54 protein-coding genes, 1 tRNA gene and 2 pseudogenes (2 of these 57 running past the window's edge) are annotated in these 55,785 nt (G+C 73.1%); 33 read left to right on the forward strand and 24 right to left on the reverse strand.

Annotation, left to right across the window (positions count from 1 at the left end; genetic code table 11):
- Window positions 1-42, forward strand: partial view of a DUF1360 domain-containing protein gene (locus tag D7147_RS19465; protein ID WP_120679636.1) — the 3' end only. It extends 501 nt beyond the left edge of the window; only the last 42 of its 543 coding nucleotides appear in the window; its start codon lies beyond the left edge, outside the window; its stop codon occupies window positions 40-42.
- A gap of 60 nt (window positions 43-102) precedes the next feature.
- On the opposite strand, the gene D7147_RS19470 is transcribed toward D7147_RS19465, so the two are convergent.
- The 3 genes from D7147_RS19470 to D7147_RS19480 all read right to left on the reverse strand — a co-directional run bounded on the left by D7147_RS19470 (window position 103) and on the right by D7147_RS19480 (window position 2,033).
- Complete coding sequence (locus D7147_RS19470; protein WP_120679638.1) at window positions 103-309, reverse strand: hypothetical protein; 207 nt, start codon at window positions 307-309, stop codon at window positions 103-105.
- Between the two features lie 36 nt (window positions 310-345).
- Window positions 346-579 carry a hypothetical protein gene (locus D7147_RS19475; RefSeq protein WP_407663369.1) on the reverse strand — a complete coding sequence of 78 codons (234 nt, stop codon included), beginning with the start codon at window positions 577-579 and terminating at the stop codon, window positions 346-348.
- A gap of 368 nt (window positions 580-947) precedes the next feature.
- Window positions 948-2,033 carry a 3-deoxy-7-phosphoheptulonate synthase gene (locus tag D7147_RS19480; protein ID WP_120679641.1) on the reverse strand — a complete coding sequence of 362 codons (1,086 nt, stop codon included), beginning with the start codon at window positions 2,031-2,033 and terminating at the stop codon, window positions 948-950.
- Window positions 2,034-2,395: 362 nt separating this feature from the next.
- Here D7147_RS19480 and D7147_RS19485 point away from each other — a divergent pair, with 362 nt between their 5' ends.
- Entirely contained in the window at window positions 2,396-2,620 is a 225-nt protein-coding gene (locus D7147_RS19485) for a hypothetical protein (protein ID WP_120679643.1), read from the forward strand.
- On the opposite strand, the gene D7147_RS19490 is transcribed toward D7147_RS19485, so the two are convergent.
- Entirely contained in the window at window positions 2,587-3,342 is a 756-nt protein-coding gene (locus D7147_RS19490; protein WP_120679645.1) for a phosphodiesterase, read from the reverse strand. The two genes, D7147_RS19485 and D7147_RS19490, sit on opposite strands and share 34 nt — an antisense overlap.
- A 122-nt stretch (window positions 3,343-3,464) precedes the next feature.
- Here D7147_RS19490 and D7147_RS19495 point away from each other — a divergent pair, with 122 nt between their 5' ends.
- The 8 genes from D7147_RS19495 to D7147_RS19530 all read left to right on the forward strand — a co-directional run bounded on the left by D7147_RS19495 (window position 3,465) and on the right by D7147_RS19530 (window position 12,259).
- Window positions 3,465-4,757 carry a M16 family metallopeptidase gene (locus D7147_RS19495; RefSeq protein ID WP_120679647.1) on the forward strand — a complete coding sequence of 431 codons (1,293 nt, stop codon included), beginning with the start codon at window positions 3,465-3,467 and terminating at the stop codon, window positions 4,755-4,757.
- Window positions 4,754-6,091 carry a M16 family metallopeptidase gene (locus D7147_RS19500; protein WP_120679650.1) on the forward strand — a complete coding sequence of 446 codons (1,338 nt, stop codon included), beginning with the start codon at window positions 4,754-4,756 and terminating at the stop codon, window positions 6,089-6,091. Before D7147_RS19495 ends, D7147_RS19500 begins: the two co-directional genes overlap by 4 nt.
- A gap of 337 nt (window positions 6,092-6,428) precedes the next feature.
- Window positions 6,429-7,454 (forward strand): aspartate-semialdehyde dehydrogenase, encoded by a 1,026-nt coding sequence (locus tag D7147_RS19505; protein ID WP_120679652.1) that lies wholly within the window; start codon window positions 6,429-6,431, stop codon window positions 7,452-7,454.
- Window positions 7,455-7,663: 209 nt separating this feature from the next.
- Entirely contained in the window at window positions 7,664-8,140 is a 477-nt protein-coding gene (locus D7147_RS19510) for a PPOX class F420-dependent oxidoreductase (RefSeq protein ID WP_120679654.1), read from the forward strand.
- A gap of 212 nt (window positions 8,141-8,352) precedes the next feature.
- Entirely contained in the window at window positions 8,353-9,072 is a 720-nt protein-coding gene (locus tag D7147_RS19515) for a TMEM175 family protein (protein ID WP_233563221.1), read from the forward strand.
- Between the two features lie 117 nt (window positions 9,073-9,189).
- Window positions 9,190-9,606, forward strand: coding sequence for a CBS domain-containing protein (locus D7147_RS19520; protein WP_120679656.1), 417 nt, complete (start codon window positions 9,190-9,192; stop codon window positions 9,604-9,606).
- Between the two features lie 224 nt (window positions 9,607-9,830).
- On the forward strand, window positions 9,831-10,199 hold the full coding sequence (locus D7147_RS19525; protein ID WP_120679658.1) for an SCP2 sterol-binding domain-containing protein: 369 nt from the start codon (window positions 9,831-9,833) through the stop codon (window positions 10,197-10,199).
- Window positions 10,199-12,259, forward strand: coding sequence for an amylo-alpha-1,6-glucosidase (locus tag D7147_RS19530; RefSeq protein WP_120679660.1), 2,061 nt, complete (start codon window positions 10,199-10,201; stop codon window positions 12,257-12,259). The genes D7147_RS19525 and D7147_RS19530 overlap by 1 nt, the downstream gene beginning before the upstream one ends.
- 39 nt (window positions 12,260-12,298) lie before the next feature.
- Here D7147_RS19530 and D7147_RS19535 read toward each other — a convergent pair whose 3' ends face one another.
- A complete protein-coding gene (locus tag D7147_RS19535; RefSeq protein WP_120679662.1) occupies window positions 12,299-12,946 on the reverse strand; it encodes an alpha/beta hydrolase in 648 nt (215 codons plus the stop codon).
- Between the two features lie 208 nt (window positions 12,947-13,154).
- Here D7147_RS19535 and D7147_RS19540 point away from each other — a divergent pair, with 208 nt between their 5' ends.
- Together D7147_RS19540 and D7147_RS19545 are read left to right on the forward strand one after the other, a co-directional pair.
- Window positions 13,155-13,763, forward strand: a complete 609-nt coding sequence (locus D7147_RS19540; RefSeq protein ID WP_120679664.1) for a cysteine hydrolase family protein — start codon at window positions 13,155-13,157, stop codon at window positions 13,761-13,763.
- Window positions 13,764-13,766: 3 nt separating this feature from the next.
- Window positions 13,767-14,597: pseudogene (locus D7147_RS19545) on the forward strand (GlxA family transcriptional regulator); the annotation flags it as partial.
- 31 nt (window positions 14,598-14,628) lie between these two features.
- Here D7147_RS19545 and D7147_RS33545 read toward each other — a convergent pair.
- The 5 genes from D7147_RS33545 to D7147_RS19570 all read right to left on the reverse strand — a co-directional run bounded on the left by D7147_RS33545 (window position 14,629) and on the right by D7147_RS19570 (window position 19,598).
- Window positions 14,629-15,363 (reverse strand): hypothetical protein, encoded by a 735-nt coding sequence (locus D7147_RS33545; protein WP_325050667.1) that lies wholly within the window; start codon window positions 15,361-15,363, stop codon window positions 14,629-14,631.
- Window positions 15,364-15,436: 73 nt separating this feature from the next.
- On the reverse strand, window positions 15,437-16,150 hold the full coding sequence (locus D7147_RS19555) for a response regulator transcription factor (protein WP_120679668.1): 714 nt from the start codon (window positions 16,148-16,150) through the stop codon (window positions 15,437-15,439).
- Window positions 16,123-17,358 (reverse strand): hypothetical protein, encoded by a 1,236-nt coding sequence (locus D7147_RS19560; protein ID WP_120679669.1) that lies wholly within the window; start codon window positions 17,356-17,358, stop codon window positions 16,123-16,125. Before D7147_RS19560 ends, D7147_RS19555 begins: the two co-directional genes overlap by 28 nt.
- Complete coding sequence (locus D7147_RS19565; protein WP_120679671.1) at window positions 17,348-18,526, reverse strand: sensor histidine kinase; 1,179 nt, start codon at window positions 18,524-18,526, stop codon at window positions 17,348-17,350. Before D7147_RS19565 ends, D7147_RS19560 begins: the two co-directional genes overlap by 11 nt.
- A 187-nt stretch (window positions 18,527-18,713) precedes the next feature.
- Window positions 18,714-19,598: a septum formation family protein gene (locus D7147_RS19570; protein WP_120679673.1), complete on the reverse strand. Its 885-nt coding sequence runs from the start codon at window positions 19,596-19,598 to the stop codon at window positions 18,714-18,716.
- Between the two features lie 156 nt (window positions 19,599-19,754).
- Here D7147_RS19570 and D7147_RS19575 point away from each other — a divergent pair, with 156 nt between their 5' ends.
- On the forward strand, window positions 19,755-20,495 hold the full coding sequence (locus D7147_RS19575; protein ID WP_120679675.1) for a class I SAM-dependent DNA methyltransferase: 741 nt from the start codon (window positions 19,755-19,757) through the stop codon (window positions 20,493-20,495).
- Window positions 20,496-20,530: 35 nt separating this feature from the next.
- On the opposite strand, the gene D7147_RS19580 is transcribed toward D7147_RS19575, so the two are convergent.
- A complete protein-coding gene (locus tag D7147_RS19580; RefSeq protein WP_147437413.1) occupies window positions 20,531-21,079 on the reverse strand; it encodes a hypothetical protein in 549 nt (182 codons plus the stop codon).
- 277 nt (window positions 21,080-21,356) lie between these two features.
- Here D7147_RS19580 and D7147_RS19585 point away from each other — a divergent pair, with 277 nt between their 5' ends.
- Complete coding sequence (locus tag D7147_RS19585; RefSeq protein WP_120679678.1) at window positions 21,357-21,950, forward strand: hypothetical protein; 594 nt, start codon at window positions 21,357-21,359, stop codon at window positions 21,948-21,950.
- Between the two features lie 274 nt (window positions 21,951-22,224).
- Here the strand turns inward: D7147_RS19585 and D7147_RS19590 are convergent, their stop codons facing one another.
- Complete coding sequence (locus D7147_RS19590; RefSeq protein ID WP_120679680.1) at window positions 22,225-23,487, reverse strand: NAD(P)/FAD-dependent oxidoreductase; 1,263 nt, start codon at window positions 23,485-23,487, stop codon at window positions 22,225-22,227.
- A gap of 208 nt (window positions 23,488-23,695) precedes the next feature.
- Between D7147_RS19590 and D7147_RS19595 the strand changes: the two genes are divergently transcribed.
- Together D7147_RS19595 and D7147_RS19600 are read left to right on the forward strand one after the other, a co-directional pair.
- On the forward strand, window positions 23,696-24,193 hold the full coding sequence (locus D7147_RS19595; RefSeq protein WP_120679682.1) for a GNAT family N-acetyltransferase: 498 nt from the start codon (window positions 23,696-23,698) through the stop codon (window positions 24,191-24,193).
- Window positions 24,177-24,809 (forward strand): flavin reductase family protein, encoded by a 633-nt coding sequence (locus D7147_RS19600; RefSeq protein WP_120679684.1) that lies wholly within the window; start codon window positions 24,177-24,179, stop codon window positions 24,807-24,809. The genes D7147_RS19595 and D7147_RS19600 overlap by 17 nt, the downstream gene beginning before the upstream one ends.
- A gap of 46 nt (window positions 24,810-24,855) precedes the next feature.
- Here the strand turns inward: D7147_RS19600 and D7147_RS19605 are convergent, their stop codons facing one another.
- Window positions 24,856-25,461 carry a TetR/AcrR family transcriptional regulator C-terminal domain-containing protein gene (locus tag D7147_RS19605; RefSeq protein WP_120679917.1) on the reverse strand — a complete coding sequence of 202 codons (606 nt, stop codon included), beginning with the start codon at window positions 25,459-25,461 and terminating at the stop codon, window positions 24,856-24,858.
- A gap of 105 nt (window positions 25,462-25,566) precedes the next feature.
- On the opposite strand from D7147_RS19605, the gene D7147_RS19610 reads away from it, so the two are divergent.
- From D7147_RS19610 to D7147_RS19620, 3 genes are all read left to right on the forward strand, one after another.
- Complete coding sequence (locus tag D7147_RS19610; RefSeq protein WP_120679686.1) at window positions 25,567-26,304, forward strand: SDR family NAD(P)-dependent oxidoreductase; 738 nt, start codon at window positions 25,567-25,569, stop codon at window positions 26,302-26,304.
- A 108-nt stretch (window positions 26,305-26,412) separates the two neighbouring features.
- On the forward strand, window positions 26,413-26,760 hold the full coding sequence (locus tag D7147_RS19615) for a hypothetical protein (RefSeq protein ID WP_120679688.1): 348 nt from the start codon (window positions 26,413-26,415) through the stop codon (window positions 26,758-26,760).
- A gap of 135 nt (window positions 26,761-26,895) precedes the next feature.
- Window positions 26,896-27,303, forward strand: a complete 408-nt coding sequence (locus tag D7147_RS19620; RefSeq protein ID WP_120679690.1) for a squamosa promoter-binding protein 15 — start codon at window positions 26,896-26,898, stop codon at window positions 27,301-27,303.
- Window positions 27,304-27,396: 93 nt separating this feature from the next.
- Here D7147_RS19620 and D7147_RS19625 read toward each other — a convergent pair whose 3' ends face one another.
- The 4 genes from D7147_RS19625 to D7147_RS19640 form a co-directional block, all read right to left on the reverse strand.
- Window positions 27,397-27,738, reverse strand: coding sequence for a hypothetical protein (locus D7147_RS19625; protein WP_120679692.1), 342 nt, complete (start codon window positions 27,736-27,738; stop codon window positions 27,397-27,399).
- Between the two features lie 109 nt (window positions 27,739-27,847).
- On the reverse strand, window positions 27,848-28,252 hold the full coding sequence (locus D7147_RS19630) for a hypothetical protein (RefSeq protein WP_158609367.1): 405 nt from the start codon (window positions 28,250-28,252) through the stop codon (window positions 27,848-27,850).
- An 834-nt stretch (window positions 28,253-29,086) separates the two neighbouring features.
- Window positions 29,087-29,698, reverse strand: a complete 612-nt coding sequence (locus tag D7147_RS19635) for a hypothetical protein (protein ID WP_147437415.1) — start codon at window positions 29,696-29,698, stop codon at window positions 29,087-29,089.
- A 402-nt stretch (window positions 29,699-30,100) separates the two neighbouring features.
- Window positions 30,101-30,173, reverse strand: a tRNA-Arg gene (locus tag D7147_RS19640).
- Window positions 30,174-30,390: 217 nt separating this feature from the next.
- On the opposite strand from D7147_RS19640, the gene D7147_RS19645 reads away from it, so the two are divergent.
- A complete protein-coding gene (locus D7147_RS19645) occupies window positions 30,391-31,074 on the forward strand; it encodes a hypothetical protein (RefSeq protein ID WP_120679698.1) in 684 nt (227 codons plus the stop codon).
- 9 nt (window positions 31,075-31,083) lie between these two features.
- Here D7147_RS19645 and D7147_RS19650 read toward each other — a convergent pair whose 3' ends face one another.
- Window positions 31,084-32,130 (reverse strand): alpha/beta hydrolase, encoded by a 1,047-nt coding sequence (locus D7147_RS19650; protein WP_120679700.1) that lies wholly within the window; start codon window positions 32,128-32,130, stop codon window positions 31,084-31,086.
- Window positions 32,131-32,230: 100 nt separating this feature from the next.
- Window positions 32,231-32,650: an HPF/RaiA family ribosome-associated protein gene (locus D7147_RS19655; protein ID WP_120679702.1), complete on the reverse strand. Its 420-nt coding sequence runs from the start codon at window positions 32,648-32,650 to the stop codon at window positions 32,231-32,233.
- Window positions 32,651-32,957: 307 nt separating this feature from the next.
- Here D7147_RS19655 and D7147_RS19660 point away from each other — a divergent pair, with 307 nt between their 5' ends.
- From D7147_RS19660 to D7147_RS19670, 3 genes and pseudogenes are all read left to right on the forward strand, one after another.
- Window positions 32,958-33,716, forward strand: a complete 759-nt coding sequence (locus tag D7147_RS19660) for a single-stranded DNA-binding protein (RefSeq protein ID WP_120679704.1) — start codon at window positions 32,958-32,960, stop codon at window positions 33,714-33,716.
- 181 nt (window positions 33,717-33,897) lie between these two features.
- Window positions 33,898-34,872: pseudogene (locus tag D7147_RS19665) on the forward strand (cobalamin biosynthesis protein); the annotation flags it as partial.
- 119 nt (window positions 34,873-34,991) lie between these two features.
- Entirely contained in the window at window positions 34,992-36,533 is a 1,542-nt protein-coding gene (locus tag D7147_RS19670; protein ID WP_120679921.1) for a cobyric acid synthase, read from the forward strand.
- Between the two features lie 217 nt (window positions 36,534-36,750).
- On the opposite strand, the gene D7147_RS19675 is transcribed toward D7147_RS19670, so the two are convergent.
- Complete coding sequence (locus D7147_RS19675) at window positions 36,751-37,152, reverse strand: rhodanese-like domain-containing protein (RefSeq protein ID WP_120679923.1); 402 nt, start codon at window positions 37,150-37,152, stop codon at window positions 36,751-36,753.
- A 275-nt stretch (window positions 37,153-37,427) separates the two neighbouring features.
- Between D7147_RS19675 and D7147_RS19680 the strand changes: the two genes are divergently transcribed.
- The 4 genes from D7147_RS19680 (at window position 37,428) to D7147_RS19695 (ending at window position 41,529) form a co-directional block, all read left to right on the forward strand.
- The gene (locus tag D7147_RS19680; protein WP_233563222.1) at window positions 37,428-38,054 is read left to right on the forward strand and encodes a uridine kinase family protein; all 627 of its coding nucleotides are present in this window, start codon (window positions 37,428-37,430) and stop codon (window positions 38,052-38,054) included.
- Between the two features lie 146 nt (window positions 38,055-38,200).
- Entirely contained in the window at window positions 38,201-39,547 is a 1,347-nt protein-coding gene (locus D7147_RS19685; RefSeq protein ID WP_199734212.1) for a dipeptidase, read from the forward strand.
- A 117-nt stretch (window positions 39,548-39,664) separates the two neighbouring features.
- Entirely contained in the window at window positions 39,665-39,871 is a 207-nt protein-coding gene (locus tag D7147_RS19690) for a hypothetical protein (RefSeq protein ID WP_120679709.1), read from the forward strand.
- A gap of 86 nt (window positions 39,872-39,957) precedes the next feature.
- The gene (locus D7147_RS19695; protein WP_120679711.1) at window positions 39,958-41,529 is read left to right on the forward strand and encodes an ATP-dependent DNA ligase; all 1,572 of its coding nucleotides are present in this window, start codon (window positions 39,958-39,960) and stop codon (window positions 41,527-41,529) included.
- A 40-nt stretch (window positions 41,530-41,569) separates the two neighbouring features.
- On the opposite strand, the gene D7147_RS19700 is transcribed toward D7147_RS19695, so the two are convergent.
- Entirely contained in the window at window positions 41,570-42,391 is an 822-nt protein-coding gene (locus D7147_RS19700; RefSeq protein WP_233563223.1) for an SURF1 family cytochrome oxidase biogenesis protein, read from the reverse strand.
- A 163-nt stretch (window positions 42,392-42,554) separates the two neighbouring features.
- Between D7147_RS19700 and D7147_RS19705 the strand changes: the two genes are divergently transcribed.
- Complete coding sequence (locus D7147_RS19705) at window positions 42,555-43,955, forward strand: cobyrinate a,c-diamide synthase (protein WP_120679715.1); 1,401 nt, start codon at window positions 42,555-42,557, stop codon at window positions 43,953-43,955.
- Entirely contained in the window at window positions 43,952-44,521 is a 570-nt protein-coding gene (locus tag D7147_RS19710) for a GNAT family N-acetyltransferase (RefSeq protein WP_120679718.1), read from the forward strand. Before D7147_RS19705 ends, D7147_RS19710 begins: the two co-directional genes overlap by 4 nt.
- Window positions 44,522-44,624: 103 nt before the next feature.
- Here the strand turns inward: D7147_RS19710 and D7147_RS19715 are convergent, their stop codons facing one another.
- Entirely contained in the window at window positions 44,625-46,751 is a 2,127-nt protein-coding gene (locus D7147_RS19715; RefSeq protein ID WP_120679720.1) for a transglycosylase domain-containing protein, read from the reverse strand.
- A gap of 132 nt (window positions 46,752-46,883) precedes the next feature.
- Between D7147_RS19715 and cobC the strand changes: the two genes are divergently transcribed.
- The 3 genes from cobC to cobA all read left to right on the forward strand — a co-directional run bounded on the left by cobC (window position 46,884) and on the right by cobA (window position 50,492).
- Window positions 46,884-48,047 carry an Rv2231c family pyridoxal phosphate-dependent protein CobC gene (gene cobC / locus D7147_RS19720; protein ID WP_120679722.1) on the forward strand — a complete coding sequence of 388 codons (1,164 nt, stop codon included), beginning with the start codon at window positions 46,884-46,886 and terminating at the stop codon, window positions 48,045-48,047.
- On the forward strand, window positions 48,047-49,156 hold the full coding sequence (gene cobT / locus D7147_RS19725; protein WP_120679724.1) for a nicotinate-nucleotide--dimethylbenzimidazole phosphoribosyltransferase: 1,110 nt from the start codon (window positions 48,047-48,049) through the stop codon (window positions 49,154-49,156). The genes cobC and cobT overlap by 1 nt, the downstream gene beginning before the upstream one ends.
- 79 nt (window positions 49,157-49,235) lie before the next feature.
- Window positions 49,236-50,492, forward strand: coding sequence for a uroporphyrinogen-III C-methyltransferase (cobA, locus tag D7147_RS19730; RefSeq protein ID WP_120679726.1), 1,257 nt, complete (start codon window positions 49,236-49,238; stop codon window positions 50,490-50,492).
- A gap of 77 nt (window positions 50,493-50,569) precedes the next feature.
- Here cobA and otsB read toward each other — a convergent pair whose 3' ends face one another.
- Window positions 50,570-53,131 carry a trehalose-phosphatase gene (gene otsB, locus D7147_RS19735; protein WP_120679927.1) on the reverse strand — a complete coding sequence of 854 codons (2,562 nt, stop codon included), beginning with the start codon at window positions 53,129-53,131 and terminating at the stop codon, window positions 50,570-50,572.
- Between the two features lie 35 nt (window positions 53,132-53,166).
- Window positions 53,167-54,567, reverse strand: coding sequence for an alpha,alpha-trehalose-phosphate synthase (UDP-forming) (locus D7147_RS19740; RefSeq protein ID WP_120679728.1), 1,401 nt, complete (start codon window positions 54,565-54,567; stop codon window positions 53,167-53,169).
- A 350-nt stretch (window positions 54,568-54,917) separates the two neighbouring features.
- Here D7147_RS19740 and ettA point away from each other — a divergent pair, with 350 nt between their 5' ends.
- Window positions 54,918-55,785: the 5' portion of an energy-dependent translational throttle protein EttA gene (gene ettA, locus D7147_RS19745; protein WP_120679730.1), read on the forward strand. The gene runs 809 nt beyond the window's last position; 868 of the gene's 1,677 nt are visible here — the first part of the coding sequence; the start codon lies at window positions 54,918-54,920; the stop codon falls past the right edge of the window.

Below are 55,785 nucleotides of genomic sequence, written 5' to 3' on the forward strand. Positions count from 1 at the left end.
GCGCAGCAGGCCGCCGAGGGCGGCGGGCGGCACGAGGAGTAGACCTCGACCGACGACGGGGGCCGGCGCGAAGCGCCGGCCCCCGTCAGGTGAACGTCCTCGTCACGTCGGTGTCGTGCCGCCGTCCTCGCCCGCCCAACCACGGGACGCCTCCGGTTCCCGTTCACCCTTGTCCTCGCCGGTGACCACCTCGCGGTCCACCGCCGTCCGATCGTGCTCGTCGGCGAAGTCCGGCTCGGGCAGGCTGTCCACGCCCGCCGGGGGCTGACCCAGCGCCGGGACCCGGTCGTGGTGCTGCTCGTGGGACATCTCGTTCTCCTCTCCCCCCGGGGAGCGGGGGCGGTCTCAGGTGACCGTGCCGCCCAGCAGGTCGGCCGCCTCGTCGACCGAGTACTCCCCCTCGGGCAGCGCGCAGATCCGGGTGAGCCATTCGGAGGGCAGCTCGGCGGCGACGGCGCGCCGGTAGATGTCCGCCTGGCTGACCCGCTCCTGGCCGCGGTACAGGTCTTCGAGCAGGTCGTCGAGGCGTCGGGTGTCCGGCTTCTCGGTCACGGGTACGTCGTCGGTCACGGCGATCAGCTACCCGTGCCGGAAACGGTCAAACGTCACGCGCCCGAGCGAGAGCCCGGAGGCGGAAACAGCGGCGCCCCGGCCGGATGGCCGGGGCGCCGCTGGGCGTCGGTGTGCAGGTCGCCTCTCGGCGAGTGGCTCGACGCGGCTCCAGCCGGACGGTATTCCGCGAAGGCAATTGGGTGAGGCCCGGGGACACTGGACACACCGACACCCCACACAACCACGCCACCCCCGCGACTCTTCCGCGCCCCCCTGTGCCCTACACCACACCCCTCCGCCCGTTCCGCGCCGACCCCGCACCGGTCCCGTTGATCAAGAGATTCGCGTCGGATCCGCGCGCCCTCGTGACGCCGAGCTCTTGATCACGCAGGACGTCAGGCGCGGGTGGGCAGCGACGCGCGGCGGGCGCGGACGGCGGAGGCGAGCTGGTCGAGGACGTCGGCGGTGGTGTCCCAGCCGATGCACGCATCGGTGATCGACTTGCCGTACTCCAGCTCCCGGGTCGGGTCCAGGTCCTGCCGGCCGGGCTGGAGGAAGGACTCCAGCATGATGCCGACGATTCCGCGCTGCCCGGCGGAGAGCTGGGCGGCCACGTCCGCCGCCACGAGCGGCTGGTTGCGGTGGTCCTTGCCGCTGTTGGCGTGGCTGGCGTCGATCACCACCCGCTCGGGCAGGTCGGCCGCCCGCAGCAGGTCCAGCGCACCGGCCACCGACTCCGCGTCGTAGTTCGGCCGGCCGCCGCCGCCACGCAGCACCAGGTGGCCGTCGGCGTTGCCCCGCGTGTGCATGATCGCCGGGGTGCCGGAGAAGTCGATGCCGGGGAAGACGTGCGGCACGCCGGCCGCCCGGATCGCGTCCACGGCGGTGCCGATGCTGCCGTCCGGGCGGTTCTTCATGCCGATCGGCATGGAGAGCCCGGAGGCGAGCTGGCGGTGCACCTGACTCTCCACGGTGCGGGCCCCGATGGCCCCCCAACCCACCGCGTCGGCGATGTACTGCGGGGTGATCGGGTCGAGGAACTCGCAGCCGACCGGCAGGCCGACCCGGAGCACGTCCAGCAGGAGCGCGCGGGCCAGCCGAAGGCCCGTGTTCACGTCGCCCGAGCCGTCCAACCGCGGGTCGTTGATCAGCCCCTTCCAACCCACCGTCGAGCGGGGCTTCTCGAAGTAGACGCGCATCACGATCAGCAGGTCGTCGGCGAACCGGTCCGCCGCCTCGCGCAGCCGCCGGGCGTACTCCAACGCGGCGACCGGGTCGTGCACCGAGCACGGGCCGACCACCACCAGCAGGCGGTCGTCGGCGCGGTCGAGCACCCGGCCCACCGCGCGCCGGCCGGTCAGTACGGCCGAGGCGAGCGTGTCGTCCAGGGGCAGCTCGTGGTGCAGCAGGGCGGGGGTGGTCAACGGCACGACACGGTCGATCCGCTGATCGCTGACCCGATCGGTCTCCGGGGTCGTCACGGTGGGCTTCCTTCCGCCGACCGTGCCCGGGGCCGGTGCCCGGGTCGAGCCGGCTGCTCGTACGCGAAGGGCAGGACCAGAAGGCCCTGCCCAGCCGGCTCGAAGAGGAGTGACGTCAGTTCATGGTGAAGTCACCGGCTCCTCCAGCCGGCTGCCTAAACCATCGATACGACCGCGTCACGGTGCACAGCGTACCCGACGGATCGCGCGGCGTTCAGTCCCACGTCCGCAGCGTCCCACGCCGGTGGTGCGCGGGCGTGTCGACCGCCGCGCCGGGGTATGAGGGGTGGCATGAGCGAGCAAATCAATCGGCACGGCGCGGGCGAGCCGCAGAGCGCCGCCGACCGGAGGGGGGCGACGGCATGAGCGAGCCAGGCGGTGGCACCGGCGACGAGCAGGAGCGCGTCGAGTCCCGGGCCCACCTGCTGCCGGAGGAGAAGGCAGTGGGCAGCGACGACCCCGAGGCGCAGGCCGACGCCATCCTGACGGAGTCCGACGCCCGCGAGGACCGGAACGTGGCACCCGACACGCTGCTGGAGCACCGGACGTCGGCTCAGACGGTGACGCCGATCGAGCCGCCGGACTGAGCCTCGACCCCGCGCGCCCGGCGGGAACCCCGGTAGGACTGCCCCCGCAACCACGCCATCGCCCCGACCGCGCGCAGCCCGGTCGGCAGGTTGCCGATCGGGTCGAACGCCAACGCGGCATCCTGCCGGGCGCTGAGCTGGGTGCCGATACTGACCTGGCCGAACGGGCGCCACGGCCCGACCGCGGACGCCGTCGCGAGCACCAGGCGCGGCTCCTCCGTCCGGGTGGCGGCGGCCACCTCGGCGAGGCTGCGCCCCAGGTCGATCGAGTCCGGGTCGGCCAGCGCGGCCAGCCAGAGCCGCCGACCACGATCGGCGCGCAGGGGCACGATCGTGCTGTACGTCCCGGCGAACCGTCGACGGGGCAGCGCCACCGCCCGCAGCACCGGCCGCGCGCCGCTGGAGCTGACCAGCAGGTCGACCGGGCGCGGCCCGTCCGTGTGCACCCGCACCGCCAGGCCGAGCACGTCCGGCCAGCTCCCCGGGGTGGACGTGCCCTTCGAGAGGCGGATCGTCGCCGGGTAGCGGCCCGGCTCGTCGAGGAAGGCCACCCCGGTCGGCGGGCCCGACGTACCCCAGATCGTCACCTCACCCGCGAACGACCGGCCGGCGGGATGGAAGAGCCGGGCCCGCCGCAGGCGGGTCAGGAAGGCGGAGGCCCGGCAGACGGCGTCGCCCGCGCGTTTCGCGAAGGCGGACGGGCGGGCGGTGGGCGCGGACATGCCCCTGCGGTACCCCGGCCCGCCCGGTCGATGCGCGTGGCGGGCGAGCACCGCAGCCGGCGACGGCTCGCCCGACCTCGTCGTGTCCCGTTTCCGCCCCGGAGATCGGATAGCGTCGTCCCATGCCCGAGAGCGGTTACCCCTGGCCCATCGAGACGACCCGACTGGACAACGGCCTGCGCGTGGTGGTGAGCGAGGACCGCACCGCGCCGGCGGTCGCGGTGAATCTCTGGTACGACGTCGGTTCCCGGCACGAGCCGCAGGGGCAGACCGGCTTCGCCCACCTCTTCGAACACCTGATGTTCGAGGGCTCCCTGAACGTGGCGAAGACCGAACACATGAAGCTCATCCAGGGCTCCGGCGGATCGCTCAACGCCACCACGAACCCGGACCGGACGAACTACTTCGAGACGGTGCCGGCCGAGCACCTGGAGTTGGCGCTCTGGCTCGAGGCGGACCGGATGGGCGGGCTGGTACCGGCCCTGACCCAGGAGACGCTGGACAACCAGCGCGAGGTGGTCAAGAACGAGCGGCGGCAGCGCTACGAGAACGTGCCCTACGGCGACGCGTGGCTGCGGCTGCTGCCGCTGCTCTACCCGCCGGGTCACCCGTACCACCACGCGACCATCGGTTCGATGGCCGACCTGAACGCCGCCGACCTCGCCACGTTCCAGGAGTTCCACCGCACGTACTACGCGCCGAACAACGCCGTGCTCACCGTGGTCGGCGACGCCACCGCCGCCGAGGTCTTCAAGCTCGCCGAGAAGTACTTCGGCGTCATCCCGCCGCGGGCGGACATCCCGGCCGCGCCGGACGGCCGGACGGTGCCGGCCACCGGACGGCCGGCCAGCGAGACGGTCACCACCAACGTGCCGGCCCCGCGGGTGTACGTCGCGCACCGCACCCACGCCTTCGGCAGCACCGGGTACGACGTGCTCACCGTGCTGGCCACGGTGCTCGGCAGCGGTCGGGGCAGCCGCCTCTACCAGCGCCTCGCCGACGGCGAGCGGATCGCGCAGCCGGACCTCGTGGGCGCGTACGGGGTCGACCTGGCGCACGCCCCGGCGCCGCTGATCGCGACTGCGACGGCCCGCCCCGGGGTGGACGGCGAGCGCCTGGCCGCCGGGCTGCACGCGGTGGTGGACGAGTTGACAACCGTTCCGGTCACCGCCACCGAGCTGGACCGGGCCAAGTCGCTGCTCAGTACCGCCTGGTGGCGCCAGATGTCGACGGTGGACGGTCGCGCGGACACCCTCGGCAGGTACGCCACCCAGCTCGGCGACCCGGCGAAGGCCGGCGACCGCCTGCCGGGCTGGCTCGCGGTGACCGCCGACCAGATCGCCGAGACCGCCGCCGAGGTGCTCGCCGCCGACGACCGGGTGACCCTGACCTACCTCGCCGAGGAGAAGCCATGACGCTGATCGCCACGCGCCCCGGGCCGGGCGCCGCCCGCCCGTACCGGTTCCCGCCGGTCGTCCGCCGCGCGGTGGCCGGCGGGCAGGTCGTCGCCGCCCACCTGCCCGGGCAGAACCTCGCCGTCGCGTTGCTGCTGCTCGACGCGGGCGCCGAACGGGAGCCGCTCGGCAAGGAGGGGCTCGGCGGGGTGCTCGCCAAGGCACTGGAGGAGGGGACTGCCCAGCGGGACGCGGCCGCGTACGCCCTCGCCGTCGAGGGGCTCGGCACCGAGCTGGTGACCGGGCTGGACTGGGACTCGTTCCAGGTCAGCGTGCAGGTGCCGGTGGACCGGCTGGCCGCCGCCGTGGAGCTGCTCGCGGAGGCCGTGCGTACCCCTCGACTCGACCCCGTCGACGTGGCGCGGGTACGCGACGACGAGGCCACCGGGCTGCGGATGGACTGGGCCAACCCGGGGCCGAGGGCGGACGCGGCGCTGCGCGCCGACCTCTTCGGCGGGCAGAACCGCTGGGGCCGCCCGATGTACGGCGACCCGGAGTCGGTCGCCGGCCTGGACGTCGAGGACGTCCGGGTCTTCCACTCGGAGTGGTTCATCCGGCCCGGCACCCTGATCGTCGCCGGTGACCTGGACCGGCTCGACCTGGAGGCGCTCGGCGCGGCCGCCTTCGCCGGCACCGGTGGTGGCCCGGTCGAGCGGGGCGGCCCGGTCGAGGCGCCGTTGCGCAGCGGGCGGCGGATCATCCTGGTGGACCGGCCCGGCTCGGTGCAGTCGACGCTGCGGCTCGGGCACCCGGCCCCGCACCGCGCCCACCCCGACCATGTGGCGATGACGCTGGCCGGCACCGTCCTCGGTGGCGCCTTCACGTCGCGGCTGAACCACCTGATCCGCGAGGTGCGCGGCTACACCTACGGGATCCGGGGCGACTTCGCCTCGTCGCGACGGTTCGGGCGGTTCGGGGTCAGCTCCGGCGTGCAGACCGCGGTCACCGCGCCGGCGCTGGTCGAGGCGGTCGGCGAGATCTCCCGTACCCGCAGCGGCGGGGTGACCGAGGAGGAGCTGGCCGTGGCCCGCTCCTGGCGGGCCGGGCAGCTGTCGGTGGAGTTGCAGACCCCCCGGGCCATCGCCTCGGCGCTGACCACGCTGGTGGTGCACGACCTGCCGGACGACTACCACGCGCGGCTGCGGGAGGCACTGCTCGCCGCCGACGTCGACGCGGTGAGCGCCGCGGCCGCCACCCACCTGCACCCGGACTCGCTCACCCTGGTGGTCGAGGGCGACGCCGCTGTGATCCGCGACGACCTGGCCGCCGCCGACCTGGGCGAGATCGTCTCCTAACCCCTGCGCACCTTCACGGAAAGAGTGGCCATTTCCTGACGGGAGGCCACTCTTTCCGTGAAAGTGCGCCCCGGCTGCCTGGGGTGGGTGGGGTGTGATGTGGGTCGCAGGGGGGTGGTGGGTGGCGGCTCGGTGGGGGTGGGGCGGCGCGGAGGGGCTGCGGCGGGGTCCGGGGTCCGGTTGGGGATCTTCCGGGCGGTGGGGCGATCGGCGGTGGGCTTTGCGGGCGGGCGGGCGCCGGTGGACGGGTGCTCGGCGCGTCGGAGGCTGTGACGTCCGGCGCCGGCGGGGGGAAAGGGTTCCCACTACGGGTGCCGCCGTGGGTAGCCTCGCGAGCATGAGGATCGGCATTGTGGGGGCCACCGGGCAGGTTGGTGGCGTGATGCGGCAGGTGCTGGCGGAACGGAAGTTCCCGGCGGAGCAGTTGCGGTTGTTCGCCTCGGCGCGGTCCGCGGGCCGGACCCTGCCCTGGGGCGGCGAGGAGATCACCGTCGAGGACGCGGCCGTGGCCGACTACTCCGAGCTGGACATCGTCCTCTTCTCGGCCGGCAAGTACACCTCGAAGGAGCTCGGACCCCGGGTCGCCGAGGCCGGCGGCGTGGTGATCGACAACTCGTCGGCGTTCCGGATGGACCCGGATGTGCCGCTGGTCGTCGCCGAGGTCAACCCGCACGCCGCCGCGGTACGGCCGAAGGGCATCATCGCCAACCCGAACTGCACCACGATGGCCGCCGTGCCGGTGCTGCGTCCGCTGCACGCCGAGGCGGAGCTGGTCAGCCTGGTCGCGTCGACGTACCAGGCGGTCTCCGGCGCCGGTCTGGCCGGTGTCGCCGAACTGGACGAGCAGGTCCGCAAGGTAGCCGAGCACGCCAGCGGGCTCACCTTCGACGGTTCGGCCGTCGAGTTCCCCGCGCCGCGCTCGTTCGCCGAGCCCATCGCGTACAACGTGCTTCCGCTCGCCGGCGCGCTCGTCGACGACGGCTCCTTCGAGACCGACGAGGAGCAGAAGCTGCGCAACGAGAGCCGCAAGATCCTCGAGATCCCCGGGCTCAAGGTCTCCGGCACCTGCGTGCGGGTGCCCGTCTTCACCGGCCACTCGCTCCAGATGAACCTCCGGTTCGCCCGGCCGATCACGCCGCAGCGCGCCCGGGAGCTGCTCGCCGACGCCCCCGGGGTGGCGCTGACCGACGTGCCCACCCCGCTGCGGGCGGCGGGCCGGGACCCGGTCTACGTCGGGCGGATCCGGGCCGACGAGACGGTCGAGAACGGGCTCGCGCTCTTCTGCTCGAACGACAACCTGCGCAAGGGCGCCGCGCTCAACGCCGTGCAGGTCGCCGAACTGGTCGCCGCCGAACTCGGCTGAGCGCCGTCGACGGTTGAGCACCCACCCGGCCCCGGCCACCAGCCGGGCCGGGTGCCGGCCGGGTCCGGTGCCGGCCGGGTCGGGCGGCTCGTCGCGATCGGGTCTACGCCGCGGTGATCCGCCCAGCCGGACGCTCCCGGGCCACCGGACGCCGTCGACCAGGCAGCCGGGTCGACCACCGCGGGAGACGGCCCCCGGCCCATGCTTGGATGGGAAACCGGAAGCAGGACGAGGTGGAGGAAACCGTGCCGGACGAGCGTACGCAGCAGGCGTTGACCGATCTGATCGCCGCGCGCCGGATGGCCGTGCTGGCGACCCTCAAGCGGGACGGTCGGCCGCAGTTGTCCACCGTCATCTACTCGTTCGACCGGGAAGCGGGCCTGATCCGGGTCTCGGTGACCGGCGACCGGGCGAAGACGGCCAACCTGCGCCGGGACCCGCGCGCGACCCTCCACGTGAGCAACGAGGACGGTTGGGCGTACGCGGTGGTCGAGGCGCGCGCCGAGCTGACGCCGGCGGCCACCGACCCGGACGACGCCACCGTGCGGGAGCTGATCGAGGTCTACCGGTCGCTCCAGGGCGAGCACCCCGACTGGGACGACTACCGGCGGGCGATGGTCGCCGACGGTCGCCTGGTGCTGCGCCTGCACGTCGAGCGCGTCTACGGCCTGCCGCCGCGCGACTGACCCGCGAACCCGCAGCACCTCACGGCGGCCGACTCCCGCCGCGGGGCGGCCCCCGGGATGGGACGCCCCGGCGGCGCCTGAGCCGCTCGGTCGCCGATCGAGCGGCGATCCGGGCCGCCGCCGGTCAGGCCGGCACCGGCAGGCGCCTGGCGAAACAGGCGCTGTAGGGGCGACCTGGACGGGTATACGCGTCGCGCCGGGGGAGGGGCGTGATGCGGGCGGAGCAGAGCGGTGGCGACGAGCCGGTCGACGGCGCCGAGCACGGCGTGGACGCCGAGGCGGCCGACCGCATCGTCGGCGGTGAGATGCGCTCGGAGATCGGTCGCCTGCTCACGTTCAGCGACGCGGTCTTCGCCATCGTCATCACGCTGCTCGTGCTGGAGTTGCGCGCGCCGGAGGTGCCGCCGGGCGGACTGGCCCGGGCGCTGCTCGACCAGTGGCCGTCGTACCTCGCGTACGTCACGTCGTATCTCCTGATCGCCGTGACCTGGTACAACCACAAGACCACGTTCCGCCGGGTGCACCGCTGCGATCCCTGGCTGCACGTCACGAACCTCGGCGTGCTGTTCAGCACCGCGCTGTTGCCCTTCGCGACAGCTGTCGTCTCCCGGTCGCTGCGGCACGGGAACCAGGCTGATGAGCGGATCTCCACCGCGCTCTTCGGCCTGGTCGGGGTACTGATCTCGATCAGCTGGCTCGGGCTCTACCACCATCTCGTCCGGAACCGGAGGTTGCTGCGTCCCGGGGTGACGGTGCGCCTCTTCACACTGGAGCGCCGGCGCGGGCTCTTCGGCGTGGCCGCGTTCGGGTTGGGCGGTCTGCTGGGTTTCCTGGTCAGTCCGCCGGTCGCGCTCGGGATCTTCCTCGTCCTGCCGGTGATCTTCGCGCTCTCCGCGGAGAGCGTGGCAGAGGTGCGTCGCCTGCGGTGGTGACCCGTTCGCGGCGCGGCGAGCCGGCGGCGGGCGCTACCGGCGGCTCGAACCGGCGGCGCGCGTTACCCCCTCGGGAGGGGCGGGTAGACCGCGGTGCCGACACCGAGAGGGGGCACCATGACAACGGTCGGAGAGTTCATGACGACCCGGCTGGTGACGATGGACGGCAACGACACACTCACCGCCGCGGCACAGGAGATGCGTGACATGGCGATCGGCGATGTGGTGGTCACCGATGGCGACAACGTGGTCGGCATCGTGACGGACCGCGACATCACGGTCCGTGCCGTGGCGGAGAACAGAAATCCCACCACCACCCGGCTCAACGAGATCACCACCAAGGACGTGATCACGGTGAGCCAGTACGACGACGCGGTCGCCGCCGCGGACCTGATGCGCACCTACGCGGTGCGACGACTGCCCGTCGTCGAGGACGGCCGGCTCATCGGCCTCGTCTCGATGGGCGACCTGGCCGTCGAGCGTGAGCCCCAGTCGGTGCTCGCCGACATCAGCGCCGACGACCCGAACAACTGACGTCCGCCGCGGGCGCGCGCCGGCCTTCCGGGAGACCGGGGGGCCGGCGCGTCGTGTCCGCTGCGGGCGGATGCGCCCGGCCGGGGCTCACCCGATCCGGGCGAGGTTGACGGCCCGCCGGACGGGCACCCGTGCTCGGACGCCGAACGGCCGCCCGGAAGGGCCGGAGACCACCCCAGACCGGGCGGACGCCGGGCGTGACGGGCCGCGGGAGGAGGGGACCTTTGGACACCACCACGAGGTTCTTCGAGGAGATCGACCGGCGAGGGTACGAGCCGAGGCTAGCCAAGACCGCCGGCACCATGCGGGTGGACCTGCAGGAGGGGCCGCACACCACGCACTGGTTCCTGAAGATCGAACACGGTCGGATCGCGGTGAGCCGGGAGAACCAGGAGGCCGACACGGTGATCGGCACCAGTCCGGGGCTCTTCGAGGACATCGCGGCCGGGCGCGAACACGGGATCGCGGCGATCCTGCGCGGCGACATGACGGTCTCCGGCGACGCGCGCCTGCTGGTGCAGGTGGAGCGGATCTTCCCCGGCGACCCGGACGCCCGTGGGCCCCGCCGGAAGTTCGAGCGGGAGGTGCGGTGATGGCTTCGAACGGCACGATCCGGATCCTGGACGGCAACACCTTCGTGGTGTCGGAGGACACCGGGGACATCGAGGCCACGCCGAGCGAGCCGACCGGGCTCTTCTCACTGGACACGCGGTTCCTGTCGAAGTGGGTGCTGACCGTCAACGGCGAGCGGCTCAACGCGCTCTCCTTCGACGACCTCCAGTACTACGAGGCGCGGTTCTTCCTGGTGCCCGGCATGGCCACGCACTACATCGACGCGAAGCTGTCGATCATCCGGGAGCGGGCCGTCGGTGGCAGCTTCCGGGAACAGATCATCATCCTCAACCACGACGAGAAGCCCGTCGACCTGGAGGTCCGGATCGACGCCGGCTCCGACTTCGCCGACCTGTTCCAGGTCAAGGACGAGATTTTGAACAAGAAGGGCGAGCTCTACAGCGAGGTCGAGTCCGACTGCCTACGGCTGGGCTACCGCCGCGGCAACTTCGTACGGGAGACCGCCATCGTCTCCTCCGCCCCGGCCCGGTACGACCGAGACGGGCTCGCCTACACCGTCCACCTGGAACCGAACGAGCAGTGGGAGACCCGGATCGACGTCTCCACCACTGCCGTGGGGCCGGGCGGACGCGACCTGCGGTTGGGTGTGAGCACGCACGGCGCCGAACGGCTGGCACTCCAGCACGACCTGGAGAAGTGGATCAAAAACGCGCCGAAGCTCAACAGCCAGCACGAGGCGCTCTCCTCGACGTACCGGCGCAGCCTCGTCGACCTGGCCGCGCTGCGCTTCTCGCCGCTCTCCCTGGGCGGGGCGACCCTGCCCGCCGCCGGCCTGCCGTGGTTCATGACCATGTTCGGCCGGGACAGCATCCTGACCTGCCTGCAGACGCTGCCGTTCACCCCGGCGCTGTCGAAGACCACGCTGCGGATCCTGGCGTCGTTGCAGGGCAGCCGGTTCGACGACTTCCGGGAGGAGGACCCCGGCCGGATCCTGCACGAGATGCGGTACGGGGAGACCGCGGCCTTCGAGGAGCAACCCCACTCGCCGTACTACGGGTCGGTGGACGCCACGCCGCTCTTCGTGATCCTGCTCGACGAGTACGAGCGGTGGACCGGGGACGCCGCGCTGGTCAAGGAGCTGGAACAGGAGTCGCGGGCCGCGCTGCGCTGGATCGACGACTACGCGGACCTGGTCGGCACCGGCTACATCTGGTACGAGCGGCGCAACACCGACACCGGCCTGGAGAACCAGTGCTGGAAGGACTCCTGGGATTCGATCTCCTACTCTGACGGAAAGCTGCCGCCGTTTCCCCGGGCCACCTGCGAGGTGCAGGGGTACGCGTACGACGCGAAGGTCCGCGGCGCCCGCCTGGCCCGCGAGTTCTGGGACGATCCGGCGTACGCCGAGCAGCTCGAGCGGGAGGCGGCGCAGCTGAAGGAGCGGTTCAACCGCGACTTCTGGGTGGCGGACGGCGAGTACTTCGCCCTCGCGCTCGACCCCGACGGACGTCAGTGCGACGTGCTGAGCTCGAACATCGGCCACCTGCTGTGGAGCGGCATCGTCTCGCACGAACGGGCCGAGAAGATCGCACAGCACCTGGTCGGCCCGCGGCTCTTCTCCGGCTGGGGCGTGCGTACCCTCGCCGAGGGGGAGATCCGCTACAACCCGATCGGCTACCACAACGGCACGATCTGGCCGTTCGACAACTCCTTCATCGCCTGGGGGCTGCGCCGGTACGGCTTCGCCGAGGAAGCGGCCATCATCGCCAGCGGCATCCTGGACGCGGCCACGTACTTCAGCGGCCGGCTGCCGGAGGCGTTCGGCGGCTACCACCGGGAGCTGACCAAGTTCCCGGTGGAGTACCCGACCGCGTGCAGCCCGCAGGCGTGGTCGACCGGTACCCCGCTGCTGCTGCTCCGGACCATGCTCGGCCTGGAACCGCACGAGGGCCACCTCTCGGTGGACCCGCGGCTGCCGGTCGGCATGGGCCGGATCGAGGTGCTGGACATCCCGGGCCGCTGGGGCCGGGTGGACGCCTTCGCCCGCGGTCGGCTGGAGGTGCACAACCTGATCGACTGACCGCCCGCGGCGCCGCCCCGGCCCCGATCCCGCGCCGGTTCAGCTCGCCGGCAGGACGGTGTCGAGGAAGGCGGCGGTGGCCGCGTGCAGGTCGGGCCGGTCCAGGGCGAGCGCGTGGCCGCCGTGGGTGAGCCAGCTGTGCACCGGATGCCCGGCGGCCAGCAGCGCCCCGGTGAGCCCGACGGCCTGAGTCGCCGGCACCGAGCGATCGTCGGTGCCCTGGACCAGCAGCACCGGCACCCCGTTCCCGGCGTGGGTGGTGACCGTCGCGTCGACGGTCGCCGGGTCGCCGGGCGCGGGCGGGTGGCCGAGCAGGTCCGCCCATGGGTCGTCGCCGGCGCGTAGCCGCCGCCAGTCCGTGCCGAGCGGGTCCACCGGTGCCCAGTACGCGAGCACACCCGCCACGTCGTCCGGGCGGTCCACCCCGCGCAACGCGAGGTGCAGGGCGAGCATCCCGCCGGCCGAGTCACCGGCCACCAGCAGCGGCAGACCGCCCGCCTCGGCCCGGGCCCGCCGGGCGGCGGCCCGGACGTCCTCCAGCTGGGCCGGCCAGCGCGCCTCGTGCACCAGCCGGTAACCGGCCGGAACCACCCGCAGTCCGTGCGCGGCCAGCGCCGCGCCGTCCTCGCTCGCTCGGGCGCGCCACCCGCCGCCGTGGATCCAGAGCAGTACGCCGCGTTCGGTCATGCCGCCATGCTGCTGCGGGCACCGCCCCGACGACCAGTTTCTTCGCTGACGGCAGAAGATCCACGGCCGGGGTGGATGCCGCGACGGCGCCGGCTGAAGCAGCGAGCCCGGGGCGAGAGTGCCCAGGTCACCCCGGAGGCCGGATCGTTCCGCAGCCGGGCAGGATGGTGTCTGCCCCTGCGGCTCCCGCCCGACCAGGATCCTTCCCATGAGCAGAACAGCACTCGTCGTGATCGACGTCCAGGAGTCCTTCCGCCAGCGCCCGATCTGGGCGTACGGCTCCAACCCCGACATCGTCGGCCAGGTGAACCGGTTGGTGGCCGCCGCCCGCGAGCGGGGCGACCTGGTGCTCTGGGTCCTGCACGCCGAGCCCGGCAGCGGCGGCGTCTTCGACCCGGCCCTCGGACACGTACGGCTGATCGACGGGCTGGCGGCGGCCGAGGGGGAGCCGACGCTGGTGAAGACCGCGCACAACGCGTTCACCACCACCAACCTCCAGCAGTTGCTCACCCTCGCCGGAGTCCACGACGTGACCGTGTGCGGGATCCGCACCGAGCAGTGCGTGGAGACCACCACCCGGCTCGGCTCCGACCTCGGCTACCGGACGACGTTCGTGACCGACGCGACGATGACCTTCCCGATCCCGCACCGGGACCTCCCGGAGACGGCCGGCCCGGCGGAGATCCTCGGCGACCCGCGCACCCTGTCGAACGAGGAGATCCTCCGCCGCACCGAGTACGCCCTGGCCGGCCGGTTCGCCACCGTACGCACGGTGGACGAGGTGACCGGCGCGTCCCTCTCCGGCGCGCGGAGCTGACCGATGGCCCGGGTCGTCTTCCTGCTCGTTCCGCAGCTGCACCTGCTGGATCTCGCCGGGCCGGCCCAGGTCTTCTCCACCGCGGCCGACCTCGGCCACGACTACGAGCTGCACTACGTGGCCGAGCGGGAACGGGTGCCCACCGTGCAGGGCGTGCCGCTGGTCGCCCGTACCCGATGGCCCGACCTGACCCCCGACGACCTGCTGGTGGTGCCCGGCTGGCGGCCGAACGCGCACGGGCCGGCGGGCCCGGTCGGCCCGGACGATCTGCGGCGGCTTGCCGCGCACCACGCGGCCGGGGGCACCGTGGCGAGCGTCTGCGCCGGTGCGTACGCCCTCGGCCGGGCCGGCCTGCTCGACGGCCGGCGCTGCACCACCCACCACGACGTGCAGGAGGACCTCGCCCGCCGGTATCCGGCCGCCCGGGTCGTCCAGGACGTGCTCTACGTGGTCGACGACCGGGTGGTCACCTCCGCCGGAATCGCCAGCGGGATCGACGTGGCGCTGCACCTGGTGGCCGGTCGGCACGGGCCCGCCGTCGCCGCCGACGTGGCCCGCGAGCTGGTGGTGTACGCCCGCCGCAACGGTCTCGAACAGCAGGCCAGCGTGATGCTGCGGCACCGCTCGCACCTCTCCGACGCGGTGCACCGGGTGCAGAACCTGATCGACCGCCGCTACGCCGAGCGGCTTCCGCTCGCGGACCTGGCCGCCGCCGGTGGCGTCGCCGAGCGGACGCTGAACCGCCTCTTCCGGCAGGCCACCGGCCTCACCCCGCTCGGCTACCAGCAGCTCCTGCGGGTCGAGCGGGCGGAGCACCTGATCGGGCACGGCGTCACGGTGGAGGCGGCCGCGCGGACCGTCGGGTTCACCGATGCCCGAATGCTGCGTCGCCTGCGGGCCCGGACGCGTCGGGTGCCGGATCCGCAGCCCGCCGGTAGTAGTCGTCCCGGGACCGGAACTCGACCGGGAGCGACCCCGGCAGGGTGATCCGGGACTCCCCGATGAGGCGTCCCGCCGACCGCAACGCCAGCACGTCGCGCTCCTGCGGAGAGAGGTCGACCAGCTGGGGCCGGCCCAACCGGAAGGCGGCGACCGCCCGGCACACCTGCCGAGCCAGCCGGGCGATCTCGTCGGCCGGGCCGCCCAACGCGAGCGCCGGCTGCTGGATGGTCCGCAGCGCGTCGCACACGATCAGCAGCCGGGCCGGGCCGTCCTGGTCGGCCGGCGCCAGCTCCAGGCGAGACGGCCACTGCCAGCGGATCTGCCCGCTGAGCAGGCCGGGCAGCCGGACCGGCGGACGGTGCCGGGCGATGCCGACGGCTCGCCCACCGGCCAGCACGGCGAGCTGCGAACCCTCGCCCACCCAGACGACCCGCTGATCGGTGACGGTCACGGTCACCGGGCCGGGCAGCGTCCACACCCGCCGGATCTCGGTCGGGCCGAGCAGAAGTCCCGAGACCTCCACCCGGTGCCGCCAGAGCACCTGTTCGCCCAGGGTCGGCACCAGTTCGTACCGGCGGTCGAGCAACGGGCCCATCTCATCGTCCGGCGCGTCGAATCGGTGCGGACCGATGAAGAAGGGCGACGCGTCAGCCTGCATCGTCACGACCTCCCACAGAGCTCACCCCTGCTTTCGAGCCTGGCGGACCACCGAACGGGTGTCATGACACCCGTTAGGGGGTCGGCCGGTCGTACCTCGCCTGCGACCGGTAGATGCCGATCTCTTCCGGCCGGATGAGGCCGTCCTCGATCGCGCGGGCGAGCAGCGCCGCCTTTGTGGCGGCCGGGCGGCCCGCCCGGGTGTACTTGATCCGCGCCCGGTCGACGTACTGCTTGACCGTGTGTTCGCTGATCCGCATCCGACGGGCCACCGACGCCTTCGACATCGACTGGAACCAGAGCAGCAGCGCCTCGCGCTCCTTGTCGGAGAGGACCGGGCGATCCGGCCGCGGATCACCGACCATCGCCCCGGCCAGTGCCGGTGGCACGTACGGGCGGTCGCTCGCCGCGGCGAGCACCGTGGCGACGCAGTGCTCCCGACCCTCGTGCTTGGCGAGGAAGGCCACCGCACCGGCGTCCAGGGCGGCGAGCATCGTCTCCGGGTCGGTGTGCTCCGAGTAGACCACCACCCGGCGTCCCGCGGCGCTCAGCTCGGCCAGCTTGCCCAGCGCCATCCGACCGTGCAGCCGCAGGTCGAGCAGGACGACGTCGGCGTCCGGCGCGGCCCGGAGCACCTCGTCCGGATCGTCCCCCGTGGCCAGTACGGTCAGCAGCGGCTCGGTGGCCAGCCAGGCGCGTACCCCGTCGACCACCACCGGGTGGTCGTCCACGATGGCGACCCCGATGGGCCGTCCACCGCTCATCTCCGCCACCGGGTCTGCACCCATCTGATCTCCCCGTCCCGCTCGTAGATCCGATCAACCCGGCCCTCGTGCGAACCGTTGTCCCACTCGGGCGGGCCGGTCGCGTCGGGGCCGTTCCGGTCGGGGGTGACGAGGCTGACCACCACCTCGTCCGGACCCGACACGACCGTCAACCGGGCCCACTCCAGGGCGTCCGCCAGCGTCGCCGTGAGCGGGTCGGCGAGCTGTCGGCGGACCTGCACCGGCAGCGGCGGTGGCGCACCGATGGTCACCAGGTCGATCGGGAGCCCGTTGCGTTCCGCCAGGTCGGCGGCGGCGCGCAGCTCGTGCAGCAGCGGATCGGGCACGTCGTCGGACTCGGCGATCAGCCGCCGTAGCCGGGCTGCCGCCAGCACCGCCCGGCGCTGCACGAGCGGGTCGGTGGGATCGGCGCGCCCGTCGGCCAGCTCCGCGAGCACCGCCCCCGCGGCGCCGCCGACCAGGGCCAGCCGGTCCCGGCGGTCCCGCCGGGCCCGTTCGGCGGCGTCCCGCTCCGCCGCCATGGCATGGGTGGCCGCGGAGGTGGTGGCCCGCTCCCGAGCCAGCACGGCGACGACCGCGCTGCCGACGTACGCCGCGATCGGCAGCGACGACGTGCCGTAGACGTACATCGCGAGGCGGGCCAGGTCGGCGGGGGTGGTCGCGCCGTATCCGACGACCGCCACGAGGGCGATGAGCGAGTGCGCGGCGAGCAGGGCGATCAGCCCCCGCACCCGCCGACCCCAGAGCGCCAGCATGAAGAACCAGCCGAGCGTGCCCCAGACCCAGTTCGCGGTGGTGAAGAGCGCCCGCTCGCCGGCGGCGGCGAAGACCGTCGCGTCGACCGCGAGCAGCAGCCCGGCCAACGGCCACGCCGGCAGTGGGGTCTGCCGCAGCAGCCGGACCCCGGCCAGCACTCCGACCACGGCCACGACCGCCCAGGCCGTGAGCACCACGCCGGCGGCCGTCAGCTCCGCCCGGTTGGCCAGCACCGCCGGCAGCCCGATCACGCAGTGCCAGGCCAGTGCGATGGCGACCGCCGCGATCCGGGCACCGCGGTCCGAGGCCCACCCCACCGCGGCGGCGACCTGGCCCGCCGCCTGCGACGTGGCGCCGCCGGCCGAACCCGGGACCGGGGCGGGCGGTGCCGCGACGGTGAGCGCCGTGGCCGGGGCGTGCCGGTGCCGGACGGCGGCGTCGAGTTCAGCCGACACCGGGCCACTCCAGGGTGATCCGGGTGCCCGCACCGGGGGCGGAGTCGATCCGGGCGCTCCCGCCGATCGCCGTCATCCGTCCCCGGACCGACTCGCGCAGCCCGTACCGGTGCGGTGGGACGGCGGCCGGGTCGAAACCAGGGCCGTCGTCGGCGACCTCGACCACGACGCCGAGCGCGGACCGGCTCAGACGCAGCTCGGCCGTCGCACCCGGGGCGTGCCGGACCACGTTGGACAGTGCCGCGTAGACGCTCTCCGCGACCGCGTCGGCCACGGCCGCCGGCACCGCGCACGGCGTCAGCTCGACGCTCATCGGCAGCGCCGGCATCCGGTCGCGGACCGACCGCAGCCGGTCGTCCAGCGACACCGGGCCGTCGGCGGGAACGGTCCGGGCGTCGGCGAGAGCGGTGAGGGTACGCAGGTCGGCGGCGCAGCGTCGACGCAGCTCCGCCGACGGGCCGGTGACCGCGCCGAGACCGACCATGGTGAGCGTGCCGAGCACGGTGTCGTGCAGGTCGCGGTTCTGCCGACGTTCGGACTCCCACGCCGTCCGGGCGACCACCGCCTCCCGGGCCAACCGTTGGTGCGCGGCGAAGGTCCGGTCGGCGCGGGAGATCCGGCGGCGCATCACCGCGCTCATCATCGCCGTGCAGCCGATCTGCACCAGCAGGGTCGCGGTGTGCGCGGCGGCCTCCCGCGGGTTCCCCGCCGCGTGCGCGCCGGTCGCGTAGCCCCCCACGACCAGCAGGCCGGCCGGGATCGACCAGCGGGCCGGCGCGGTGACCTGCGTGTTGATCACAGTGGTGCTGGCCAGCACCGCGATCCAGCTCCCCTCGCCGGGCAGCACCTCGGGGGCCACCAGCCGGGGGATGAGCAGGCAGGCGACCGTGGTCAGCGCCACGTCCCCGGCGATCAGGGTCGGCGTGACACCGTGCCGCAGGGCGCGCGTCGCGTACCAGATCGACCAGGCGGTCAGCGCCGCGACGCCGGCGAAGAGCAGGGCTGACTGCACCGGTGGCGTACGGACCGAGACGGCCACGATCGCGCCGACGAGCCCGCAGGTCAGCCGGAGCATGGCCGGCAGCGTGGTGAAGATCAGGCTGAGCGCGCCGCCGGCCGGGCTGTCCAGCACGGCGGGTGGCACGGTCCGAACGGGAACGGCCGGCATCGGGAGAAGTGTCCTTCCGGCAACGACCCGACCCGGGGTCGCGCGGCATAGATCGACGAGGAAGAATAACACGGCAGCGATACGCGTCGTCACACACGGTGTGCGACAAGCGGTCTCTTGCCCGTCGACGCTGGTCAGCGCCTCGCGCCGAACGGGAACCGGTTACCGCCCGTCAACCGGCACGCGCTCAATTGATCGGCAGGATCGCCGGCCCGCCCCCGGCGATCGACCGGGTGAGCTGGCGACCTCCCGACCAGAAGTAGCAGCGGACGCCCCGATCGCCCCGCGTCCACGCCTCCTTCGACGGGTAACGGAACGTGGTGCCCGTGCGGTAGCGCAACATGCTGTCCGCCGGCACGTCGGCGTAGTGCGCGACGACCGTACGACAGCGATCGTGGGCGGTCTCCTCGTCGCGCCGCGCCCGCTCGTACGACCGCTCCGGCGTGGTCCAGACACCCGCGTACTCGAACTGGTGCGGGGCGGTGCAGGCGGCCGGCGACAGCCGGGCCCACTCGTCGGAGTTCATGCAGCCGAGCCGCACCGAGGAGTCGTTCCGCAGCGCGCCCCGCAGGCTGCCGACCCGACTGACCGCCTCGTCGTCCTCACCGTTGACGCCGGTGACCGCGTTCAACTCGAACATGTCGCAGCGGAACCAGCGACTGCCGACCCGCCAACCGGCCGCCGCGACCGGCAGCACCCGCACCGACAGCCGACCACCCCGCCAGTCACCGCCGGCGAACTCCCGGCCCCGGAGGTCGCACTCGGCGAAGGCCGCTCGTACGGCGGCGGAGCCGGGTGGCGGTGGCGCCGACCGCCGCGCCACATCGGCGGGGAACGTTCCGACCTGGAACGTCTCCACCAGGTGCGGTGCCGCGCAGTCGACCGGCGGGTGGCTCGTGTGCGGACTCAGCGCCCCATAGCACTCGCCGACGCGCGGGGTGAACTGCCGCGCCTCGGTCGCCGGCCGCCAGTCGTCGGTCAGGTCACCATCGGTGCCGGTCGACGCGGCACAACCGCCCACCGTCGCGGCGAACAGCGCAGCCCACACCGCCGCGAGCCACCGGCGTCGCATGTGTCACCCTCCCACAGGTCCCCCGTGACACGGCGGAGCATAGGGCACCGGCGCGACCGACCGGCGCCCGGCCGACCGCCCGACGGACGGCGTTCGCCGCACCGGGGGGCGGTAAATGCGTTGAGTCGTTCCACCGGCGCGGGCAGGGTGGTCCGCATGCTACGGGCACCGATCTGGGACGCGGAGACCGCCGAACGCTACGACACGCCGGGCAGCGGCATGTTCGCGCCGGAGGTGGTCGGGCCCACCGTCGAGCGCCTCGCCGCGCTGGCCGACGGTGGCCGGGCCCTCGAGTTCGCGATCGGCACCGGGCGGGTGGCCGTCCCGCTCGCCGAGCGCGGCGTACCCGTCACCGGCATCGAACTCTCCCAACCGATGATCCACCGGCTGCGGACCAAGGTGGACGAGGCGACGATCCCGACGGTCGTCGGGGACATGGCGACGGCTGTCGCGCCCGGCGAGTACACCCTCGTCTACCTGGTCTTCAACACGATCTCTAACCTGCTCACCCAGACCGAGCAGGTCGAGTGCTTCCGCAACGCGGCCCGCCACCTCGTACCGGGTGGACGGTTCGTGATCGAGCTCTGGGTACCGGAGCTGCGTAAGCTCCCGCCCGGCCAGCAGGCGGTGGTCTGGCACTCGGAGCCCGGCTACGTCGGGTTGGACATGTACGACGTGCTCAACCAGTACGCCGAGTCGCACCACTTCCGGTTCGACGAGAGCGGGCAGGCGCGGTTGAGCCGCAGCCCGCACCGCTACATCTGGCCCGCCGAGCTCGACCTGATGGCCCAGCTCGCCGGCTTCGAATTGGAGAGCCGGCACGCGGACTGGACCGGCGGCGAGTTCACCGCCGACTCGCGCTCCCACGTCTCCGTCTACCGCCTGCCGCCACGGTGACCCTCAGGACCGTCAGCCGCTAGCCGCGCCGCCGGTCAGTGGTCGTCGAGCATGAACAGAAGCGTCGCGTGCTCGACGTCGAGGTACGCGATCCGCCACCGGCTGGACGTGTCCAACTCGTCGTAGACCCTGCTGGTCAGCCACCGCGTCTCCGGCGGCAGGAAGCCGGACAGGGCCGGCCAGAGGTCCTCGGGGGTCCGCTCGGCGGCGTATTCCGCGGAGACGACCGGGTCGTAGGCGACGAACTCGTACCGCTTCGCCAACGCGCGCGCGTCCTCCGGGCGGAGCTCCACCACACCCTGGTACGCCCAGTCCGTCGGACCCGGCCCCCGCGAGCACGGGTCGCCCTTCGCCCGGGCCTGCCAGTGAATCGCGGGGTAGTCGCCGAGGCCCGGCAGATCCTCCGGCCGGTCCCACCGCACGGTGCGTACCTTCGCCTCCTCGATGGGCAGCGACTCCCGGCAGGTTGTCTGATGTGTCCAGTCGCTGCGAACCGCCAGGTAGCCGGCCGTGACCGCGCCGGCCGGCAGCAGTGCGACAGGGGCGCCGAGCACGGCCACCAGCAGCAGAATGCGCCTCTTCACGGCCACGAGGGTACGGGCCGGATCGATCATCGTGGCATCGGCCGGCGAGGGGACATCGTGGCCGCAACGGTGCGGTTCAATGTGGCCATGTCGATCGGTCGGGTAAGGAGGGTCGCGGGTCTCGCCGCCGCGACGGCCCTCGTCGTCCTCGCCGTACACGCGCCCGGCTGACCGTCGCTCGCGCCATACCCGTATGTCACCTATCCGACATCGCGTAGTGCGACAACACCGACCCGACCAGCATCAACACGCCGACACCACGTGGGGAGCGCAGAGCATGACCGACCCGTATCAGACTCAGCCGCCGCAGCAGCCCGATCCGCAGGGCGCCGCCCCGGTCCACCCGCCGCAGCAGTACCAGCCGACCGCCGCCGGGTACCTGCCGCCGCCGGCCGACCAGCAGCTGCCGGCCGACCAGCAGGCGTCGGTCGACCAGCAGCCGCCGGCCGCGCCCGCCCGCGGCGGCCGCAAGCTGCTCATCACCGGGATCGTCTCGCTCGTCGCCGTGCTGGCGGTCGTCACCGCCGGCGTCGCCGTCTACGACACCTTCATCCGCGAGGACTCCGGCGTCGCCGTGTGCAAGGCGATGCGCGACGGCAAGGACATCCTCGGCAACGAAGAGCGCAGCGGTGACGACGAGATGACCGAGGCCGAGTACCGGGAGGCGCGGGAGCTGTTCGAGGACTCTCGTCACGAGGACATCCGGGAGCACGGCACCGCGCTGATGGACATCGCGTGGCAGGTGTCGAACCTGCCGGAGGATCAGGGGATGGGGGCGCTGGCGTTCCTCGGCGCGATGGGCACCCACATCTCGGGCCTGCAGACCGCCTGCGCCGACCAGGGCGTGATCGTCGACCTGAACCGGGACTAGGGTCTGTTTCATAAGACCGTGCCCGGCTGCGCCGGCCCCAGGCGGCGACCGGCGGCGTTGGAGGTTCGTCCGGATACAACACCGGTATCCGCGCGAACCTCCGCCTTGCCGGACCTCCGCCTGGGCCTCGGCTCGCTCGGGCGAGCCTTATGAAACAGACCCTAGCCGCCGAACACCCGGAAGCCGCCCGCCCCACGAGGAGTGGGCGGCTTCTTGCTGCCGCTACGGCAGCGGTCCCCTCCCCGGCAGGTCGCTCATCGTCGGCCGGAGATGGTCAGCGCAGCGGATCGAAGGGGCGCAGCTCCGCGGGCTGCCGACCGGTGGTGATCTGCTCGGCGAGCAGCTCGCCGGTGAGCGGGCCGAGCGTGATGCCCCACATGCCGTGGCCGCCGGCGGCGAAGACGCGCGGCGAGCCGGTGCGGCCGATCAGCGGCAGACCGTCGGGGGTGCAGGGGCGCGAACCGACCCACTCGTCGGCGCGGGCGTCCAGGTCCGCGCCGCGCAGCAGTGGACGGGCGGCCTCGGTGATCGCCCGGATCCGGCGGGGATCCAGCGGCGCCTCCGCGCTGCGGAACTCCATCATTCCGGCGACGCGGAGCCGGTCACCCAGGGGCGTGCAGGCGACCCGCTGCGCGGGGAAGTACACCGGGCCGGCCGGCAGGTGTTCGATCGCCACGCTGAAGCTGTACCCACGGCCGGCCTGCACGACGGTCCGCACCCCGTAGCGCCGCGCGAGCGCGCCGAGCCACGTGCCGGTCGCCAGCACCGTGGCGTCGTACCGGTCGTCGGCGCCGTCGGCGGTCACCACCCGCACCGCGCTGCCCTCGTCGCGTACGTCCACCACGTCGGCACCGGTCACGATCGTCGCGCCGCGGGCGCGTACCGCTTCGGCGAGCCCGTGCACGTACTGCCCCGGGTTGACGAAACGCTGGCTGTGCAGGCGGATGGCGGCGCCGACGGCGTCGGCCAGCGAAGGTTCCACCTCCCGCGCCTCGGCGCCGGTGAGGACGTCGAACTCGATCTCCTGACCGGCGGCGCGGATGTGTCCCAGCTCGTCCAGGAGGACCGACCGTTCGGCCTCGGTCCGGTACGCCGCCATGAACGACTTCGCCTCGTACGTCTCCGACCCGACCCCGCCGGCCGTCAACGCGTCGTACGCCTCGAAGGCGCGCCGGTTCATCGGGATGTAGGCGGCCATGGCGGCCCGCCACTTCGATTGGGTGCTGTGCCGGGCGAAGGAGGTCAGGAACCGCAGCAGCCGGGGGTCGGCGCGCGGCGGGACGTACACCGGTGACGCCGGGCTGAGCAGGGCGCGCAGCCCGTACCGGAGCACCGCCGGCTCCGGCAGGGGAGTGGTGATGCCGGGGGTGAGCCAGCCCGCGTTGCCCCACGACGCGCCCGCGGCCACGCCGACGCGGTCCAGCACGGTGACCCGTACGCCACGCTCCTGGAGGAACCAGGCGGTGGCCAGCCCGACCATCCCCGCACCGATGACGGCGACGTGCTCAGGGGCGGGTACGGGCTCGGCGGCGGGCATGGCGCTCTCCTTCGAAAAACGTCGGGGGCGGAGCCGTCCCGTCCCCGCAGTGCCCGGTCGTCGGTCGACCCGGCCAAACGATCATGCGCCACATCTCGGCCGGGGCGAACTATGTCGATGGTCACAGGCGCGGGCGGACGAACAGCCGTGCGCCGCCGACGCCGGAAGACCACGGAGGGCGGAAGGAGGGCGCGGTAGTTTGGCGATCATGGGGGACTGGGAGCTTCGGCCGGCTTCGGCGGCGGACGTCGACGCGGTGGCCGAGTTGCGGGCCGTGGTGCTGCGGTCGGATCTTGAGCGGCTCGGGCGGTACGACGATCAGCGGGTGCGCCGGCGGCTGCGCGACGGATTCGCGCCGGCGCACACCTGGATCATCGAGGTGGGCGGCGCGTTCGCCGGCTCAGTGGCGCTGCGGCCGGCCGAGGACGCCCACTGGCTGGAGCACTTCTACCTGGCTCCGCATCTGCAGGGCAGCGGGATCGGCGGTGCGGTGCTACGCGGGCTGCTGGAGCGGTGTGACCGCGAGGGCGTCGTGGTCCGGCTGAACGTGCTGCGGGGCAGCCAGGCCCGGCGGCTGTACGAGCGGCACGGATTCACGATCGAGGCCGAGGATCCGGTCGACGTGTTCATGGTGCGCCGACCGGCACCTTTCGCCGCGCACCGAAACGTTCCGCCCGTACCGTCCGGCGGTGCGCCAGACGAATGATCACCTGACGATCCAGCCCAAGATCCTCTACTACGGCACGCCCGTCGTGTTGATCAGCACGGAGAACGAGGACGGGACGAGCAACCTCGCGCCGATGTCGTCGGCCTGGGCGCTCGGCCAGGTCGTGGTGCTCGGCCTCGGGGCGGAGGGGCAGACCGCCCACAACCTGCGCGAGCGGCCGGACCTGGTGATCAACCTGCCGACGGCGGAGCAGTGGCCGGCGGTGGAGCGGCTCGCCCCGCTCACCGGCCGCGACCCGGTTCCCGACCACAAGCGGGGCGCGTTCCGGTACGAGCCGGCGAAGTTCGCCGCCGCCGGCCTGCGTCCGGAGCCGGCCGAGCTGGTACGGGCGCAGCGGGTCGCCGAGTGCCCGCTGCAGTTGGAGGCGCGGGCCGTACGGATCACCCCCGACCTGCACGACGATTTCCTGATCGTCGAGGCGCACGTGCTCCGGGTGCACGCGGATCCGGCCGTCGTCGTGCCCGGTACGCAGCACGTCGACCCCACCGCCTGGTGTCCGCTGATCTACAACTTCCGCCACTACTTCGGCCTCGGCCCACAGCTCGGGCAGAGCTTCCGATCGGAGACGCCAGTGGTCGGGGTGGCCGGCAACTAGGGGCGGCTTCAGCGGTCTGCGAGGGGGCGGGGCGCGGTTCAGGCCGTCATTTCGCAGGCTGTCGCCGGGCGGCCAGGGCCTCGATGATCAGCTGGATCGCGAAGTCGAAGCGCTGGTCGAACTCGCCGGAGCCGACGTGCGGCAGGGTCGCCGCCAGCGCCGGGTACCGGTCGAGCGGCACCTGGTCGGCGCGTACCGGAACGGCCGTGCCGGCCTGCTGTTCCTGGGTGATGCCGAGGATGAGGTAGAAGAGGGACCAGTGGGCCCAGGCGGCGGTCCGCCCGTCGAAGCCGGCGTCGAGCAGGGTGGCGACGACGGTCTCCGCATAACGCAGCGAGTGCGGTTCGGGCCCGCAGGCCACGGTGAGCATCCGGGCCGCGTCGCGGTGCGCGAGCAGGGCCGCTCGGCACCGTCGGCTCAGCGTCCGGATCCGCTCGTCCCAGGCCGGTGGCAGCGGCTCGTCGGCGCAGTGCGCCAGCAACTCGTCCGAGACCAGTTCGAGCAGCCGTTGCTTGCTCGCGGCGTGCCACCGCACGGTGTTGTGCTGCACGCCGAGCCGCTGGGCGACCGCGCGCATGGTCAGCCCGTCCAGGCCGTCCTGGTCGAGCACGTGCAGGGCCGCCTGGACGACGGCCTCCCGCGTCGTTGGCACGATCGCTCCGTTCGCGAGCTTCTCCGCGAGACGTGTCACATCCCGTGGTGACTTCTTGTCCGCTGGCTAACATACCTCTTATCCATTGGACAAGTAGGGGAGATCATGGTCAGCAGCACCGTCGCGCTCGTGACCGGCGCGAACAAGGGACTCGGCTTCGAGACGGCGCGGCAACTCGGGCAGCGCGGGGTGGCCGTGCTGCTCGGCAGCCGCGACCCCGGCCGGGGCGAAGCCGCCGCCGCAGCCCTGCGCGAGGAGGGGCTCGACGTGACGGCCGTCACCCTCGACGTCACCGACGCCGCCGCGGTCCGCGCCCTGGCCGACCGGCTGCGCGCCGAGCACGGCCGGCTCGACATCCTGGTGAACAACGCGGGCAGCATCGACGAGACCCCGATCCTGGACGTCTCGGCCGAGCAGATGCGCCGCACGTTCGAGACGAACGTCTTCGCGGTGACCGAGGTGACCCACGCGATGCTGCCGCTGCTGCGCGCCTCGACGGCGGGTCGCATCGTCAACGTCGCCAGCACCACGGCCTCGTTCGCGCTGACCGGCGAGATCGACTCGCCCTACGCCGCGGCGGAGCACATCCTGCCCTACTCCTCGTCGAAGGCGGCGCTGAACATGGTCACGGTGCGGTACGCGCAGGCGTTCCACCGGACCCCCGGGTACGAGCACCTGAAGATCAACTCGGCCTCGCCCGGCCACGTCGCCACCGACCTCACCCACCACGGAAGTTCGCGGACCGCCGCCGAGGGCGCCCGGATCATCGTCCACCTGGCGACGCTGCCCGCCGACGGCCCGAGCGGCGGCTACCTCAGCGACGCCGGCCAGCAGCCCTGGTAGCCACAGTGGTGGGTCACCTCGACGCGGCCGCCGGCTGCCGCGGCGAGGGCCTCGATCCGTGACAATCGTCAGGGGTACGGGCGCAGCGGCGTCCGTAGCGTTCCAGGCATGACGAACCCGAACTCTACCAAGCGGATCGACTGGCGGATCGCCCTCCTCGGCGGCCACAAGCAGCGGGTCACCGGCGCGCCCGCCGACACCGTGGTCGTCACCCCGATCGGCGGCGCCGACGTCGACCTCAGCGACGCAGAGCTGCCCGCCCGGACGACGCTCACGAAGGTCTCGCTTCTCGGCGGTGTGAAGCTCCGGGTGCCCGCCGGGGTCGACGTCGAGGTCGAGGGCTTCCACCTGCTCGGTGGGCGCCGGATCGAACCGGCCGCGGCCTCACCGTCGGCCCCCGTCGTCCGCGTCCGCGCCTACGGCATCATCGGCGGGGTCGAGGTCAGCCGCGCCTGACCAGATCACGGCGACGGTACGGGTACGTCCCGGTGCCGGTTACGTCGTCCACCCCGCCCGGCGTCGTGCGGCGTAAGTGGATGGTCTCGGCTGTACGAAGGGCTGTACGGTCCCCGGCGTGGATCGGGGGACGCGATGAGCTGGGTTGCCAACGTGATGGTGTCGGTGAGCCCGGAGGACCGCCTCAACGTCGAGGCGTTCAGCGGATGGCTCGACGAGGAATGCCCACGTCTCGGCGGCACGGGCCGGGGCGGCTGCGGCAACCTGAGGCTGATCACCGATGTGGACAACCGGTGGGGTGGATACAAGAACCCCGAATGCGATGTGTACGCCGCGGCGCTCAACCATGCCGACCTCGCTGCCGTCGTGGCGCATTTCGGTTCTTTGGCCTGGCGCAACCCGAATGCGGTGCAGCTCTTCGTGATGGACCAGGAGGAGCTCTTCTTCCGCGTCTGGATGATCCGCGACGGCGCTCTGCGGCAGTACGCCCCCTCCTCGCCCGACGAGGAGGACGACGAGTTCTGGGGCACCGCCGAGTCGTAGCCCGAGATCGGAAACGCGCTCAACCGCTCTTGATGACCAAGACTCGTCCACGCGCCCGGCGACGAGAGCGTGAACGTACTCGACTGCGAACTGTTACTTGTCTTCGACCGCCCAACCGTGGCGACGCATCTCGTCCACCGCCTTACGCACGCGGACAGCCCAAAAGATCACCGCTTCCTGGTGGCCATCGGCCACGAACTTGACGCCACTGGCCAGCACCGGGACGCGACCGAAGCGAGAGATCGATCCGAGATTCGTCCGGGTAACTCGGAACTCTCCGAACATGGAGGAGACCACGATCTTCTTCGTTCCCACCTGGAGCCGAGCGAAGGGCCAGGTGGCATGCCGATGGCTCTTGAAACCGGATCCCCCCGTCTCAACTTGCCGGTCGACGTATGCGATGCCGCCGCGAGTGCTGAAATCCGTGTCAGTCACGGAGCGATCATCGCTGGCGTCGACAACGCTTGGCCGCCGTGCTCGGGCCTGGTTCGGAAGTTGCAGCTTCCGTTGGGCACGCTGCGCGGGACGGCCATTCGCAGCGGACCTATGGCAGCGCTGCCTCCCGCCGCTCACCCCGACGCAGCAAGGCCGTGGAGATGACGGCAGTGAACACGCAGAAGCTCCCCGCTGCCGAGACAACGCTCCGCTGACCTTGCGCCTTCAAGGTCAGATACTGCGCCTTGCTGATGACCGTCACCTCGCCGTGGTTGCTGGCGACGTACGCCCCGGCACGCTGCTCCGCCACACCCGGTGTGCCACCGAGGGAGAGAATTCCGACCAGCCAGAACCCCGCGAACAACAGCCAGCTCATGATGAGCAACCGACCTGACATCGTTTCGCGCAGCAGACGCCACGACGCCTGCCCGCCCCCTGCGGGGGTGCCGGTCTCACGCATCGCGAGGCGCCTGAGCGCGATGAGGGTGACTACGAAGCCCGGCAGTGCGAGCACCAAAGCGGACGCCAGGATGACGGGCGCGGGTAGCGGAAGTCCTCCCGGAACTGTCGACGCTGCCAACAGGCCCGCGCACCAAACCATCCCGGCTACCGCGATCCTGCGAATCCATGTCACGACCGAGAAGCTACACACGTCGCTGCGTCCGGATGGTTCGGTGCCTGCGGTCGGCGAGACTCGACCGGGCTCGCCTGATCCCGGTCGCCGCCATCGACGACGTCTCCCGGTAACCGAGGAGTACACGGCTGAGCGGCAGTCGGTCCCGGCGTCACGGCGAGGGTCGGTCTCCCACCGGAACCGCTTCGCGGCGCTGCCCGATCAGAGCCGGGGTGCGGGCGAGCGGTCGCGGACGTCGGTTCAGTGATTGTTCGGACCGGAAGATGGGAGTCGCCGATCTGCGGTGATAAAGGTGCGCCCGGCAGGATTCGAACCTGCGGCCTTGGGATTAGAAGAAGATCGTGGATGGCTGGTCGGGTGACTTCGCTCCTGGTCAGCCCCGTCTGGCGTTGTCGGGTGGCGTCGGCGTCATCCGGAGGTCTTGGCTGTATGAGTGGCTGTACGGGCGCGTTGGCTCGTCAGGTTTACCCCACGCTCATTGCTGGTGGGATCTCCTCGGTCGGGCAGGCTTGTCCCTGCCCGAGGTTCCCCGGTTGGGTCAAGGCTCGCCGTAGGCGACCGCGAAGCGGCTTGGCCTTGGCGCAGCCGGGGGTTCTCGGGCAGCCGTCTTGGTGCACGGGCGAGGAGATCCCACCCGTCGGCCGACGCTTCTTTAGCGGATCTCTGAGGAGGGCCGGGGTTCGGGGCGGAGCCCCGAGGTCCTTTAGGTTCCAGCTAGTTAGTACGCCAGTCCAAGCGGTCGAGCAAGGCCGCTGCTAGCGCCGACCGGTTTCTTGCACCGATCCCCTCCAGTGCCCGGTGCAAAATCTCCTCGGCGTCCTCGGACAGTTCCTGCGGACCCAGCATGGGCAGCATCAGGACGAGCCGCTGCGCCCAGGCCAGCCGCTCATCCGGTAGCGCCGCTGCGGCAAGCAGCTCCGCCCAGGTCATCGCGGAAGTGAACCCGTGGCCCTCGACCGAGGTGACCACCTCTGCCGGACGGCCCGGCCGCTGCTCCACGAAGTCGAGTCCCGCCTCATCCTCGATGTTGCGGTACACGATCCGGAGCCACGCTTCTCCGTCGAGCCGAACCGAGATGGCCGGCCAGCGCTCGGGGTCGTCGAGGACGGCGCCCATCGCGTTGTAATCAGCGGCCTGCACCTCGAAGGCGGCCTCCGACTCCGGGTAGGCACCCACGGGTCCCGACAGGTAGTGCCACCAGAAAGCGGCGTGTCCCACCACACCATCTGCCGCGTACACGGTTGCGTCGCACTCGGTGGTGTAGTCAGGCGGGGCCATGTCTTTGTAGCCGGGGATCGTGAACGCGGGTCCGATGGTCAGCGACATGACCCGCATCTAACACGAAACCAGACAGGCCATCCCATCGAGACTGCCCGTACCTCTGTCCGTCAGCGTGGCCGGCCGGCCCGGCCGATGCCGGCCGGAGGTCGCCAGCAGGCCGGGACCGGGCCGGCGCGGCCCGCTTGCGGGCCGCCTTGATTCTGTAGAGGGCAATTCGGCAACGAGCGATGCCCAGCATCATCGGTACCATGGCGCACATAGGAGTGCGGCTCAAATCGGGCTGACGATGAACGCCTACACTCACGTCCTGCCCGAGATCGAACGGGCGCCGTGGACGAGGCCGCGAGGCACCTCTGAGGCTGACTTGGCTGTACGAGTGGCTGTACGGAGGCCCTGGTGATCGTCTCGACCGGGAGCGGAGAGCCGCTGACCCTGTGGTGGAGAAGGTGCGCCCGGCAGGATTCGAACCTGCGGCCTTGGGATTAGAAGTCCCCTGCTCTATCCGCTGAGCTACGGGCGCGTGGCGTGGTGTCGCGCCAAGAGGGTACCGTCCGCTCTCCGGCTGACCGACGTAACGGTCCTGGCGTCGTACGCCGACAAGGTTCGCACGGGCCGGTGACGCCCGGCATCAGGTTTCCGGGTCGTCGGCGTCCACGGACCGGACGTGAGCCGGAGCACACCGCCCGCTGGGCGGACGCCTGCGGGAGGCGGGGCCGGCGACGACGTACTCTCGGCGCGTGCTGCTCGACCCGGACGTGGAGAACGATGTCGCCTACGAACTCTGTCAGCTCGTCGGCCGCTCGATCCTGCCGTACCGCCGAGCCGGCGGGGGCGACCCCGACGGCGCCGGCACAATCTTCTTCTTCCAGGACTCCGGCGGCGAGTACCTGCTGACCGCCGACGCGGTGGCCGGCGCAGCGGGGGAGCTCGGCCTCCGGGCGAGCGTCACCGAACCGGTCGGTCTGGCCCCGGCGGTCCTGCCCATCACCGGATGGATCCGCCGCCCGGAGGTGGGGGTGGCGGTGTTGCCGACGACCGGCCTGCACGCCGTGGCGGCGGCGGGTGGCTGGGCGTGGCGTACCCAACCGGTGGTGGACGTCGTCGCGGCGGACGCCGACGTGCTCGCCCGGATCGACGCGACGCCGGGCTCGGCCTTCGTGCTCGCCCACGGTCTGCCGGCGGGCGGCGAGCGGCCGCTCGAGGTGGCGATCGAGCGGGTGGCCCGCGTCGGCGGCGAGGTGCGGATCGGTGCGGGGCTGCCGGCGGGCTACGTCGGTGCGCCGGTCTTCGGTGTCGAGGCGGCCGCCGACGGTGGCATGGCCCTGCACTGCCTGGGTCTGGTCCTGCCCGGCGTGGAGGGCCACCCGGTGGCGACGTTCGACCGGATCCGCGCGATGCTCCCGGCGGCCGGGGAGGGCTGAGCGACCCGGTCAGCTCGGGGTGACGCCGACCGAGTCGGCGGGGCGGCGGCTGCGCGGCACCGATCCCTTCCTCGCGTCCGGGGGCGCGCCGTCGGCCGGGGCCGTCGGACCCGCGCCGAGGAACGCCTCGGCCCAGCGGCCGATCTTGGTGAAGACCTCCCCCCGGACGGCGGTTCCACTGAGGGTGAGGTCGTGCAGGCCGCCGTCGAAGCGGGCCACTGTGACGTGCCGGCCGAGTCGAGGGGCGTACCGGACCATGTGCTCGACGTCGAGGACGGCATCGGCCACGCCGGCCGACTCGTGCCACCGCCGGCCGCGGAAGGACCGGGTCGAGCAGGCGACCAGCACGGGTACGGGAATGTCCAGCCCGGCACGCAGTTGCCGTTGCGCGGTGCGGATCGCGCCTAGCCAACCGGCCCGGACCGGGAACCCGGCAAGCGGCTTCCACGCCAGGTCGTAGCTCCACTCGCCCCGGTGGTCGGAGTGGATGCTCTCGCCGTACGCGGTGCCGAGGTCGAGGGGGACGACCTGGCGCGGCGCGCGGCGGCCCAGTCGGGAGACGGCGGCCAGCAGTGGGCGCCGCACCAGCCAGGAGGCGTTGATGTCGAAGAAGGGGCTGTTGAGGACGAGCCCGTCGACGAGCCCGCTGTCGCGGTGGGCGTGCGCCCATAGCGAGATGATCAGACCACCGGTGGAGTGACCCACGGCGAGCAGGACGTCGTGCCCGTGATCATCGCGGATGATCTTCGCGGCGGCGTCCAGCTCCGGGTGGTAGTCGGTGAGGTCGAGGCAGAAGTTCGGAGTCTGGTGGGTGAGCAGGCTTCGACCGTATTTCCGCAGGTCGAGCGCGTAGAAGTCCCAACCGCGCTCGGCGAAGAAGTCAGCCAGGTGGGTCTGGAAGAAGTAGTCGACGAAGCCGTGCACGTAGAGCACGGCCCGCCGGGTGGGGCGCTCGGCGCGCCGCCGGACCAGCGTGGCGACGACCGGTCCCTCGTCGTCGACGCCGAGGTCGATCGTCTGCCGCTCGTAGGGCGGGCCCAGCACGTCCGGTTCCACAGGCCGACGGTACGCCCGCGGGCTACCGGGCGGTAGCCCGCGATCGGGCCCGCGCCGTGGCCCCCGGCTCTCGACGGCGGCGGGGGCCACGGCGTATGGCTCAGACGGTCTCCGCGTCGATGCGCTCGGCGTCGTCGGCCGCCGGCCGGGCCTCGGCCTCCGGCTGGCCGATCTCACGTACGTGCTTGTTGTGCCTCGGCTCCTGCCGGGTCTTCGCGTCGTTCAGCCGTCGGCGCAGGTCGTCGCGGGCGTCGTTGAGCGCGGCCCGCAGGTCCTCCTCGGCGGAGGTCGTGACGATCTTCTGCCGACCGGCGATCCAGCACTCCAGGGTCACCTTCTGCCCACGGGCGTTGCGGTCCTTGACCGACACCTCCAGCTCGGTGGCGTCGGCGTGGAACGCGGCGAGCCGCGCGTCCAGGGTGGCGAACTGCTCCACGATCCAGTTCCGGTCGCCCTGCGAGAACCCGGCGCCGACCCGCAGGCACTCGGCCACGGTGGCCGGGTTGGTCACGGCGCTCATGGCCGCACCGCCGGAACACTTGTGGAGTTGGTGCTCGTCGTCATGCTCGCTGTCCTCTCGTCGGACGGTGCCGCCGGTGCGCCTCGCCGAGGTCGGCGGGGTGCCGGGGCCGCTTGATCAACTCCTTACCCAGACCGACCCGATTCGGAAACCGCTCGGCTAGCAGATGTGAGCTTGATCAGGGTGTTTTCCACAGCGGGGCGCGTCGTCCACAGGTACGGCCGTCGCCGGTGGCGTGCGATCACGACCGCGCGCAGGCTCGGCACGAGTCGACTCGCGATGGCAGCCCCGATCCCCTGGAGGGACGATGTTCGACACCTACGTCACGATCGTCGGTAACGTGCTGACTGCGCCGGAATGGCGACGTACCACCCAGAGCAACACCCTGGTGGCCAACTTCAAGGTCGCCTCCACGGCCCGCCGCCTCGACCGGGAAAGCGGGCGCTGGATCGACGGCAACAGCCTCCGCGTCCGGGTGAACTGCTGGCGGAAGCTCGCCGAAGGCGTGGCCGCCTCGGTGATGGTCGGCGACCCGGTGGTCGTCTGCGGGCGCCTCTACACGCGCGACTGGACCGACGACGCCGGCAACCACCGCACCCTCTACGAACTGGAGGCGGTGGCCGTCGGGCACGACCTGTCCCGCGGCCGGGCCCGGTTCCTGCGTAACCGCCCGAGCGTCACCACCAGCACCGTCGAGGACGCGGAGGCGGAGAGCCGGGTGAAGGGGGAGCCGACCGAACCGGTGCCGGACGAGCAGGCCCCGGCGCTACCCGACGACCGGCCGCTCGACGAGGACTTCGAGCTGCCGGACTTCGCCCTGCCGCGGGCAGCCCGTGACCTGTCCGGCGCGAGCGGAGCGGGCTCCTTCGCCCCGGACGCCGGGGACTTCGACGATGGCTCGACCGACGGCACGGGGAGCTCCGAGGACGACCCCGACGAACTCGCGCCGCTGGGCGACGGGGCCGACGACGGCGACGGCGAGCTCGCCCCGCAGCGCGACGAACCGCCGTCGACCGGTCGGGCGGCGGGCCGGGGCCGTCGTGGACGGGTGCCGCAACCGGCGTGACCGGGCGGGCACCCGGCACCACGCCGGCGGCGTGGAGGTGCGGCGCACCGGATGGTGCCGCCGCCGCAACGGGGGGTGGGGTGACGGCGGCAGAGGCCGCCGTCACCCCGCGTGAGCAGGGTGCGCGCGAGCGAATCCGAGAAAGGCTTTCGTCTAGGCTGGCCGGCCGGAGGTGGTCTGCGTGCGGCATGCGGCGCCGTTGGCGAACGCGGCGGGACTGGTGGCGGGGTATGCCCTGGACAGGCTGCTCGGCGACCCGCGCCGCTGGCACCCCGTCGCGGGATTCGGCCGCGCGGCCGGCGCGCTGGAACAGCGCCTCTACCGCCCGGACCGGTGTGCGGGAGCGGTCTTCACCACCCTGGCCGTCGGCGTGCCGGTGCTGCTCGGGGTAGCGGCGACCTCGGCCACCCGGCGGCGGCCGATCGCCCGGGCCGCGCTCGTCGCGGCCGGCACCTGGACGGTGCTGGGCGGCCGCACCCTGCGGCACGAGGCCGAGGTGATGGGTCGGGCGCTGCGCGACGGCGACCTGCCGGCCGCCCGGCAGCGGCTGAGTCACCTCTGCGGTCGCGACCCGTCGGCGCTCGACGAGCCGGAGCTGGCCCGCGCCACCGTCGAGTCGGTCGCCGAGAACACCTCCGACGCGGTGGTCGCCCCGCTGCTCTGGGGTGCGGTGGCCGGCCTGCCCGGTCTGCTCGGCTACCGCGCGGCGAACACCCTCGACGCGATGGTGGGGCACCGCTCGCCGCGGTACGCCCGGTTCGGCACACCCGCCGCGCGGCTGGACGACCTGCTCAACCTGGTGCCGGCGCGGCTGACCGGTCTGCTCACCGTGGCCGTCGCCCCGATCGCCGACGGCGACCGCGAGCAGGCGTGGCGGGTGTGGCGGCGCGACCGCAACGACCATCCCAGCCCCAACGCCGGCCAGTGCGAGGCGGCGATGGCCGGAGCGCTCGGCGTACGACTCGGCGGGCGCAACGTCTACTTCGGCCGGTCGGAGGTGCGGCCGTTCCTCGGCGACGGTCCGCGTCCCGAGGCGCGGCACCTCGCGCGTACCGCCCGCGTCTCCGGCGCCGTCGGGCTGGCCGCCCTCGCCGTGGCGGCCGCCTACCCGGTGACCGTCGGCCGGCTCCTCTCCGCCGTCGGCCGGCGTGCCCTGCGCGCGCGGACCCGGCCGGTACCGGCCGGCGCGCCGGCGGCGCTGCGGGCCCGGCGAACCGGTGACCCGAAGACCGCCACCGATGGTGGCGCGGCGGCGACCGGGCGGCGGTGGCGGCGATGAGCGGCGGGCTGCTGGTGGCCGGCACCACCTCCGACGCCGGGAAGAGCGTCCTCACCGCCGGCATCTGCCGTTGGCTGCACCGGCAGGGCGTGCGGGTGGCGCCGTTCAAGGCGCAGAACATGTCCAACAACTCGGCGGTGGTGGTCGGGCCGGACGGGCGCGGCGGTGAGATCGGCCGGGCCCAGGCGATGCAGGCCGCCGCCGCCGGGCTCGCCCCCGACCTGCGGTTCAACCCCGTGCTGTTGAAGCCGGGCAGCGACCTGGCGAGCCAGGTGGTGCTGCTCGGCGAGGCGGTCGAGACGGTCACCGCCGGCATCTTCCGGGAGCTGCGGCCCCGCCTGGCGGAGACCGCGTACACGGCCCTCGCCGAGCTGCGAGCCGAGTACGACGTGGTGATCTGCGAGGGCGCCGGCAGCCCCGCCGAGATCAACCTGCGCGCCGGTGACTACGTGAACATGGGGCTCGCCCGGCACGCGGGTTGGCCCACCATCGTGGTCGGTGACATCGACCGGGGCGGCGTCTTCGCCTCCATGTTCGGCACCGTGGCACTGCTCGACCCGGCCGACCAGGCGCTGATTGCCGGATTCGTGATCAACAAGTTCCGGGGTGACCTCGGTCTGCTCCGCCCCGGGCTGGACATGCTGCGCCAGGTCACCGGCCGTCCGACGTACGGGGTGCTGCCCTGGTCGCTCGACCTCTGGCTGGACGCCGAGGACTCGCTCGCGTACGGCCGGGTGCTCGGCCGACCCGCCGCCCCGCACGGCACCGAGTGGCTGGACGTGGCCGTGGTACGGCTGCCCCGGATCAGCAACGCCACCGACGTCGAGGCGCTCGCCACCGAGCCCGGCGTACGGGTGCGGCTCACCGTGGAGCCGGCCGAGCTGGCCGCCGCCGACCTCGTGGTGCTGCCCGGCTCCAAGTCGACGGTGGCGGACCTCGCCTGGCTACGGGAGACCGGTCTGGCCGAGGCGGTGCTGGCCCACGCCGCGGCCGGGAAGCCGCTGCTCGGCATCTGCGGCGGGTTCCAGATGCTGGCCCGGGAGATCCACGACCCGGTGGAGAGCCGGCTGGGCACCGTGCCCGGCCTCGGTCTGCTCCCGCTGGAGGTCGGTTTCGATCAGCGCAAGACCGTGCGGCAGTCGGTGGGCAGCGCCGGGCCCGACCTGCCGGTCCGGGGGTACGAGATCCACCACGGGTACGTCTCGTCGGCCGACCCCACGGTCACCCCGCTGATCACCCTCGCCGACGGCAGCGGCGAGGGGATGGTCCTCGGCGCGGTGCACGGCACGCACTGGCACGGCGCCTTCGAGTCCGACGCGTTCCGCCGCCGGTTCCTCACCGAGGCGGCCCGGCTCGCCGGACGGCACGGGTTCCGCGTCGCCGCCGACAACGTCTTCGCGGCGGCCCGGGAACGCTCGCTGGATCTGCTCGGCGACCTCGTCGAGGAGCACCTGGACACCGACGCGCTCTGGCGCCTCATCGAGACCGGCCCACCCCCGGGGCTTCCGTTCATCCCGCCAGGGGCCCCGCCCGGCTAGCGATGCCGACCGCGCCGTCGAGGTGCGTGTCCGGCCCCGGCTGCGGTGCACTGCGGCCGGAGAGCAGCGGTTGGCGAGCAGGCCGCCGTCGGTCCGGGTCCACTGCCGCCGCAGGGCCGCCCGGTTGGCGCGCAGGCCGCCGTCGGTCGACGAGCGCGGCGGTCGATGCCGACCGGGGCGGTCTGCATCGGCTCGGCGGCCCGGTCGAGCGGCCGGATCAGGGGCGCACGTCGGCGGGTCGGTCGGAGAGGGGCAGGCCGGCCGCGATCCAGGCCTGGACGCCGCCGATCATGTCCGTCGCGCGCCGCAATCCCAGCGCCTGCAGGCTCGCCGCCGCGAGGCTGGAGCTGTAGCCGTGCCGGCACACCAGCACGATCTGCCGGTCGTAGCCGGTGGCCTCCGGGATGCGCCAGGGGCTCGCTGGGTCGAGCCGCCACTCCAGCACCGTCCGGTCGATGACGATCGCGCCGGGCAGGTCGCCCTGGTCCCGGCGATGCCGTTCGGCGCGGGTGTCGATCAGCAGCGCACCGCCCCGCACCGTCTCGACGGTTTCGTGCGGGGTCAACCGTTGCAGCCCGGCGCGGGCCTGTTCGAGCAGGGCCTCGACGCCGGGGCTCATCACGTCACGGAGCACCTCCCGATCATGCCCAGCCGTCGGGTGCGCCGCCCGGCGAACAGGTCGGCGCCAACTGGCGGGTGACGTGATTCCCCCGGACGTGACAGACGCGCGCCGACCCGGTACTCCGAACGGGGGCGAGAGCGCCGGGACGTGCCCGTTTCCGGGGGCGCGGCCGCGGCCGGGCCGACCCGTGCCCCGCATACTGGCGCGGTGCCGCGCCTCGCCCGACCCGTCCACCCGCGCCACCGCTGCGCCGAGCCGCCGCAGGGGTGGGCGTGACCCGGGTCGCGATCGTCGAGGCGTACGCCGAACTGGCTCGGCGGGTGCTCGCCGGCCCGCCGCGGTTGGGACGTACCCGGATGGTGGCGGTCGACGGGCCGAGCGGGGCGGGCAAGAGCCGGTTCGCGGCGCACCTCGCCGACGCGCTCGCCGTGGCCCAAAACGGCGACCGGCCGCCCGTGGTGCACACCGACGACCTGCTCGACGGCTGGGAGGACCAGCTCACCTTCTGGGCCCGGCTGGAGACGCGGGTGCTGGCGCCGCTGCGCGCCGGGCGGGCCGGGGCGTACCACCGCTACAGCTGGGTGCGGCGGAGCTTCCTGCCCGACGTGGTCACGGTGCCGGCCGCGCCGGTGCTGATCGTCGAGGGGGTGAGCGCGGCTCGCGCGACGGCGCGTCCGGAGCTGACCCTCGCCGTCTTCGTGACCGCGCCGGCGCCGTTGCGGCTGGCCCGCGCGGTCGCCCGGGACGGCCCGGCGATCCTTCCCGAGCTGCGTCGCTGGCACGCCGGTGAGGCGGTGCACTTCGCGGCCGACGCCACGGCCGAGCACGCCGACCTGGTGGTCGACGGCGCACCGGAGCTGCCGCACGACCGCGCCCACTACTACCTGCGCCTCGGCTGACCGCCGGCCTGCGCCTCGGCGACCGCCGGCCGTCCGCCGAGGTCGGGTCGCCGGCCGTCCGCCGAGGTCGGGCCCCGTCTTCCGCCGACCGGGCCGGGTGGCGGCCGTAAGGTCGGCATACGATGCCGGTCATGACCACACCGATCATGTCCGAGTCCGAGGTACGGGCCGCCGTCGAGCGGGAACTGCCGGGTGTCCGTGCCGACCTGGAACGACTCGTCCGCATCCCCGGCATCGCCTTCGACGGCTTCGACCACTCGCACGTGGAGCGCTCCGCCGAGGCGGTCGCCGAGCTGCTGCGCGGCTGCGGCCTGGACGTGGAGATCGTGCGCTCCGGCGGGCAGCCGGCGGTGATCGGTCGGAAGGCGGCCCCGCCCGGCGCGCCGACGGTGCTCCTCTACGCACACCACGACGTGCAGCCGGTCGGCGATCTGTCGTTGTGGCAGTCGGATCCGTTCGAGCCGGTCGAGCGGGACGGCCGGCTGTACGGCCGGGGCGCGGCCGACGACAAGGCCGGGGTGATGGCGCACGTGGCGGCGCTGCGTGCGTACGGCGACCGGCTGCCGGTCGGCGTGGTCCTCTTCATCGAGGGGGAGGAGGAGTACGGCTCCGACTCGCTGGAGCGGCTGCTCGAGGAGCACCGCGACGAGATCGCCTCGGACGTCATCGTGATCGCCGACTCGGGCAACTGGGACGTCGGCGTGCCGGCGCTGACCACCTCGCTGCGCGGCATCGTGAACCTCTTCGTCGAGGTCCGCACCCTGGAACAGGCCGTGCACAGCGGCATGTTCGGCGGTCCGGTTCCGGACGCGCTGACCACCCTGGTGCGGCTGCTCGCCACGCTGCACACCGACGCCGGTGACGTGGCCGTCGAGGGGCTGATCGGCCGGGATGGCGCGACGGTCGACTACCCCGAGGAGCGGATCCGGGCCGAGGCCGGGGTCGTCGAGGGTGTGGAGTTCATCGGCACCGGCCGTCTCACCGACCGGCTCTGGACCAAGCCGGCGGTCTCCGTGCTCGGCATCGACGCGCCGGCCACCGGGGAGGCGCCGAACGCCCTGGTCCCGTCCGCGAAGGCCAAGATCAGCGTACGGCTCGCGCCGGGCGACGACCCGAAGCGGGCGTACGAGGCGCTCCGTACCCACCTGGAGAAGCACGTGCCGTGGGGCGCGCAGGTGACGGTCACCATCGAGCATGACGGCAGCCCCTGCGTCATCGACGCCTCGGGACCGATGTTCGACGCCGCCCGTTCGGCGTTCCGCACCGCCTGGGACGGCACCGACCCGGTCGACATCGGGGTGGGCGGCTCGATCCCGTTCATCGCCACGTTCCAGGAGATGTTCCCGCAGGCCGCGATCCTGGTGACCGGCGTGGAGGACCCGCACGCCCGGGCGCACGGGCCGAACGAGAGCCTGCACCTGGGCGAGTTCGCCCGGGTCTGCCTCGCCGAGGCGCTGCTGCTCGGCAAGGTCGCCGAGGTGGCTCGCGACTAGCACGCGCCGAGGCCTGAGCCGGGACTCGGTGCGCGCCCTGGTGTCGAAACCGTAACGCTGGGGTCGATTCTGGACTTTACGGCGTGTCGGACCCGGCGTTGTTATAGCCTTTCGAACATGAGTACGAACGAGGTGATGGCCCGGTTGCAGGCCACCGTCAGCGCTCTGGGGGACGTCGACGTCTCCGCGTGGCCCGAGGACACGCTCAAGGAACAGCTCGGCGAGCTCTCGGCCGCGCTGGTCGCACTCGACTCGATGCTCAGCCGGGTCGCCGACGAGGTCCGCGCCCGGGGGCTCCGGATCGAGGAGCCCGTTCCGGCCTGAGTCGCACGGCTCCGGTCCGGGCGACCTGCTGCTCCCGGGCACGGCAATGTCCGGGTGGTGTCGGAGGTGGCTGGCAGGATGAACCCGTGCGGTTCCTCGATCTGGCAGCCACCTCCGCCGCCGTGGCCGCCACCAGCGGCCGGCGGGCCAAGGTGGAGTTGCTGGCCGGCGCGCTGCGGGCGCTCGACCCGGCCGAGGTGCCGGCGGGTGCCGGATGGCTCGCCGGCGAGTTGCGGCAACGCCAGACCGGTGTCGGCTATGCGAGCCTGCGTGACCTGCCACCGCCCGCCGCCGAGCCGACGTTGACCGTCGCGGCCGTCGACTCGGCGATCGACCGGATCGCCGAGGTGCACGGCCCCGGGTCGCAGGCCCGCCGCCGGTCGCTGCTCGGCGCGCTCTACGCCGCGGCCACCGTCGACGAGCAGCGGCTGCTGACCGGCCTGTTCAGCGGCGAGCTGCGCCAGGGCGCCCAGGCCGGGCTGCTCGCCGACGCGATCGCACGAGCCGCCGAGGTGCCGGTGGCGGCCGTACGCCGGGCCCTGCTGCTCTCCGGCGACCTGCGCACGGTCGCGGTGGCCGCGCTCGACGGGGGCGCCGCCGCGCTGGCCGGGTTCGGGCTCCAGGTGGGGCGTCCGCTGGCGCCGATGCTGGCGCAGAGCGCGCCGTCGGTCGACGAGGCGCTCACCGCGACCGGTGTGCCCGCCGTGGTCGACGTCAAGCTCGACGGCATCCGGATCCAGGTGCACCGTTCCGGGCAGGAGATAGCCGTCTTCACCCGCAGCCTCGACGAGATCACCTCCCGGGTGCCCGAGGTGGTGGCCGCGGTACGCGCCCTGCCGGCCCGGCAGTTGGTGCTCGACGGCGAGGCGATCGGGCTCGACGAGACCGGGCGTCCGCTGCCGTTCCAACAGACCTCCAGCCGCGCCGCCCGGCGCGCCACGCCGAGCACCACCGGCCGCGCGCCGGTCGCCCCCCCAGTGCTCGCCGCGGCGGAGACCACCGGCCGGGCGGTGCTCACGCCGTACTTCTTCGACCTGCTGCACCTCGACGGCGACGACCTGATCGACCTGCCCGGCCGGGACCGGTGGGCCGCGCTGGCCGGCGCGGTCGACGAGTCGCTGCTGGTGGGCCGGGTGCTGGTCGAAGACGCGGACCAGGCGGGCGCGGCGTTCGCCGCGGCGATCGACGCCGGCCAGGAGGGGGTCGTGGTCAAGGCGCCGGACGCGCCCTACGACGCGGGTCGGCGCGGCTCGGCCTGGGTCAAGGTCAAGCCCCGGCACACGCTCGATCTGGTGGTGCTCGCCGTCGAGTGGGGCAGCGGCCGGCGCCGGGGCTGGCTCTCCAACCTCCACCTGGGCGCCCGCGACCCACGCACCGGCGACTTCGTGATGCTCGGCAAGACGTTCAAGGGCCTCACCGACGAACTGCTGCGCTGGCAGACCGAGCGCTTCCTCGACCTGGCCGTGGAGAAGGGCGACTGGGTGGTCCGGGTCCGTCCGGAGCAGGTCGTCGAGATCGCCTTCGACGGGGTGCAGACCAGCTCCCGCTACCCGGGCGGAATGGCGCTGCGCTTCGCCCGGGTGGTGCGTTACCGCACCGACAAGACGGCCGCCGAGGCGGACACCATCGACGCGGTTCGGGCGATCCACACCGGCTGACCGGCGCTCCGCCGGGGCGCGGTGGCCCCGGGCGGGCCGGTCAGGCCGACGTGCTCGGCATCGGCTCGGCGGCCCGGTCGAGCGGCCTGTCGTCGAGGCCGGCCCCGCGGCGGGCCTCCCGACGCGCCGCCCAGCCGTAGCCGAAGAGCGTCATGACGGCGAAGAGCCACCACTGCACGATGTAGCCGAGGTTCTGCCAGTTGTTGGTGTGCCCCACCGGCACCGCCTTGAAGACCGGGTCCGCCGCCGGGGTCTGCTCGTCGAGCAGCACGTACGCGCCGTAGATCGGGTACGGGAGCTCGGGCGCCAGCCGGGAGACGGCGATCCGGCGGGTCTCCAACCGTCCGTCGCGCCGTACCACCGAGTCGGGGCGGCTCTCACTCTCGTGCAGCCGGCCGACCACCGTCACGTCGCCACCGGGAGCGGCGGGAACCTCCGGCCGCGCGAGCGCCCCGCCCGGCGCCGGCGGGATCCAGCCCCGGTCGACCAGCACCGCGCTGCCGTCGGGCAGCACGAGCGGCGTGACCACCTCGAACCCGACCTGGCTGTCCACGGTGCGGGTGCGGACCAGGACGGTGTTCGTCGCGTCGTACCGGCCGGTGACGGTGACCCGGGTGTAGACCTTCTCCTTGGCCGGGGCCGGGCCGGTCGTGCCCGCACCGCCGCTGGGGCCGGGCATCGCGTCCCGCAGCGGGGCCGGAGTCATCCGCTGGCCCGCGTCGATCCGCTCATTGATCTCGGTGCGCCCCTGGTAGCGGTGCAGCTGCCAGTTGGCGAGGAAGACCATCACCACGGCGGCGACCAGGGCCAGCGCCAGATAGCCGAGCCAGCGCGGGGTCAGCAGGAACCGGTACACAGCCACGAGGCTACTCGTATGACCGGCACCACTGCCCGCGACCGCCCGGCTGCGGGCCGCGACAGCCCGTTGCGCGTCGCTCGTCCATCGGCGTGGGCCGGTATCGTCACCGGGCGGACCGCTCCCACGGGCCCGCAAATGCGTACCCGCCGCACGCGAGGAGTCGATGATGACCGTCGTGCCGCGCCTGGTGCTCAGCGCGCCGTCCTCCGGGCATGGCAAGAACGCGCTGGCCATCGGGTTGCTCGCCGCGTTCGCCGACCGTGACGTCCAGGTCGCCGGTTTCAAGCTCGGGCCGGACCGGGTCGACGCCGCCTACCTCGGCCTCGCCGCCGGCCGTCCCGGGCGCACCCTCGACCCCCTCCTGGTCGGCGCCGACCGGCTCGCCCCGCTGGTGGCGCACGGCGCCGCGGGCGCCGGGCTCGCCGTGGTCCAGGGCAGCATGGGGCTGTACGACAGCGTCACCGGCCGCCCCGAGCACGACTCCGCCGCCGCCGTGGCGACCGCGCTGCGCAGTCCGGTGGTCCTGGTCGTCGACGTGGCGGCGACGGGGCAGTCGGTGGCCGCCCTGGTGCACGGCTTCCGGTCGTTCGACGAGCAGCTCTGGCTCGGCGGCGTGATCCTCACCCGGGTGGCCTCGTCCCGGCACGAGACGATGCTGCGGGAGGCGCTGGACGACATCGGCGTGCCGGTCTACGGCGCGTTGCGCCGGCAGGACCTGCCCGGGGTGCTGCCCGACCGCCGGCACGGGGTGGTGCCGGCGTTCGACGGCTCGGGCGAGGCGAGCCGGGCGGTACGCCGCCTGGGGGAGGCGGTCGCCGCGACCGTGGACCTGGAGCGGCTGCTCGGGCTGGCCCGCTCCGCCCCGCCGCTGCCCGCGGTGGCGTGGTCGCCGGCGGAGGCGCTGGCCGGCGCGGTGTCCCCGGCGGACCGGCCGCTGGTCGCGCTGGCCGGCGCACCGGGCGGCAGCTACAGCACCCCGGAGACGGCCGAGCTGCTCCGAGCGGCCGGCGCCGAGGTGGTGACGCTCGATCCCCTGCGCGACGAGGCGTTGCCGCCCGGCACCCGGGCGCTGATCGTCGGCGGGGCGCTCCCCGAGTCGTACGCCGAGCAGCTGTCGGCGAACCGGCGGCTCTGCATCGCGGTCGCCGAGCTGGCCCGCACCGGCCGGCCGGTGATCGCCGAGGGGGCCGGCATGCTCTGGCTGGCGCGGGAGCTCGACGGGCTGCCGATGTGCGGGGTCCTGGACGCGGTGGGCGCCAGCCGGGACGGCCTGGTCATCGGCTACCGGGAGGCGACGGCCCGCACCACGAGCGTGGTCGCGTCGGAGGGCGCGGTCGTGGTCGGGCACAAGGAACACCGCGCGGTGCTCACCCCGAGGGCGGGTCAGCGCCCGGCGTGGAGCTGGGAGGGGGGCTCGGCGGAGGGCTTCGTCTGGCGTAACGTGCACGCCTCGCAGCTCGCGCTGCACTGGGCCGGGCATCCCGAGATCGCCTCCCGACTGGTGGCCGCGGCGGCGGAGCCGCTTCCCGAGACGGTTTCGGCCGGGCCGGGCGGGGTGCCGGCGTGATCGGCCAGGTCGCGGTACGCCGCTTTCCGACGCTGACCGTCTCCACGCCCCGTACCGAGGTGCGGCAGCTCGGCGACGTGGACGCGGTGGCGACCGGAGAGATCTTCGCCGACAAGTTGACCCGGCGCTGGCTGCCGCTCGCCGACGACTCCGGCCCGATCGACGGTCTCGCCTGGTGCACCGACCTGGCCCGGCAGCGCCGCGACAGCGGCGACGGCGACCACTACGGGGTGCTCCGCCGGGAGGACGATCGGCTCGTCGGCTGCCTCTGGACCCGGCGTACCGACTGGGGCGCCCGGCTCACCGAGATCTCGTACGCGATGGCGCCGCAGGCGCGGGGCTTCGGGCTGGCCGCCGAGGCGGTGGACGCGCTGGCCATCGCGCTGATCCTGGAACACGGTTTCCAGCGGGTGGAGCTGCGGGTGGCGCCGGGCAACACGGCGTCGCGCCGGGTGGCCGAGAAGGCCGGCTTCAGCTACGAGGGCCTGCTGCGCAACGCCGGCTACGTCCGGGGCGCCCGAGCCGACCTGGAGGTCTGGTCCTTCGTAGCCGCCGACCTCCACTGACTCCGTATGCGTTGATCAAGAGGTTCGCGTCACGAACCAACCGCCTTCTGACGCGAACCTCTTGATCAACCCGGTCGGGCAACCGGCGGGTGGTGGGTGGGGGTCAGCCGACTATGGCGTCGCTGGGTGGGGTGAACTGGCGGGTGGGTTTGCCCTTCAGGCCGTCGCGCAGGGTCTCCGCCACGGCGCTGATCGGGATCTGCGACTGGCCGTCGCCGACCGCATTGAACGGGTTGTCCGGATCGGAGATGAAGCTCGCCGCGGCCAGCTCCGGCGTGTAGCCGACGAACCAGGCGGACCGGGTGCTGTCCGTGGTACCCGTCTTGCCGGCCACCGGTCGTCCGACGGTGCCCCGCACGCTGTCCGCGGTCGACCAGCCGCCGCAGCCTCCTCGCGCCGGGGTGTCCCCGGTGGGGCAGCGGGCCGCGTCGGTGGCCGCCCGGGCGGCGTCGGCCGTGACCACCTGCCGGCAGCGCGGCTTGGCGACCTCCCGGCTGATCCCAGAGGCGGTCGAGTACGTCGTCGGCGTACCGTCCCGGTTGAAGATCCCCTGCACCGGGATCGCCTCGCAGTACATGCCGTCCGCCGCGATCGCCGCGTAGGCGTTCGCCATCTCCAGCGGGGTGGCGTCGGAGACGCCCAGGGTGAACGCGCCCCACTTCTTCACCTTGGACGGGGAGGCCTGCTCCCGGTCGACGTCGGTGCGCCAGCGCAGTCCGAGCTGTTCGGCGAGGCGTACCGCCTTGTCCGCGCCGACCCGCTCCTCGAGCCAGACGAAGTAGGTGTTGACGGACTTGCCGAAGCCGGACCACATGGTCTGCATGCCGGACATCGCGCCGCTCGCGTTCGTCGGCGCCCACCCGTCGTAGATCGCCGACTGATACCGGTGCGGCGCGTTGAACGAGGTGGAGAGCGGCATCCCCGCGTTGAGCGCGGCCAGCATCGGGAACATCTTGAAAGTCGACCCGGCCTGGTAGCCCGGCAGGTCACCACCGCCGAGCAGCGGCGCCACGGTGTTCGGGTAGTTCGCCTTCACCTTCGGCCCGGCCTCCGGGTTCGAACTCAGCGGGTTCTCGGCCAGGTCCAGCGAGTACGTCCGGTTCACCGCCATCGCCTTGACCCGGCCGGTGCCGGGCTCGCTGAGCACGATGCCGTTGGCGAACGGGCTGCCGGTGCCGGCCCCGAGGTTCTTCTGGGCCGCCTCCTGGATCTTCGGGTCGATGCTGAGCACGATCCGGTAGCCACCGCGACGCAGCTTGTCCATCCGCTCCAGCCGGTTCTCCCCGAACGCCGGCTGCGCGCTCCACCAGTTCTTCACGTAGTCGCAGATGAAGCCCCAGCTGTTGTACTTCTCCGGCACGGCGGCGCAGTCGTTCGGCGGGTCGGTGAGCTTGAGCCGGATCGGCTCGCCCTTGGCCGCCGTGGCCGCGTCCGGGGAGAGGTAGCCGAGCTGGCTCATCCGGTCGAGGACGTAGTTGCGCCGGGCGGTGGCCTCCTTCTGGTCGGAGGTCGCGGGGTCGTACTGGCTCGGGGACTTCACCAGCCCGGCGAGCGTCGCCGCCTCGACCGGGGTGAGGTCCTTCGGCGTCTTGGAGAAGAAGATCTCGCTGGCCGCGTAGATGCCGTACGCCCGGTGCCCGAAGTACGCCGAGTTCAGGTAGCGCTCGATGATGTCTTCCTTGCTGAGTTCCTTCTCCAGGTCCATCGCCAGCCGCATCTCCCTGATCTTGCGCAGGCTGGTCTGCTGGGTGGCCTCCTGGACCTCCTTGGGCGTCGTCGCGCTGTCCCGCAGGGCCATCCGGACGTACTGCATGGTGAGGGTGGACGCGCCCTGGGAGACCCCGCCGGAGCCGGCGTTGGCGACGAACGCCCGTACGACGCCCTTCGGGTCGACGCCCTTGTGCTGGTAGAAGCGCGAATCCTCGGCGGCCACGATGGCCTGCTGGATGTTCGGCGACATGTCCGACAGCTTCGTGTACTGCCGGTACTCCTCGTAGAACATCGTCAGCACGGTCTTGCCGTCGGGCAGGTAGAGGTAGGAGGTCTCCGCGGGGAGGGCCTTGGTCAACAGCTTCGTCTTGTGCTCGGTGGCGTGCGCGGTGGCCTTCGCGCCGAGTCCGGTGACGGCGACCATGGGATAGGCGAGGGCGGCGATCACGATGCCGGCGATCAGCCCGGCGCGGAGTAGTGGGACGGCACGACCAGCGGAGGCAAGGGGTCGGTTGCTCACAGGGTCAAGCTATGACATTTCCGATTCGGAAATGAGAAGAATTCATAAACGGCCGTACGGCGAGCGAGTGGTGATGCGGCCCACGCCGTCACCGGCTGTCCCCTGCGCCGCCTTCCCGGCAGGATCGCGGGCATGCGTGGTCAGCCGAGCGGAACCCTGTCGGGCGTCGAGGAGAACCCGCGGGCCGACGAGCCGGCCGGTCAAGACGTACCGGTGGCCCGCACCAGCCACTTCGCGGCGACTTCCCACCCGGAGCCCGACCTCGGCCACCACGGCGACGCGGAGGTGGGGGAGGGGCTGGTGGACCTCGCGGTGAACGTCCGCCGGGCGCCGCTGCCGCAGTGGCTCGCCGGGCCGATCACCGATTCCCTGGCCGATCTCGCCCGCTATCCGGACGCCGCGTCGGCCCGGGCCGCGGTCGCCGCCCGGCACGGCCGCGACCCGGACGAGGTGCTGCTCACCGCCGGCGCCGCCGAGGCGTTCGTGCTGATCGCCCAGGCGCTGCGCGGCGTGCACCGCCCGGTGGTGGTGCACCCGCAGTTCACCGAGCCCGAGGCGGCGCTCCTGGCGGCCGGGCACCGGGTCGAACGGGTCCTGCTCGACGCCGCCGACGGCTTCCGGCTGGACCCGGGCCGGGTCCCCGCCGACGCCGACCTCGTGATGATCGGCAATCCGACCAACCCCACCTCCGTGCTGCACTCGGCGCCGGCCGTCACCGCGCTGGCCCGGCCGGGGCGGGTGCTCGTGGTCGACGAGGCGTTCGCGGACACCACCGCCGCCCCCGGTCACCCCGGCGAACCCGAGTCGCTGGCCACCCGCCGGGAGCTGCCCGGTCTGCTGGTGGTGCGCAGCCTCACCAAGACCTGGGGGCTGGCCGGGCTCCGGATCGGTTACCTGCTCGGCGCGGCGGAGCTGCTCACCCGGCTCGCCGCCGTACAGCCGCTCTGGCCGGTCTCCACCCCGGCGCTGGCGGCCGCCACCGCCTGCGCCGGCCCCGTCGCGGTCGAGGCCGAGCGCGCCATCGCCGCGCAGCTCGCCGCCGACCGCGACCACCTGGTCGCCCGGCTCGCCGACCTGCCGGGCGTACGCGTCGCCGGCCGACCGGCGAGCGCGTTCGTGCTGATCCACCTGCCGGGCGCGGCAGCGGTCCGGGCCGCGCTGCGCGCGCGTGGTTGGGCGGTACGCAGGGGCGACACCTTCCCCGGCCTCGGACCGGACTGGCTGCGGGTGGCCGTCCGGGACCGGGCCACCACCGACGCGTTCACCCGGGTACTGGGCGAGATCCTGGAGGCATGATGTTGGAGAGCACGATCGCGGCGATCGCACCGCTGCACGAGGCGGCCATGTCGGACGCCCGTGAGCTGCACGGGCGGCTCACGAAACCGGCCGGTTCCCTCGGCGCCCTGGAGGAGCTGTCGGTACGCCTCGCCGGCCTCGCGGGCAGCTGCCCGCCCCCGCTGCCCGGCGCCCCCGCGGTGGCCGTCTTCGCCGGCGACCACGGTGTGCACGCCCAGGGGGTGAGCCCCTGGCCGCAGGAGGTCACCGCCCAGATGATCGGCAACTTCCTGGCCGGCGGCGCGGTCGTCAACGCGTTCGCCCGCCAGGCGGGCGCCGCGGTGACCGTGGTCGACGTCGGCGTGGCCACCCCGATCCCCGGCTCGCCCGCCGACCCGCAGGACGCGCCGGCCGGCGGCGCGGCGGAACGGCTGGACCTGGCGGTGCCCCGGCTGGTCAGCGCCAGCGTCCGGCAAGGCACGCGGGACTTCACGGTCACCGCGGCCCTCACCCGGGACGAGGCGCGGGCCGCCGTGGAGGCGGGTATCCGGGTCGCCGAGGAGCTGATCGGGGCCGGGGCCGGCATCCTGCTCACCGGTGACATGGGCATCGGGAACACCACCCCCGCCGCCGCGCTGATCGCGGTCTTCACCGGCGCCGACGCGGCCGACGCGACCGGCCGGGGCACCGGCGTGGACGACCCGACGTACCGGCGGAAGGTCGAGGTGGTCCGGAGCGCGCTGGAGCGGCACCGGCCGGACCCGGCCGACCCGCTGGGGGTGCTGGCCGCGGTCGGTGGCCTGGAGCACGCCGCGCTGACCGGGCTGATCCTCGGTGCCGCCGCGCGCCGGGTACCGGTGCTGCTGGACGGGGTGATCGCGGGCTCCGCCGCGCTCGCCGCCGCGGCGTTCGCTCCCGACGCCGTCGGCGCGATGGTCGCCGGGCACCGCTCGGCCGAGCCCGGTGCCACGCTCGCGCTGCGGCGGCTCGGTCTCGAACCGCTGATCGACCTCGGTCTGCGCCTCGGCGAGGGCACCGGGGCGCTGCTCGCGCTGCCGGTGGTCACCGGAGCGATCCGGGTGCTGCACGAGGTGGCGACGTTCGACTCGGCCGGGGTGGCGGAGAAGTGAGGGCGTCGGCCGGCGTGGCGTCCGGGAGCGCCGGGCGTCGGTGCGCGCGGGGCGGCCGGCCCGGCGACGAGGTGACGAGGTGAGCGAGCGGGACGTCGCGCCGGGAGGTGCCGCCCCGTACCCCCTGGGCCTGCGCCTTCACCGGCGGCGAGTGGTCGTGGTGGGCGGCGGCGCGGTGGCGACCCGGCGCGTGCCGGCGTTGCTGGACGCCGGCGCGGACGTGCTGCTGGTCGCCCCGGAGCTGACGCCGGCCCTGCGCGCGCACGTCGACGCCGGCCGGCTGCGCTGGGAGGCGCGCCGGTTCGCCCCCGCCGACCTCGACGGGGCCTGGCTGGTCCAGGTGGCGGTGGACGACCCGGCCGCCGCCGCGTCGGTCAGCGCCGCCGCCGTCGAGCGGCGCATCTTCTGCGTGCGGGCCGACGACCGCGAGGCGGCGACGGCCTGGACGCCGGCGGTGACCCGGCACGGGCCGGTGACGGTCGCCGTGCTCGGCGGGGGCGATCCGCGCCGGGCGATGACAGTTCGCGACGCGGTGCGTGACCTGCTGGCCGCCCGGAGCGGCTCCCTTCCGACGGATCCGGCGGCGGCCGGCCGGAGCCGCCCGGGGGGCCGGGTCGCCCTGGTCGGCGCCGGTCCGGGGGATCCCGAGCTGATCACCGTGAAGGGGCTGCGGCTGCTCACCGAGGCGGAGGTGGTGGTCGCCGACCGGCTGGTGCCCGGGCTGCTCCTCGACGAGCTGCGCGCCGACGTGGAGCTGGTCGACGCCTCGAAGATTCCGTACGGACCGGCCCGCACCCAGGAGGAGATCAACCGGATCATCGTCGACCGGGCGCTGGCGGGGCGGTTCGTCGTACGGCTCAAGGGCGGCGACCCGTACGTCTTCGGTCGGGGCGGGGAGGAGCTGCTGGCGTGCGCGGCGGCCGGCGTGCCGGTGACCGTGGTGCCCGGGGTGACCAGCGCGGTCGCGGTGCCCGCGGTGGCCGGTGTTCCGGTCACTCACCGCGCGGTGGCGCACGAGTTCACGGTGGTGTCCGGGCACGTGGCACCCGACTCGCCGGACTCGCTGGTGCGCTGGGAGGCGCTCGCCGCGCTGCGCGGCACGCTGGTGATCCTGATGGGGCTGAAGAACCTGGCCGCGATCGCCGCGACCCTGCTCGCGCACGGGCGCCCCGGGCGAACCCCCGTCGCCGTGGTGCAGGAGGGGACCACCGGCGCGCAGCGGACGATCCGCTCGACGCTCGACACGGTCGCCGCCGACGTGACGGCCGCCGGTCTGCGCCCGCCCGCCGTGGTGGTGGTCGGGGACGTGGTCAACGCCCTGACCGCCGGAGCCTGACCTGGTCGCCGCCGAGCACACCGGATACGCGAACGGCGGCCGGAGGGATCTCCGGCCGCCGTTCTCCGGCGTTCAGCTCACTGCTTGAGCATGTTGTCGAGCAGCAGGGCACAGCGGACCAGCCCCAGGTGGCTGTAGGCCTGCGGGTGGTTGCCCAGCCCCCGCTCGGCGAGCGGGTCGTACTGCTCGGGGAGCAGACCCGTCGGCCCGGCGGTGTCGATCATCTGGGTGAAGAGCTCCTCGGCATCGGTGCGCCGACCGGTGCGCAGGTACGCCTCGATCAGCCACGCCGTGCAGATGTGGAAGCCGCCCTCCCGGCCGGGCAGACCGTCGTCCCAGTGGTACCGGTAGACCACCGGGCCGCTGCGCAGGTCCGCCTCGATCTTGAGGACGGTGGAGAGGAAGCGCGGGTCGTCACCCGGGAGCAGGCCGGAGAGGCCGATCCAGAGCGAGGAGGCGTCCATGTCCTCGTCGCCGTAGGCGACGCTGTACGCCTCGGCGTGCTCGTGCCAGCCGTACTCCAGCACGTTGGCGGCGATCCGGTCGCGCAGGTCCACCCACTCCGGGCGGTCCTGGCCGCCGTGCTGCCGCACGACGTGCAGCGCCCGGTCCACCGTCATCCAGCACATCACCTTCGAGAAGATGTGGTGCCGCGGTGGGAGGCGGGCCTCCCAGATGCCGTGGTCGGGCTCGTGCCAGCGTCGGCTGACCGCCTCGACCATCGACTCGAGCACCCGCCACTCCGTCTCCCGGACCGAGCCGCGCAGGTCGGCCACGGCGGCGATCAGGTCGGCGACCGGACCGAAGACGTCCAGCTGGAGCTGGTGGTTGGCGAGGTTGCCGACCCGTACCGGCCGGGAGCCGGCGTAGCCGGGCAGGGTGTCGATGACGGCCTCGGCGCCCAGCTCGTACCCGTCGACGGTGTAGAGCGGGTGCAGCCGCTCGGGGTGCCCGCCGGTGCGTTCGACGACGCCGTCGATCCAGCGCAGCAGCCCCTCGGCCTCCTCGGTCGAACCGAGGTCGACCAGCGACCGGGCGCTCAGCGCGGCGTCCCGCAGCCAGCAGTAGCGGTAGTCCCAGTTGCGTACGCCGCCCAGCTCCTCGGGGAGCGAGGTGGTCGCGGCGGCCAGGATCGAGCCGGTGGGCTCGTGGCAGAGACCGCGCAGCGTGAGCGCGCTGCGCACGACGAGGTCACGGGCGGTGTTGGGCAGCCGGAGCGTCGAGACCCAGTCCGTCCACGGCTGCTCGGCCGCGGCCTGCCGCTCGTGGATCGAGAGCCGGTGGTGCTCCAGGCTCTGCGTGCCGAAGCGCATCTCCAGCACGACCTGCCCGCCGACGGCGCGGAGGTCGACGACCGCCTTGGCGCTCTCGTAGACGCCGTCGCTGGTGATCTCCCACTCGACGCCGGGGGAGTAGAGCGCGATCGGCTCGTTCGAGCCGAGCACCAGCAGGCCGTCGTCGAGCGGTTGCAGCTGCACGGCGACCTGGCCGAACTCGGGCCGGGGGGCGAAGTCGATCCGCGCCCGCCCGGTGCCGCTGAGCACCCGGATCAGCGTCGAGTCGCCGCCCATGACGGCCGGCCCGTCCGGGGTGGTCTCGCTGGCGGGCGTGTCCAGCCAGTCGGTGACGGTCAGGCCGGACCAGCGGGTCTCCACGGTCATCGTGCCGGGACGGTAGCGCTGGCCCAGCGGGATGCCGCCCCGCTCGGGTGAGACGGTGAAGTGCCCGGCCGGGCTGCCACCGACCAGGTCGGCGAAGATCGCCGCCGAGTCCGGCTTCGGGTGGCAGAGCCAGGTGATCTTGGCTTCCGGCGTGACCAGGCCGACGGTGCGGCCGTTGGCCAGCATCGAGTGCCGCTCGATCGGCACCGCCCGCTCGCCGAAGAGCCAGTGCCGACGGGTCTCCAGCAGCAGCCCGAGGGCGCGGGCGGCCTCGATCGGCTCGGCGACCCGGTACTGGGCCTGGGTGTCGCCCGGGCCGATCTTGATGCCGACGTCCGGCCCGTGCAGGTTGCCGAAGGCGTTCTCGTCGGTGACGTCGTCGCCGATGAAGAGCACCGCGCTGGCGGAGAGCTGGGTACGCAGCTGGTCGACCGCCGTGCCCTTGTGGGTGGCGACCACCGAGAGCTCGATGACCTCCTTGCCCTGGGTGACGGTGACGCCGTCCCAGGTCGCGGGGCCGGTGCGGACCGCCTCGATGGCGGCCGCCGCGATCTGCGGGTCCAGCCCGCGGGTGTGCACGGCGACGCTGGCCGGCTTGCGCTCCAGCCGGACGCCGGGGTGGGCCGCGGCGATCTCGCGCAGCGCGTCCCGCAGCCGGGCGCGGATCTCGATCAGCTCGGGAGAGAGCCGCTCGACGAAGCCGATGTCGAACTCGGAGCCGTGGCTGCCGACCAGGTGCACCTCGCTGGGCAGCCGGGAGAGCGCGGCCAGGTCACGCAGCGCCCGACCGGAGACCACCGCCACGGTGGTCTGCGGCATCGCCGCCAGCGCGCGGATGGCGGCCACCGACTCGGGCAGGGGCACGGCCTTGCTGGGATCCTCGACGATCGGCGCCAGGGTGCCGTCGTAGTCACAGGCGATCAGGAGCTGCGGCACCCGGGCGATCCGGCCGATCGCGGTGCGCAGCTCCGGGTCCATGACGTCGGTGGCGACGCCACCGGGCAGGGTGGCGCTCACGCGGCCTCCGCCTCGGGGGCACCGAGCTCGGTGAGGAAGGACTGGGCCCAGTGACCCACATCGTTGGTACGCAGATGGCGTTGCATCGTCCGCATACGGCGGCGTGCCTCCGGCTTCTCGACATGCACGGCCCGCAGCAGGGCGTCCTTGACCGCGTCGGGGTCGTGCGGGTTGCACAGGAACGCCTGGCGCAGCTCGGTTGCCGCGCCGGCGAACTCACTGAGCACGAGTGCACCGCCCTGGTCGGCGCGCGATGCCACGTACTCCTTGGCCACCAGATTCATTCCGTCTCGCAGCGGGGTCACCATCATGACGTCGGCAGCGACGTACATCGCGGCCAGTTCGCTGCGACTGTACGACTGATGCAGATAATGCACCGCGGGTACGCCCACCCTGCCGAATTCGCCATTTATCCGACCAACCTCGCGCTCGACCTTGACGCGGAGAGCCTGGTAGTGCTCGACGCGCTCCCGGCTCGGCGTGGCGACCTGGACCATGACCGCGTCGGGAACGCTCAGTTTTCCGTCCGCCAGCAGCTCGCGGAAGGCCTTGAGGCGCAGCTCGATGCCCTTGGTGTAGTCGAGCCGGTCCACGCCCAGCACTATCGTCCGGGGGTTGCCGAGCTCCTCCCGGATCTCCTTGGCCCGGGCCTGGACCGCCGGGTCGGCGGCCATCCGCTCCATCTCCCGGGTGTCGATCGAGATGGGGAACGCTCCGGCCTTCACCTGCCGGCCGTCGACCTGGATCATCTGCCCCTCGTAGCGCAGCCCGAGCAGGTGCCGGGCCAGCCGGACGAAGTTCTGGGCGGCCAGCCGCTGCTGGAACCCGACCAGGTCGGCGCCGAGCAGCCCGCGCAGGATCTCGGTGCGGAACGGCATCTGCATGAACAGTTCGATGGGCGGGAACGGGATGTGCAGGAAGAAACCGATGCGCAGGTCCGGCCGCAGCTCGCGGAGCATCGCGGGGACCAGCTGGAGCTGGTAGTCCTGCACCCAGACCGTCGCGCCCTCGGCCGCCACGTCCGCCGCGGCCTCGGCGAACCGGGCGTTGACCAGGCGGTACGTCTCCCGCCAGCGGCGCTTGTAGACCGGGGTCTCCACGGCGTCGTGGTAGAGCGGCCAGATCGTCGCGTTGGACTGGCCCTCGTAGTAGCGCTCGAGCTCCTCGCCGCTCAGCGGCACCGGGTGCAGGTGGATGCCCTCCAGGTCGAACGGCTCCGGGGCGGCGCCGGTGCCGCCGGCCCAGCCGACCCAGGTGCCCTGGTGCTCGGCGAGGACGGGGTGCAGGGCGGTGACCAGCCCACCCGGGCTGCGCCGCCACTGCCGTCCCTCGGGTGTGCTCACCTCGTCGACCGGCAGGCGGTTCGCCACTACGACAAAGGAGCTGCGGACGGTCACGTTCGGCCACCTCCGGTGCTGGGCGGATCAACCGCATGGGCGTACTGAGCGTAGCTGCGAGGTCTTGGAGCCCGTGCCGGAGTTCCCTACCCGCTCCGCGCTCGCCGAATCTCGCCGGTGATCTTGCCAACAGCCGCGGCCCCGCACGACGCCGGGGCGGCGGTCCGTCCCGAGCTGCCGCGACGCGCGTGGGAACGCCAGGGCGGGGTGATGTGGGCGCTCCGTCGAATACCTGTCAGGATTGACGACGGCGTGCGTGCGGCCGGCCCGGCCGGTGTCGCGGGAGCTTCCGCCGCCCCCGCGCTCGCGCCGCCGGCTCCCAGTCGAAACCTACGGAGGTAGTCCACACCGTGGCCCAGTTCATCTACGTCCTGGAAAAGGCGCGCAAGGCGCACGGCGACAAGGTCGTGCTGGACAACGTGACGCTGAACTTCCTGCCCGGGGTCAAGATCGGTGTGGTCGGCCCGAACGGCGCCGGTAAGTCGAGCCTCCTCAAGATCATGGCAGGGCTGGACCGGCCGAGCAACGGCGAGGCCCGGCTTATGCCCGGCTTCACCGTCGGCATGCTCGCCCAGGAGCCGCCGCTCAACGACGCCAAGACCGTGCTCGGCAACGTCGAGGAGGCGGTCGCCGAGACGAAGGCGAAGCTGGAGCGGTTCAACAAGATCGCCGAGCAGATGGCGACCGACTACTCCGACGAGCTGATGGAGGAGATGGGCAAGCTCCAGGAGGAGCTGGACAACGTCGACGCCTGGGACATCGACTCCAAGCTCGAACTGGCCATGGACGCACTGCGCTGCCCGCCGCCGGACGCCGACGTCACCCAGCTCTCCGGTGGTGAGCGCCGTCGGGTGGCGCTCTGCAAGCTGCTGCTGGAGGCGCCCGACCTGCTGCTGCTCGACGAGCCCACCAACCACCTGGACGCGGAGAGCGTGCAGTGGCTGGAGCAGCACCTGGCCAAGTACGCGGGCACCGTCATCGCCATCACCCACGACCGGTACTTCCTCGACAACGTGGCCAACTGGATCCTCGAGCTGGACCGCGGCCGGGCCTACCCGTACGAGGGCAACTACTCCACCTACCTGGAGAAGAAGGCCGCCCGGCTCGCCGTCGAGGGCCGGCGCGACGCCAAGATGAAGAAGCGCCTCTCCGACGAGCTGGAGTGGGTCCGCTCCAACGCCAAGGCCCGGCAGACCAAGTCCAAGGCCCGCCTGGACC

Source organism: Micromonospora musae, from assembly GCF_003626545.1.
In the GTDB taxonomy this organism is placed as follows: Bacteria; Actinomycetota; Actinomycetes; order Mycobacteriales; family Micromonosporaceae; genus Micromonospora; species Micromonospora musae.

What these genes read in the sequence shown, in the direction of transcription:
- D7147_RS19470 (WP_120679638.1), bottom strand. Translation starts at nt 309, where the DNA reads ATGTCCCACGAGCAGCACCACGACCGGGTCCCGGCGCTGGGTCAGCCC.
- D7147_RS19485 (WP_120679643.1), top strand. Translation starts at nt 2,396, where the DNA reads ATGAGCGAGCCAGGCGGTGGCACCGGCGACGAGCAGGAGCGCGTCGAG.
- D7147_RS19490 (WP_120679645.1), bottom strand. Translation starts at nt 3,342, where the DNA reads ATGTCCGCGCCCACCGCCCGCCCGTCCGCCTTCGCGAAACGCGCGGGC.
- D7147_RS19495 (WP_120679647.1), top strand. Translation starts at nt 3,465, where the DNA reads ATGCCCGAGAGCGGTTACCCCTGGCCCATCGAGACGACCCGACTGGAC.
- D7147_RS19500 (WP_120679650.1), top strand. Translation starts at nt 4,754, where the DNA reads ATGACGCTGATCGCCACGCGCCCCGGGCCGGGCGCCGCCCGCCCGTAC.
- D7147_RS19505 (WP_120679652.1), top strand. Translation starts at nt 6,429, where the DNA reads ATGAGGATCGGCATTGTGGGGGCCACCGGGCAGGTTGGTGGCGTGATG.
- D7147_RS19510 (WP_120679654.1), top strand. Translation starts at nt 7,664, where the DNA reads ATGGGAAACCGGAAGCAGGACGAGGTGGAGGAAACCGTGCCGGACGAG.
- D7147_RS19515 (WP_233563221.1), top strand. Translation starts at nt 8,353, where the DNA reads ATGCGGGCGGAGCAGAGCGGTGGCGACGAGCCGGTCGACGGCGCCGAG.
- D7147_RS19520 (WP_120679656.1), top strand. Translation starts at nt 9,190, where the DNA reads ATGACAACGGTCGGAGAGTTCATGACGACCCGGCTGGTGACGATGGAC.
- D7147_RS19530 (WP_120679660.1), top strand. Translation starts at nt 10,199, where the DNA reads ATGGCTTCGAACGGCACGATCCGGATCCTGGACGGCAACACCTTCGTG.
- D7147_RS19535 (WP_120679662.1), bottom strand. Translation starts at nt 12,946, where the DNA reads ATGACCGAACGCGGCGTACTGCTCTGGATCCACGGCGGCGGGTGGCGC.
- D7147_RS19540 (WP_120679664.1), top strand. Translation starts at nt 13,155, where the DNA reads ATGAGCAGAACAGCACTCGTCGTGATCGACGTCCAGGAGTCCTTCCGC.
- D7147_RS33545 (WP_325050667.1), bottom strand. Translation starts at nt 15,363, where the DNA reads ATGCAGGCTGACGCGTCGCCCTTCTTCATCGGTCCGCACCGATTCGAC.
- D7147_RS19555 (WP_120679668.1), bottom strand. Translation starts at nt 16,150, where the DNA reads ATGGGTGCAGACCCGGTGGCGGAGATGAGCGGTGGACGGCCCATCGGG.
- D7147_RS19565 (WP_120679671.1), bottom strand. Translation starts at nt 18,526, where the DNA reads ATGCCGGCCGTTCCCGTTCGGACCGTGCCACCCGCCGTGCTGGACAGC.
- D7147_RS19570 (WP_120679673.1), bottom strand. Translation starts at nt 19,598, where the DNA reads ATGCGACGCCGGTGGCTCGCGGCGGTGTGGGCTGCGCTGTTCGCCGCG.
- D7147_RS19575 (WP_120679675.1), top strand. Translation starts at nt 19,755, where the DNA reads ATGCTACGGGCACCGATCTGGGACGCGGAGACCGCCGAACGCTACGAC.
- D7147_RS19585 (WP_120679678.1), top strand. Translation starts at nt 21,357, where the DNA reads ATGACCGACCCGTATCAGACTCAGCCGCCGCAGCAGCCCGATCCGCAG.
- D7147_RS19590 (WP_120679680.1), bottom strand. Translation starts at nt 23,487, where the DNA reads ATGCCCGCCGCCGAGCCCGTACCCGCCCCTGAGCACGTCGCCGTCATC.
- D7147_RS19595 (WP_120679682.1), top strand. Translation starts at nt 23,696, where the DNA reads ATGGGGGACTGGGAGCTTCGGCCGGCTTCGGCGGCGGACGTCGACGCG.
- D7147_RS19610 (WP_120679686.1), top strand. Translation starts at nt 25,567, where the DNA reads ATGGTCAGCAGCACCGTCGCGCTCGTGACCGGCGCGAACAAGGGACTC.
- D7147_RS19615 (WP_120679688.1), top strand. Translation starts at nt 26,413, where the DNA reads ATGACGAACCCGAACTCTACCAAGCGGATCGACTGGCGGATCGCCCTC.
- D7147_RS19620 (WP_120679690.1), top strand. Translation starts at nt 26,896, where the DNA reads ATGAGCTGGGTTGCCAACGTGATGGTGTCGGTGAGCCCGGAGGACCGC.
- D7147_RS19635 (WP_147437415.1), bottom strand. Translation starts at nt 29,698, where the DNA reads ATGTCGCTGACCATCGGACCCGCGTTCACGATCCCCGGCTACAAAGAC.
- D7147_RS19655 (WP_120679702.1), bottom strand. Translation starts at nt 32,650, where the DNA reads ATGAGCGCCGTGACCAACCCGGCCACCGTGGCCGAGTGCCTGCGGGTC.
- D7147_RS19660 (WP_120679704.1), top strand. Translation starts at nt 32,958, where the DNA reads ATGTTCGACACCTACGTCACGATCGTCGGTAACGTGCTGACTGCGCCG.
- D7147_RS19670 (WP_120679921.1), top strand. Translation starts at nt 34,992, where the DNA reads ATGAGCGGCGGGCTGCTGGTGGCCGGCACCACCTCCGACGCCGGGAAG.
- D7147_RS19675 (WP_120679923.1), bottom strand. Translation starts at nt 37,152, where the DNA reads ATGAGCCCCGGCGTCGAGGCCCTGCTCGAACAGGCCCGCGCCGGGCTG.
- D7147_RS19685 (WP_199734212.1), top strand. Translation starts at nt 38,201, where the DNA reads ATGTCCGAGTCCGAGGTACGGGCCGCCGTCGAGCGGGAACTGCCGGGT.
- D7147_RS19690 (WP_120679709.1), top strand. Translation starts at nt 39,665, where the DNA reads ATGAGTACGAACGAGGTGATGGCCCGGTTGCAGGCCACCGTCAGCGCT.
- D7147_RS19705 (WP_120679715.1), top strand. Translation starts at nt 42,555, where the DNA reads ATGACCGTCGTGCCGCGCCTGGTGCTCAGCGCGCCGTCCTCCGGGCAT.
- cobC (WP_120679722.1), top strand. Translation starts at nt 46,884, where the DNA reads ATGCGTGGTCAGCCGAGCGGAACCCTGTCGGGCGTCGAGGAGAACCCG.
- cobT (WP_120679724.1), top strand. Translation starts at nt 48,047, where the DNA reads ATGTTGGAGAGCACGATCGCGGCGATCGCACCGCTGCACGAGGCGGCC.
- otsB (WP_120679927.1), bottom strand. Translation starts at nt 53,131, where the DNA reads ATGGACCCGGAGCTGCGCACCGCGATCGGCCGGATCGCCCGGGTGCCG.